The following is a 57,671-nucleotide window of genomic DNA, read 5'->3' as shown; positions in this document are numbered from 1 at the left end:
AACGGGAATACCGGTTTCTTTAATGTATAAATCCTCAATCCTGCCTGCGTTTCGGCTGCTGATATAGTTTGTTTGTTCTGGATTAACGGTAAGCCTTCCACTTATAGCCGTGTAATTATTTAAACTACCGATACCAACAGCCATGGAGGTTATATTCGCTAGTGCTTGTTGATCAGCACTTAAAGTGAGAAATTTATCTTTATTGTTTTTATCAAATGGTACTAAATCCATTCCGCAAACGGGGCAGGTGCCAGGATGGTCCTGTACAATCTGCGGGTGCATGGGGCATGTAAAAGTAGCTTCGACTGCTGTTGTCTGTTGCCCCTTTTGCTTGTTGCATGCCACCCATAAGAGTGAAGGCATTGCTGATGTCAACAATAAGACCTGTATAAATTTTTTTCTATTCATATGTGAATGATTAGTCCTTGTTAATGGCCGCATAGATATCCATGAATACTACTCCTTTCGTCTTAATGTATTTATTCACCGTTGGATAACTCATTGCCAGGTGTTTTATTTGCTATAATAAAATCTTCGCTGTCTACTAAATAAGCACCGTGTTTGGCAATTTGCCAAGACGCGATATGTGTGAGTATCTGCACCTTTTCCTCCGTACGAACTCCAACTTCTACCGGGACAGGAAGGAATGTGTTTGCTTCTTGTTTAAAAATAATACTTTTGTTTCCCAAGGATACTACGGCCGTTTTAGGCAGCCAATAACCATGGTTTTCCGTAACGGCAATGGTTCCCGTTAGAAGTTGACCTACCGGGAATTTGCTGTTTTTTAAGTATATTCTTGCCACAGTAAAATTTTCGCCATTATTGAAAGTTGGCTGGATAAGACCAATAGTCGCTTGATATAATAGATCAGGGTTGTCTACACTTTTGAATAATATTTTTTTGCCTTTATTAACTTTGAGCGCCCAAAAAGGCGGAATAGCAAATTCAGCTAGCAGTTCATTGTTTTTATAAATGGTAAAAATAGCTTGTCCGGCGGTGACATATTGCCCTTCGCGCATCAGTAAGGAATTCGATGCCTGCTGCTGACCTGTATTGGTAGGAGCGCTGGGAGTAGGAGTGGATCCCATATTGGCCATGGCGCTTTCCTCCTTCGTTACAGAAGTCAGACTGCCCGCATTCGTAATGGGCACCGTTCCATTTTTTTCGACAATATAACCGCTGGCAGGACTGTAAATCGGCACGCGATAGGCTACCTGTTTGCTTTTAATGAGCTGCTGTATCTGCCCAAAAGTCATTCCTAGATACTGAAGCTTTTGAATAGCAGAAGATTGTAGTTTCTGTTCTTCCGATTTCTGCAATAACAAAAGCTCCCGTTGCGCGGCTACCAGTTCAGGAGAATATATTTCAAAGAGTAGCTGCCCTTTTTTAACTGGCTGAAAGTTATATTTCACATATATATGTTCCAGCCGACCAGCTACCCGGCTGCTGACAGCAGTATTATTTTTGCTGTCATAGTTCACTCGCCCTGTTATGTGTACCGGGAAAACTTTCATGCCCGCTTCTGCTTCCACCGTAGCTGCATGGGTCACTATTGCTTGATTAGTAGGCCTTGTCAGCTCACGGATACCCGAGTCTATTTGTGAATGGTCATGCGAAGCTGCGTGACCTGTTTCTCGTTGTGCTGACGAACAACCTAAAGTAAGCAAAAACAGGCCCAAACTGTATAAGTTAATTAAAGAGTTCCTTTTCATAGTTTGCAATCATTAAATACAGCTTTAGTTGCTCATCTAACAGGGTGTTTTTCATCATGTTCAGTGCTTCCCAGTCTGCCAGTACTACCGGAAGATCTTGTTTGTTTTCGCGATAGGACTGAAAGTTAGTTTCCATGGATCGTTCAAGTGCCGGGATTATCTTTTTCGCAATTCGATCAATTCGTTCCTTCATTGTTTTGATCTCTGCCTGCATGCCATATAACATCCCTTGGCTCTCCAACAACATGCTTTTTCGCTCTGCTTGCATCGCGTCAAGTTCAAATTGCATAGCCTTCGTTTCGTTCTTATACATTTTACTGCTCCAAGGTGCAATCGGTATGCTTATCATTCCCATTACACTATATGCGTTGGGCATCATTTTTCCTAAAGGGCTCATGTGATCAAAACGGATTTTGAAATCAGGTTTTCTTTCTTGTTTCATCGCATCAATCCCATACCGCATGGTTTGCATATCGGCATTCATCTTTTGTATGTCCTGTCGACGTGTCGCTAGTAGTAAGGTGTCGAGGAGAGCTACAGGCTCAAAAGTGGGAGTCGAGTTGGTATCAATTTTGAATTTGATATCTCCTGGAACGTTCATCAAGCTATTAAGCCAAGCCCTAGAACGTGCAATTTCTGCTTCTTGCATGCGCAACATATTCCGGTTCTCTTCCAGTTGCGCATCCGTTTTAAATACATTGCCCAATTGCGATTGGTTATATTCATAGCGTATCGCTTCCAGTTGTTTCATGCTTTGAATGATCTTCTCGTTATCGTTGAGCAACTGTATGCGTTTTTCGGCAATTAGCCACGTATAGTAGAGGCTTTTTGCTTGCGCTCTCAAATCGTTGAGATTGACTGCCCGTTTGGCTGTCTCTGAAGCGCCTTGTGAGGCAATATATCTACTATTTGCCTTTTGCTTGCTTGGATTAGGGATCTCCTGTTCAATGTTAAACATAATCGAACCTTTGTCACTATCTTCCATGATTTGCTGCCCGGGATAAGGTGTCATAAAGGTTCCTGCGCCTACCATAGGTGCCATCCATCCAGTTGATGCCTTGGCACGATAGGAAAAGCCCTTACTTCTTAAGTCGTAAGCTCTCAGTTTGATGTTCTGTTGCTCGATACGTGTTAAAATAGTGTCTAAAGACAATATTTCAGCTTGTGCCGTTTGCCCACGAGTTTTATTAATGAGAAAGCAAATTATCATACTTAACAGTATGACTCGCTTTTGGTATGTCGATATTTTAATGCTTCGCATCATAAATTTCCAATTTTCCATATTTGCGTAACTCGTATTCTTTGGTCATTAAAAATATGAGTGGTGTAACCAATAAAATATGTGTCGAAGAGGTAAGTACGCCGCCAATCATTGGTAGTACAATCGGTCGCATGACGTCCGTGCCCACCCCTGTTGCCCACAACACGGGTAAAAGTCCGAAAAGCGAAACGCATACTGTCATGATTTTCGGACGAAGTCGTTTTGCTGCACCCTGTATGACATATGTTCTTAAGTCCTTGTTTGTGATAGTATCACGGCTATTGCCTTTTTCTTTTACCAATTGTTGCATAGCATCATTGAGATAAATGACCATCACAATTCCCGTTTCTACAGCAATACCAAATAAAGCAATAAACCCCACAGCTACGGCCACAGAAAGATGAACTCCCCAGAAATAAATCATATAGGCGCCACCTATGAGGGCAAAAGGTATAGTTATTAGACTTAGAAAAGCCTCTCTTAAAGAGTGAAAAGCGAAATACAGAGCGAAAAAGATAATAATGAGTACAATTGGTGCAATCCATAATAATGTTTGCTGTCCGCGTATCAAATTCTCGTATTGTCCACTCCATTCCAAAAAGTATCCCGTTGGCAGAATACCTCCGGAAGCATTTAGTTTTTCAACAGCTTCTTTAACCGTGCTTCCTAAGTCGCGGTCGCGTACATTAAACATAACAGCTCCACGAAGTAAAGCATTATCAGAAGTAATCATCGGAGGGCCATTTTCGAAACGAAGATTGGCCACCGAACCTAACGGTACGTTGCCGAAAGAACTACTTTGCAAAGGCACTCTATTAAGTTGGGCTAAACTATTTCGATAATCTTGCGCCAATCGAATATTGATACTGAACCGCCTTCTCCCTTCGATGGTTTGGCCAATAGTTTCCCCGCCGATCACACTTTCTATCGTTTGATTTACATCGTCAACAGTGAGTCCGTAACGAGCTAAGGCATCACGTTTGATGTCAATGGTGAGGTATTTGCCGCCCGTCACCGGTTCCACATATAGATCCTGAATGCCCGAAGTGCCTTCCAGTGCGGCTTTAACTCGCTCGGAAACCGCTGCAATGGTGTCTAGGTTTTGTCCGAAAACTTTGATGCCGACATCCGTGCGGATCCCGGTGGACAGCATATTGATGCGGTTGATGATAGGTTGAGTCCAACCATTTACTACGCCGGGAATCTGCAATTTCTTGTCCAGTTCCTGAATTAGTCGATCTTTTGTCATCCCTTCGCGCCATTGGTCCTTTGGCTTTAGCATGATAATCGTTTCAATCATACTTATAGGTGCATTGTCCGTTGCTGTATTAGCCCTCCCTGCCTTACCGAGTACTTTGTCAACTTCGGGGATGCTTTTTATTATTTTATCTTGCACTTGGAGGAGACGTTTTGCTTCGCTGTTGCTGACATCGGGAAGTGTAACCGGCATGAAAAGAATACTCTGCTCGTCGAGCGGGGGCATAAACTCGGTACCTAATTTCTTCAAAAGAGGAATGGTAATTAGCAATGCTATCATATTAATGGCCAAGGTGGTCTTACGCCAAGTGAGTACTTTTTCTATGATCGGCTCGTATATTTTCTCCAGAAACCGGTTGACAGGGTTTGCCTGGTCGGGTTTGAACTTTCCCTTCATAAAGAAGGAAATCAAAACCGGCGCTAACGTGATAACCAATAAAGCATCTACCAACATGATGAAGGTTTTGGTGAAAGCTAAAGGATGGAAGAGTTTGCCTTCTTGCCCCGTAAGCATAAAGACGGGCAGGAATGAGGTAATGATGATGATAGTTGCAAAGAACACACCTCGACTGACTTGCTTGCTGCTTTTAGCGATAATTTCAATGCGTTTCTGCTCCGATATCCATTGCGGCGTACGTTTAAATAAATTTTTTATCCAGCTCATGTTATTATCTTTTCTTGTTTTTCATAGCGTATTCCTCTGCGAGGTGTTTGTAAGCATTTTCACTCATAATGATCCCATTGTCGACTATGACACCGATGGCTAAGGCAATGCCTGTCAAAGACATGATGTTAGAGGAGATATCGAAAGCATTCAACAGGATAAAGCTGATAGCTATAGTAATGGGGATTTGAATGATAATACTCAACGCACTTCGCCAATGAAATAAAAAGAGTATGACAACCAGTGAAACAACCGCCATTTCTTCAATAAGTGTATGCTTGATTGAATCTACCGATTCCTGAATTAATTCGCCACGATCATATATAATATCAAATTTTACACCCTCGGGTAACCCCTTAGCTACCTCTTTCATTTTTTCTTTTACACGTTCGGTCACAACAGCCGCGTTTTCACCATAGCGCATCACTACAATACCACCTACGCGCTCACCCTCTCCATCTTGATCAAATATGCCCAAACGCGCTTCGCCGGTCATTTGTACGACACCGACGTCTGATAAGTAAATGGCGTTACCTTGCTGGTTACCTATAGGTATACGTTCAATATCTTTTACAGACTGAAGGTATCCGTTGGTCTTGATTATATAACCGACGTCACTCATTTCAAATTTTCGTCCCCCGCTTTCGTTATTATTTGCCCTGATCGCATTAATCACTTGAGCAGCAGAGAGCTTATAATACAGAAGCTTATTAGGGTCGATTGTTACTTGATACTGCTTTTGAAATCCTCCGAAAGATGCAATTTCACTTACACCGGGAACATTCTGCAAGGCAAATTTTACATACCAATCCTGAATTGCACGTTGTTCCCCTAAGTCGATATTGGGGGCCTCTAAGGTGTACCAAAGCACATGTCCCACCCCCGTACCATCTGGGCCTAAACCGGGCGTAACACCGTCAGGAAGGGTATTGCCTACTGTGCTGAGCCGCTCCAGTACTCGCTCGCGTGCCCAATATATATCCACGTCGTCTTCAAAAATGACATAGATAAAACTCATGCCGAACATCGAACTTCCTCGAACGTATTTGATTTGTGGTAAGCCTTGAAGGTTAGTCACTAACGGATAGGTAATTTGATCCTCGATCAATTGAGGTGAGCGCCCCATCCATTCGGTGAACACTATTACTTGATTTTCAGATAAATCAGGGATGGCATCGATGGGGTTCTTCTTTACGGCAAAAACACCCCAAACAAATAGACCCAAGCTTAGAATTAATACAATAAAACGGTTGCGTAACGACCAGTCGATAATGCGATGGACCATGGCAATATAGTTATGAATTATAAATGATGAGTTATAAGGGAAAAATAGCCGTTTGCAGAACTAATGCCAACAGCTTATCGAATGGAAGGTTTAAATTAGGTATGTGCAATTCAGCCTATACAGCCTCGTATAAGCCTTATTGGGTGGGGCATGGCTAACGGGATGTCCTGTGATTACATTGATCACAGGTTTGTGCATCGAGACGTCATAAGCAGGCGCTGGTACAATCGCTTGAAAAAGTTTAAATTGTTTATAAACAACTTGAGAAGCTTGGTGTTTTTTCTCGAGTTTAACCTGCTTGTGTTCTTCTTTGCAGCAGTTTTTCTCGGAAGCTTGTTTGCTTTTATTCATGCCGCAAACACCGCATTTGCTCATATCCTTTTTCCATAAAGAAGTTTCCACATAACGATCCATGCAATAATGGCTGTATGTGCTGAAACCTGTGGCAATGCCGAGGTACACAAAGGTTAATATGAAAGCAAATAACTTTTTCACTTCTGCAAAGCTAAGAAAAAAAATATTGGATGTTTTATATTACGAAAGAATGGATTTATATAATTTTTTAAAACGCTTGGATACGAAGGCTGGAAACAGCGTACTTAAAATGATCTATTGATTTGGCAACCAATTCTTGTAAAAGAGTAATTGTGTGCTTTTTTGCTTTGTTTAAAGTATATTGCTGTCTATATTTACCTTTTTAAAAGCTTTTCGTATGATAAAATTAGGACTCCCTTTCTTTTTTATTGTTTTTTTTCTGTTCAATAGCGTTTTTGCGCAGCAGCATGAGGACTCGCTTTATATTCGGGCGCATTATACTAAAATTGAGCGTTATATTCCTATGAGAGATGGCGTTAAGCTGTTCACATCAATCTATATTCCAAAAGACACAACCAAAAAGTACCCTTTTTTGATTAATCGTACACCCTATACAGTTGCGCCTTATGGGGAAGATAATTACAAAAATACCTTAGGGCCAGATCCCTTGTTTATTAAAGAGGGTTTTATATTTGTTTATCAAGATGTAAGGGGAAAATGGATGAGCGAAGGCGTTTATGAGGATATCCGACCGCATATCAAAGAAAAGAAACAAAAGCATCAAATAGATGAAAGCAGTGATACCTTTGATACGATCGACTGGCTATTGAAGAATATTGACCATAACAACGGGAAAGCCGGCCTCTATGGAATTTCTTATCCTGGTTTTTATTCAACTGCGGCCTTACCTGGTGCACATCCGGCATTGAAGGCCGTTTCTCCACAAGCACCGGTAACTGATTGGTTTAGGGGAGACGATTTTCATCATAACGGCGCGTTGTTTCTGGCAGACGCCTTTAATTTCTACAGTAGTTTTGGTGTTCCAAGACCAAAACCGGTTACACCGGCGAATGCTCCACAGCGAGTTAAATTTAATATGAATGATAACTACGGTTTTTTTATGCAAATAGGTGCTCTGAAACATGTTAAAGAGCGTTATTTTGGAGATAGCATTCGATTCTGGAATGATCTTATGGAACATGGAACGCTGGATACATTTTGGCAAGCACGCGAGATTGTTAACCACTTAGACAATATCAAGCCAGCGGTTATGGTTGTAGGCGGTTTTTTTGATGCGGAGGATACATATGGTGCCCTTCATACCTATAAAGCGATCGAAAAACGCAGTCCGAAGGCAAATAACCGGCTCGTCATGGGGCCTTGGTTTCATGGAGGTTGGGTGCGGTCCAAAGGTGACTTTTTCGGCGATATCCATTTTGGACAGGAAACTAGTACTTGGTACCAAAAGAATTTGGAATTACCCTTTTTTACTTATTATTTGAAGGGAGTAGGTTCGTTTGATGCAGCAGAAGCAACTGTTTTTGTGACAGGAACTAATAAATGGAAACATTTTAATACTTGGCCTCCGAAAGAAAGTACCAATAGAGAACTTTATCTGCAATCTAACGGTAAATTAAGTTTCCATAAACCAACAGAGCAGCATAGTTTTGACGAGTATGTAAGTGATCCCAATGCTCCGGTTCCTTATCAGGACGGAGTTAACCAATCAAGGAGTAGAGAATACATGATCGACGACCAGCGTTTTGCTTCCAAAAGGCCTGATGTCATGGTTTATCAAAGCGATATTTTGACCGAAGACATCACGTTGGTAGGCCCTTTAATGGCGAAATTAAAAGTCTCTACCTCCGGAACCGATGCAGATTACGTGGTGAAATTAATCGATGTTTATCCGGATGATACGCCAAATTTGGAACCTAATCCGAAAGGAACCTTACTAGGTGGTTATCAAATGCTAGTTAGGGGCGAAGTTCTGAGAGGAAAATTCCGTAATAGTTTTGAGAAGCCCGAACCTTTTATACCGGGAGCGGTTACGGCGGTCAACTATACGCTGCCTGATGTGGCACATACATTTAAAAAAGGGCATCGTATCATGATCCAAATCCAAAACTCGTGGTTTCCTTTGGTCGATCGTAATCCGCAGAAATTTATAGATATTTATAAAGAGGCAGAGAACAAGGATTTTCAGAAAGCCACTCATCGGATTTATCATGACGAAAAGCATCCTTCCAGTATTACAGTCGGTGTATTATAAGAAAAAGAGGGTCTCCTACCATTTGCTTGAAACAAATATAGGAGACACCTACTTCAGTTTTTATTCTGTAAGCTGTTTTGCGAAATTCTTATTTCTGTTTCGGCTATCAAATTGCTCTGCTAAATCGCTAGCCTGTTGATAGTAATACTGAAGCAAGTCGTTCACTAAATAATGTTGTTTTTCGTTGTATAGAGGATGCTCAACAGGAAGCTCGATGGGGGCGGTTTGGTCGGAGGAGAGTTGTTTTAAGCCTTCTGTCATATACTTTGCAAAAAAGAAAGTACGGTTTCTGTCGCTTTCTAAACTCCATGGTAGATATTTTTCTACATATTGCCATGCCAGCGATTCATCTACATGGAACAGGTAGGTAATAAGTTGGCCGGTAGGTCGTACTAAACTGGTATCGCTGATTGATACTAAAGATTCTTCCGCCAATTTAAATTGTTCCAAGGCAATCTCTTTTGCACCGTATTTTATGCCGTAATAAGCCAAACTGCAATGGGTGACAAGTGGCACATGTGCGCAGGAATACTGCTTTGCCAATAGAGGTTGCGCCTTATCGTAAGCTGCCCTAAAATCGCCTACATTTAACAGTGCTAACACTTCGGTATCCATTTCACAGGCTTGACAATCACTTAAGTTATCCCGCGGGACGCTATTTACTAAATCGAGGTAGTAACGTGTTCGCTCTACATCCTTCTGGTCTAAAGCTTCGTGCAATTGTTTAGTATAATATGCTCTCAACCCGTAACCTTCTGCTTCTATACGTCTTTTGAAATCAGCAAGTATTTGCTCTGTTTGTTCGAGACTGACGTCGGGGTTAGAATACACTTCGTCAATAATCCATTTATATTTCCAAAGGAGTTCTTCTGCATCGAATAAATCCGGATTATGATCATAAGCATCTAACAGCCATGTAAAAGTGGGAATAAAGTGTTGCCGATCAGCTAGTCCCCATTCTGCATCTAACAAGTCGATTCTCAGTTCGAAAGCCCATTCCACGTCGTCGTTTTGATCGGCTAAACGGATTGCCTGTAAATAATGTTTAATCCGATCTTTGGAATGTGGAGGGAGTTCCTCCGCTAAATTTAGTAACTTTTGTATCTGTAACGTGTAACGCATTTCTGTCAATTAAATGTTTATAAAATTATCAATCCCCATAATCAGCATATTATGAAGTCCTTCATTGAAAAGATTCATTTCTTTATCACTTACCGGATATTTGCCTAAAAGAAGTGATTGGACATATAAAATATGAACAATCGAATTAACTACATACGAATCTTTAATCGGAAACACAGCCTGAATCAAGCTATTGTCGGCATTGAAACATAATTGTGGTTTTGTTTCATTCGTCCGTGTAAATGCTCCTAATGTGGCTGCCAGGGGATTGTTTGCAGATGCTTTGATATGGCTGCTTTTTCCTGTATGGTTCACATTCGAGGCGATGTAGATTGCCGGAATATCGGTTGGTTGAAAACGTTTAACGGTGACTTCACAATTTAGAGTCTCTAGAATTTTCCGCGCTTTTTCGGTGAAGTTCATATAGGCGTTTGCTGACACCTCGTCCAAATCCCGGAAACTCTTCAACAAATGAACAGGAGAGATCTCTTCAATGGACAAAGCGCTGTCCAATCGTTGCATTTTTTTTAATAATTCTTCTTCAAATGTATAAGCCGCGTTGAGGACCATCAATCCCTGCGGCTCGGCAATTCGTCTTAATTGCTTAAAATCGTCAATATTGGCCGTGTAGTAAATGTTTTTCTGGTAGGTTCTAATGCTTTTAAAACTTCTTATCCCTTTGCTGGTTTCAAAAGGTAAATCATCCATGAATGCTTTCAGTAAATCGACGTCTTCTGCCGCAATCGCTTTTAAGTGAAGGTAATGCGTGCTGATCAGCTTATGATAGATAGCAGGATCAACCACCCCGATCGTTTTTAGATAGGATTTAATACCTTCTGCAATTTCCTTCTGTGTCGCCTTCAGTTCGCCGTTCACCATAAGAGACTCTCGTGATGCAGTGGCACTTAATCCATCGGTATTAATAATACAGCGGATGAAGAATGCCCATTTCGGAAGCAGTCTACAGTCATCCTCGCTCAAAAACATACGTTTTAGGTATAATTTGTGTTGCTGCTTACCGCTGAATTGTGTTTTGTATGGCAGCACGTAAGCGACGGCCTTTAATTTTCCACTTGGAGCATCTATGCGAAAGGCATCGATAAAATTAGTATGAAAAGTGCTTTTACCCAACTCAAGTAGCTCGTCTTTCGTGTAATCATCGTTTAACCACTTTCCTGTATGCTCATTAATTAAAATAGCCTCATGGCCATTCCTAAGTGTAATCGGTATGGGGAGTAGATCTCCATAAAAACGAAGATTCTTTTCAAAGGCCGAAGTTGTAAATAGATGTGCCCATTCTTTTTTTGCCTGTAGAATGATACGCGTACCAATCGGTCGTTCTTCTGTAATCCTTTCCAATTGATAGGTTCCATCGGCTTTGCCTGTCCATCGAAGCACTTTGTCTGCCAACGCTGACCGCGTCTCTAATATAATTTCGTTGCTGACAACAAAGCAGGACAACAGACCTATACCGAATTTACCGATAAAATCATTCGCTTCAAATGCTTCTCGCTTGGAGCTTTCACCGATAACTGCAATGAATTTATGGATTTCATCCTCTTTCAGACCAATGCCATTATCTTCAAATATTGCTTCATTGCGCTTTTCGTTCAGGTGAACCTGTATACTGCCAATATGTTGTTCGTCCAAAGTTTTGATCGCCGTAATGGCGTCTACACCATTCTGTAAAAGTTCGCGAACAAAGGTATTGGGGTTGCTATATAGGTGTTCAGACAATAGGGAAATCATTCCCTTTAAATTCACTTGGAATAAATATGATTGTTGTTTATCCTTCATTTGACATCATCTTCTATTACCACCCACAATTTTGATGGCGCGTTCATGTCCCTTTTCTGCTGCTTGCTCAAACCAATACATCGCATTATCTTCATTTTCTTCTAGGCCGTCACCCATCAAGTAGCAATTGCCTAATTCATATTGTGCAGCAGCATACTGCTGCTCTGCTGCTTTTTGTAACCATTCAATACCTTCTTCCTTATTCATGGCTACACCTTTCCCTTTCAGCAAAAGCTTTCCTAATAGATATTGAGAAGGAACATTACCCTGTTGTGCCGCATTAAAAAACCATTTGTATGCTTCTTCCGGTTGTTCACTTACTCCATTACCATTTAAGTAACAATTTCCCAATCGGTACATGGCACCAATGACGTTCTTGTTCGCTGCCATCTCGTAATACTTGAAAGCTTCGCTCATACTATAATCGATGCCTATACCGTACTCATAACAAACGCCTAATCCTTCTGCTATTACATCCTGTTCGGAAGCTTTTTCATAGAATGCAAAAGCTCTATCCGCTTCATTTAGATTATCATAATCCCATAAATAATAATCTCCGAGTTCTACATAGGCATATGGATAACCCGCATCTGCCGCTTTGTTAAGCCACATAATTGCTTGTTCAGAATTGATAGGAACCTGTTCGCCCAAGCTGCCATGCATATAATATACCCCCACTTTATATTGCGCGAAAGCGTAGCCTTGTTCGGCAGCTTTTATCATAAGGTTTAAGACCTTCTCAGCATCGAAATTTACACCATATTCATATTCGTAACAAAGCGCTAATTCTACCAACCCACGGGGATAACCGGCATCGGCTGCCTGTTGATAATAATACAGTGCTTGATCGGGGTTTTCTTCTACGCCGAGACCATAACGATAGCAGCGACCGGTTTCATAAATGCAATTGACTTCCTGAAGCTCAGCCCCCTTTTGAAACCAATAGAAGGCTTGTTCGGGAGCTTTTTCTCCATCATTATAGCCATTTTGTAGATATTGGCCGTAACAGTACATCGCGTAAGCACTATTCCCTTCGGCTGCTTTGCCAAATAGTTCAAAAGCTTTTTTATAATCTTGAGCTAAGGTACCATCTTCATACATGAACGCCAATTCTGTTATTGAAAAGGGGATGTTTTGCTCGACTCCCTTTTCAAAGTAAGCCTTTGCTTTTTCTATATTTATTTCTCCGGCTATACCATAACGATACATGCGTCCCGCGTTACTATAACCGTATGGATGGTCTTTTTCGACGGCCTTTTCATACATATCTAAAGCTGTTATAGCGTCTTTTTCACCGTCCGGGCCGGCACCGATTTCATAAAGATAGCCTAATCGTACGTAAGCATAAGGAGCATCTTTTTCTTTAGCGGCTTTTTGAAAAAGCTCAAAGGCCATTTTTTCATCCCGCTCAATTATTCGACCTTCTGTATAAATCTCTGCTTTCTCAATAAGTGCATCTAGCGACCCTCCTTCTATGGCTTCTTCTAGCAGACGAAAGCCAATAGCCTTCTCTTCCCAACCTTCAACATAAAGCCTGATAAGAGCTAAACGGTAAGCAGCGTAAGCATTGTTGTACAAATATCCAAGAGAAAACCAACGAACGGTTTCAGTATAGGCTTCTTGGGTATAAACTTCCGGAAAGGTGTTGACGCCAAGATAATTCATCGCTTCTATAGAACCTAGGCTGGCTGCTTCTTTCCAGAGCTTCATGGATGCTTCTTTATGCGTATTGTCTAGCATGTGTTTTATAAAGGCGACTCTAGTTAATGAAAACGCAGAATAATCGCTCTTATATGATTGTTCAAAAACCGATAGCGCTTCTTCCGGCTTCCCAATCGCCTCTAAGTAACTACCTTCTAAAATCAATGCATTCTTTTTTATCTTTTTGTCACTGCTGCTTTTTAATTGCTCAATAACAGCAGGCAGAAATTCAAACTGCTTCTCGTTCAGTTGGATATAGGCTTGATAAAGTACACTCCAGTCACCACTATCTTCACGGAAGAGCTGACTGGCTCTTTCTTTGTCTTTTTCTGTATTGATTCCATAGTAATAAAAATAAGCTGCAACCGCTTTGGCCACGGGAACATTTGTTTCAATAGCTAAGTTGAGATAATAATGGAATTTAGCATTGTTACGATACATACGACGGGTCTCATTGTATTGGAAAGCAATTTGCGCATAAACCTCTGTATGATGGATAGCGAGTGCACTTAAAATCGCCAATATCTTATCCCAATAAAATGCGTAGTCCATCTCGTCTAACTCATATGAGGCTTTAAAGTCCAAACCTTCTGAAAAGAGCTCTTCATATAAGTCAACGACTTCCTGTTTTTGTTGGGGTAAATTATGGACAGCTATTTCCAAGGTGGCCAGTCCTTCAAACCAGGTTTTTTGATGGTGTAGTGACGAACGATCATAAACTTTTGGATTGAGCGAGTTTTGGCTGATGTTATTTAGAATAGTTGAATATTGCTGTTCTAATGTCATATTATGAATGAAATTAATTTAAATAGGTGTTGCGAATATGCTAATAATTAGCGTAAGGAAACTGGATTTATTGTTTATTTTGACTTAAAAAAAGCAAAAATCCCTGATTTCAGGGGTGCTATTAATTTGGGTCGTTATTACTTATCATTAGTGTCAAAACACGGGTGTCCAGTATCAAAACAATTGTCTAAGTAGCAACGTAATACTTCAAATCTATAACTTAAAACTTAATGCTAATAAATAGCCTAGATCTTGCTTGCAGAAACAGGGGCCCATTGACGCCGGTTGTTGATAACAAACAGTAGATTAAATTTTTTTAATTTAGAGGGTGATATATTGATTTTTTTATACACATCCCAATAAAAACGAAGAATATGGAAATATCAGAGGCGTGTGAAGAGCACGTAATTTTTTCAAAGGATTTGTTTACAACATTCTACCGTGAGACTTTTCCCTCGGTTGCTAAGTACATCAGTAAAAAAGGTGGAACATTGGAGCAGGCAAAAGATATATTTCAGGATGCGCTCGTAATATACTATGAGCAAATCGTATGTAATAGACACCTTATCAAAACTACCGCTCCAGCCTATATTTTCGGTGTTGTTAAACATCTTTGGAACCATCAATATAAGCTTGGACTTAACCATGAACCACTATCGGCTGATGTAGAAATGATGGATGAAGATACAAATAGACAAATGTCTGATGAACGTTTGCTGGCCTTGCTGACAAAAGTCGGAAACCGTTGTCTAAATTTGCTAAAAACTTTCTACTATGATAAAATCTCCATGGGAAAATTAGCCAAACAATTTGGCTTTAGCAGCGAACGTTCGGCAACTGTCCAGAAATTCAAATGTCTGGAAAAAGTTAGAGCTTTCATTAAAGAAAAATCGCTACACTATGAAGACTTCCTTGAATAATGTGTATTTACTCGATGCTTATTCACATAATGAGCTGGATACAGAAGCACGGTTGCTATTGGACGCGCGACTAATAATAGATTCAGCGCTAAAAGATGATTTCTTTTGGCAAGAGAAAACGTATAAGCTTATAAAAAAATATGGGCAACAGGAATTGCGTAAACAACTAAAAACGGTAGAGCACGATTTTTTTCATAATCCTAAACATAAAACCTTAATTCAGCGGATTAAACGCTATTTCCAATAGGTTGATAGGGGTTGGCCGGATTGAAAAACAGGAGAGAAAGAATTAGCCCATATGGAGGACGTTCTGCCGATTGCTAATTACACAACTAAAGACTAATAACAGATAAAATATGGATTTTAGAAAATTTGCTGTATCCCACTATGGGATGAGTGGGAATACCTTTGACCAATATGAAAGGTGGTTTAACCGGAATGTCTATGCTTCCATGACACCGTATATAACGGAGGAACGGCAGCTGAATGTAGCACAGATGGATGTATTTTCCAGGTTAATGATTGACCGTATTATCTTTTTAGGTGAAGCCGTAGATGATCGAGTGGCTAACATTATTCAGGCCCAATTGCTTTTTCTGCAATCAACCGACCCTCATAAAGATATTCAGCTGTATATCAACTGCCCGGGAGGTTCTGTCTATGCGGGGCTAGGGATTTACGATACCATGCAGTATATAACTCCGGATGTCGCTACAATCTGTACAGGTATAGCCCTTTCGTTTGGCGCTGTTCTTTTATGTGCCGGAACCGATAAAAAGAGGGCGGCGTTGAAGCATGCTCGGGTAATGATTCACCAACCTTCGGGAGGTATGCAAGGAACGGCAGCTGATTTGGAAATTAATGCACGCGAAATACTCAAACTTCAAAAAGAGCTTTATCAAATTATTGCCGACCATAGTGGCCAGTCTTATGAATGGGTACATACCTCTTCAAATCGCGACTATTGGATGACGGCGGAAGAGGCCAAAGGATATGGAATGATTGATGAAGTGTTAGGAAAGGTGATGTCTTGATACAGAAGCTAATGTTTATGAGCAAGCTTGCCTGGCCATCGGAAGGAGTACGCAAATAAAAAATCCTGCTAGCGGTTAACCTAGCAGGATCTCAGTTTAATATATATGGTTTAATATATATTCTATTGAACTCGACCGCTTTGACGGTCTTTCTTTCGACCTATGGCATAACCACCGGCCCCGCCGATAGCAGCGCCAATTGCCGCGCCTCGTAGGCGTTTATCCTTATCTATTAGCGCTCCCATAACGGCTCCTGCTCCTGCGCCAATTGCAGTCCCTTTGGCGGCGTCACTCCACCCTTTCTTTTGGGTACTGGCTGCCACAGGAGCCGTATTTGATTCACTAGCTTCGTAATACTGGCTCCCCTGTTCCGGCTCGCTATAACTTGTATTCCTCGCTGCCTGGGTCTCCATCTCTTGTGCTTGCAATTTCTCTTGCTCTAGTTGTTCTTTTTCAGCGATTTCTGCTCTTCGAAAGCTGTCCAATGCCAAACTGTCTTTCACTTGTTTAAGAGCCGCCGCTTTCGCTAAGGCTTCTTCCTTCGCACTATTATTGTTACATGCTGTAAAGCCGATACTGGCCATTAAGCATAAAGCGATGATCTTATTCATAATACTTTATTTGTTCAGTGTTTCTTATAACATGAATAGCATAGAAAAAATTATGCCAAAACTTTATGTAAGCATAATAATTTACGCTAAATAACATTAAATCAATAGTATATCTTATAAGGATAATGAAGGTGTTTATACGGTTTGTATAGTTTAACAAGCAAATCTTGAGGTACTTGTTTTCCAATTTAATTTTATACCTTTACCCCTCACTAAACCCGAATTGTTTTGACACTGGAAGCTTTTAAAGATACATTGATTTTGGATTATCCACCAAAAGAGCTTTCTGTTCACCTTCAAGCATTATGGTACGATGCAAAAGGAGAATGGAACTTAGCTCATGGTTTAATTGACCATCTGAATGACGCCAACTCCGCCCACGTACATGCTTATCTCCATCGAAAAGAGGGAGACTTATGGAACGCTGCGTATTGGTACAATCGTGCGAAACAAGTAATGCCCCAAAAAAGCTTAGATGAGGAATGGGAAGATCTTTTTTATCGATTGAACTAACAGTTGACCCTACTTAATTGCACCATAGGCGGCAAAGCATAAGTTTTTGTGAAGAACCTCAACATGGCGAAATCCCACTTTTTTCAAGAGATCAAGTTGAAAATTGAGAGAACGGGGGCTGTCTTCTTTTTCAATATAGTCGAGTACGTTATCCCTATAGTTTTCACCGCCCATATTAACCAAGTAATTACCAAAACGTTCATTGTATACAAGTTGTTGAATGGCGGTTGTTTCCTGAACAACAAGATCCGAAATCCACAAGCTACCACTTGGTTTCAATAGTTGATATAACTTTGTAAATACCTTTTCCCAATCTTTATCGTCACGTAAATGATGGAGTACAGCGGCAGCTATTATTGTACAATAATGGTTCTCTTCTAGTGCAACAGTGCGGACATCACCCTGAACGAGCGTTGTATTTCCTGTGTTAATTGCTGTAACACGCGCATATGCTCGGTCTAGCATCGGACGACTTAAATCCAACAAAGTGCAATCGAGAGGCGTCTTTTTAGATAAAAGCTTTAAGGTGTAGTTTCCGGCACCACAACCAATATCTAAAACTGTTTTTAAATTGGGAGAATGGGCGATTATGCTATCAACAATAAGCTCCATGCTAAAGGTAGCGTCAATGGTAGTGGCTTGACCAGTCTCTAAATTGGAAAAGCGTTCAACGTCTTGGTCGAAACGTGCTTTGATTTCTTGTACCGTGGATTTGCCTGAGAAGTTATTCATATAATGTTGTTTAGTAAGGCAAATCTATCAATCTGTTTTATGCTTTAAAAATACTATTTTTTATAATTATTGATACCTTTGAGGTATTATGGAGCTAAGGCATCTTGTATACTTTAAAACAGTCGCTGAACTTTTACATTTCAGTAAAGCAGCGGAACGTTTACACATTTCTCAACCACCGCTAACGAGGCAAATAAAAGAACTAGAGACAGAATTGGGTGTGCTACTGTTTCATCGAAATAATAAACGAGTTACCTTAACTGAAGCGGGACGTTACTTTTTAAATGAATGTGGAGAACTTATGCAGCGGCTTGAGCGAAGTAAGCAGCTGGTGAAACAAATACACGAATCGGTAAGCGGCGAGTTTCAGATCGGTTATATCAGTTCAACCCCATTAAGCGGCCTTGCTAAAATACTGCAACAATTACGAGTCGAATATCCATTGTTAAAAACGCGTCTATACGAACTTTCTACGGCAAAACAGATAAAAGCACTAAAAGAAGGGAAGCTGGACGTCGGAATTCTTCGTGCACCCATTGACTCCATTCATCTAGCGGTAAAATCATTGTGGCAAGATCCCTTTGTACTTGTATGTGCTGATGATCATTTTGGTACACAAACGGAAGATTTAGCAAAGATTGATTTCATCTCTTATAATAGTCGTTATGCTCCGCACTATCATCAACAGTTTGTAGCTTGTTGCCACCGGATGGGCTTCGAACCGCAAGTCGTTCATGAATGTAATAATATGCACTCCATGCTGAGACTGGTGGAGCATGGACTTGGTATCGCTTTAGTTCCTGCGTCCATTAGAGGTCAGTACCCTTTTCTTCATGTAAAGTTTATTGAGTTAAAAGGTATCGCTGTGTATACAGAAATTGTTATGGCTTATCATCGCCGAACGGAACACCCCGCGTTGGAGAGCTTTAAAGAGTGCAGTAAGTTTTTAGCGGTCACTTAGCTGTTCATGAAGTTGTTGGACGAGAAACGTGGTAACAGTAGCACTAACAAGTCATTGAATGACTCGGTGAATGTTAACGGTACGACTTTCCTGTCTTAACGAATCCCAGCGGCATGAGGGTTTGCTTTATAGCGGAATTTATAATATGTTTACGGCTGCTAAGCGATATAGAACAAAGGCAGAATCGGTTCGAAGCCGATTTACGGTTGAATAGAAGCGTAATATTCAGCAAATGTGTGGATCGAAATAATTTATAAATTCTATCATATACAATGGAAAGAAGAAGTTTTATCAAAAGTACCATGGCCCTTGGTGCTGGTTACTACTTAAGTAATAACCTTGCTTTTGCGCAGTCCGAGAATTTTCCGGAAGTAAGGGTGGCAGAAAATATGCGCAATTTTACCAGTGAAGCTGTTGAAAAGGTGATAAAAACTTTTCAGAATAAAGTGAAAAACAAGGAGCTTGCTTGGCTTTTCGGAAATTGTTTTCCTAACACCTTGGATACCACAGTGTTTTTTCAGTCGATCGACGGAATACCTGATACATACGTTATAACCGGGGATATCGACGCGATGTGGCTTAGGGATAGCAGTGCCCAAGTATGGCCATATTTAGCACTGGTGAAAGATGATAAGCCATTGGCTGATCTTATCGCCGGCGTGATCAACAGACAAAGTCACTACATTTTAAAAGATCCATACGCTAATGCGTTTTACGACGATCCCGAAAAAGTTGGCGAGTGGGCAAAGGATAAAACTGATATGAAGCCAGGGGTACATGAACGCAAGTGGGAAATCGATTCGCTTTGCTATCCCATTCGTTTAGCGTATCACTACTGGAAAGCTACAAAAGACACCAAACCGTTTAATGATACGTGGAAACAGGCTATACAGAATATTCTAAAAACCTTTAAAGAACAACAACGAAAAGATGGAACAAGTCCTTATCATTTTGAAAGGGTAACAGGCCGTGCTACAGACACCCTACCTATGGACGGCTATGGATATCCGGTAAATCCTGTTGGACTAATCTGTTCATCGTTTCGTCCGAGTGACGATGCAACTGTACTTTCCTTTTTAATCCCGTCTAATTTCTTCGCTGTGGTCTCTTTGCGTCAGGCGGCAGAGATGTTAAAGGCGATTCATAACGATAACATTTTAGCCAAAGAGCTGACAACACTTGCACAGGAAGTAGAAGACGCTTTAGCTAAACATGCAACTACGAAGCATCCAAAATATGGCGAAATATTCGTGTTTGAAACAGATGGTTACGGAGGACATTTATTAATGGATGATTCTAATATTCCGAGCCTTTTGTCCTTACCTTATTTGGGTGCGGTGAAAGCGGATGACCCACGTTATGTGAATACGCGTAAGTTTATTCTGTCTTCTGATAACCCTTTCTTTTATAAAGGAAGTGCAGGAGAAGGAGTGGGAGGACCACACATCGGTAAAGATATGATCTGGCCAATGAGTATTGTGATGCGTGCGTTGACGAGCTCTGATGACAAAGAGATTAAAGCCTGCATCCAAACACTACAAAAGTGCCATGGAGGCACTGGTTTCATGCACGAGTCATACCACAAAGATGACCCTAAAAAATTCACCCGCTCGTGGTTCGCTTGGACAAACACTTTGTTTGGCGAATTGTTATGGGAAACCTTTGAGCGTAAAAAAAGCTTGTTGAGCTAAGGTTCAACTCTCTTTTTTTGTTGTAACTAAAATGTTTTAGTTGTTTCTGTAACAACTAAAACATTTTTAGTATACAATTAAATTACTTATTTTGGCATATCCCATTGTTAACTGTAATGTTCGATTTTAGTAAAAAAAATGATTGGAAGGAGGTAGGAGACGGAATCTTCCGGAAAATTCTGTCCTATAATAGCAAAATGATGATGGTTCGCGTACGTTTTGCAAAAGGAGCTATTGGTACCGTTCACCAGCATATCCACACACAATCTACTTTTGTTATCAGCGGGAAATTTGAGTTTAATATCGGAAATGAAAAGAAAGTCATCGAAGCAGGTGATACTTGTCTAATGCCATCAAATGTTTTACACGGCTGCAAATGTTTGGAAGAAGGTGAGTTACTGGATGTCTTTACGCCATTGAGGGAAGATTTTCTTTAAAAAGTTTCGTTATCCCCCTTTAATTTTTTGCTCATGATTTTGTCTTCCATTAAATATCCGGAACCGATGTCTATGTCTTCCGTCCCAATTAGTTCAAAACCTAATCGTGCATAAAATTTTTCCGCTTCATTGTGCTTGTTGACATTAAGTAATAATCTTTTATCGCCCTTGTTTAGCGCTATTTCTTCTACAGCCCTCATTAGTTTTTTTCCAACACCTTTGCCTTGTGCTTCCGGTAAGATGTAGATCTTATGGATTTTGGTTTGTAGCGCATTTTTGTAAGCTGATTCATAAGAAATAAAACCTAGACACTCGTTTTCTTCAGCTGCTAATAAAAAATGATGATTCAGTTCAGTCATTTGCCGTAATAACGATGTTGTACTATACATCATTTCGAGCATGTAACTTATTTGCTCAAAAGAAAGAATGCTACCGAAGGTTATCGGCCAAGTTTTATGAGCGATCTCTTGAATTATATGGATATCGTCGATTTTTGCTTTCGTAATATGTAACATGTGGGTCTTTTTCGCCCCGCAAAAATAAGTAAAATGCGGTTAATAGTCATATCTTAAAGAAACACCTGGTCGAAAGTAATCCGAATGTTAAATGCACGTTATCATTTCATTATGTTTTGTACTTTAACCGTTTTTCTTAATACTTTTTAATCCATAATTCTTTCTTTTATAAGATAATAAGATGTGGAAAGTTACAAAGTTTGCCATAGCAGGTGGTGTTGGGTTCACTATAGACTTTTTGTTTACTTGGTTCTTTAGAGAACAGATCGGATTGAATCAGTATGCGGCCAACGGTATTGGTTTTTCGATGGCTGTGCTGAATAATTTTTACCTTAATAAATTTTGGACATTTAATAATAAAAGCAGTGTGAGCTTGCAATTCGGCTATTTTATTTTTTTCAGCTTGGTGGGATTAGCTTTAAACACGTTTCTTCTATTCTGTTTTGTTCATTACTGCAAGCTCAACTTCTATCTCAGCAAGTGCCTAGCTATCGGGTTGGTATTTATATGGAATTTTTTGGTAAATAATTTCATAACATTCAAAGATCAATAGACTTTTAAATAGTGTCAATGATGCATATATATCAGCGTGGATCGACTAATCTGGAAGAAAAAGCCTACTATATTGTAATATGGATTATCGCATTTATAAGCATTTTTAGTTTATTTGGAGGTGTGATGGAGCCGGATGGAGCGCTTTATGCATCCATTGCCAAAAATATGCTTCTTTATAATGATTGGTTGAATTTATATGTTAGGGGACAGGATTGGCTCGATAAACCACATCTTACTTTTTGGTTAGCTGCCAGCTCTTTTAAACTGCTGGGAATAAGTGGATTTGCTTATAAGCTTCCTTCTTTGCTCTTCGGGTGGCTTGGTTCTTATTACCTATATTTACTGGGGTCAAAACTTTATAAGAGAAGGATTGCCCTAATTGCAGTCGTTATGTTCATGACCGCCTTTCACGTTGTCATATCAAATTTTGATGTAAGAGCAGAGATTTACTTAACTACGTTTACCTTAGCGGCAGTTTTTCATTATTACATAGCTTATCGCTCGTTATCTTATCATGTCATTCCCGGTTCGTTCTTTTTGGCTTGCGGTATTATGGTAAAGGGCATTTTTGTAATCATTCCTGTTTTATCAGGTTTTATATGTTATTGGATAATTACCAAACAATATCGAGAATTCATCAAACTAAAATGGTGGCTCGCGCTTCTTTTAGTTGGCATTTTCATCCTACCCGAACTATACGCGCTGTACATTCAATTCGACATGCATCCTGAGAAAGTGATCTTTAATCAACAAAATGTTTCAGGTATCCGCTTTTTCTTTTGGGATAGTCAGTTTGGACGGTTTTTTAATACAGGGCCTATAAAAGGGAAGGGGGATGTCAGTTTTTTTCTCCATACTACTTTATGGGCCTTTTTACCTTGGAGCGTGATCTTTTATATAGCGGTGTTTAACAAGCTGAAGAAGCGGTCAATTATAGGAAAAAAGAAAGCGACTACTTTAATAATTAACAGCAATGCGCTCGTAGCTTTTCTTCTTTTTTCTTTTTCTGAGTTTCAATTGCCGCATTATATCATTATTGTTTTTCCTCATTTCGCACTCTTTACTGCTTCTTATTTATCTTCCTTGAAGCACAAGAAACTGAAAGCAATTTCTATCATACAACAGGTCATTTTTGTCTTAGTATTAGTGCTTTTAATCATGATTGCATTCGTGTTCGACGTGCCATTTAAGTTCTTATTTGTTGTTTTAGCTCTGCTTACCGGAACGATTGCCTATATCCTGTTTTTTCGGGTTAGTGTACGGAACTTAGTTTGTCTAAGTGCCGTGTCAGCGGTCATCTTTATGCTATTTGCTTATGCTTTTTTTTATCCGACTTTATTGCGTTATCAAGCGGGTATGGTCGCTGGTAGATGGTTGCAAAATCATCATCCAAATGGGCCAGTGAAAAGTTACCTTGGACATCGCTTTTCCTTCGATTTTTATGCACCTACTAAAGTGGAATATGTAGACGATATTTCCCAGCTTAAATCGAAAAGCGACAATAAGCAAATCGTTTTTCTTCCTACTACTAATGTACCCGATTTGACATCAAAATACCAGGTTAAGATACTCAAGAATTTCAGCGATTATCATATCACGAAATTGAAATGGGGTTTTCTCAATCACAAAACAAGGGAAAAGACGTTAACGAGCTTTTCCTTGGTGGAACTTCGCAAGATTCAGTAAGTTTGCTTTATGGATACCAATATGTTTGTAGAATTGACTGTTGTAAATGGCAATTATCCTTGGGACCTGCTAATGCTGGCAGATCCAAGTAAGTCAGCAATTGAAAAGTATCTATACGACAGCGATTGTTATATTGCCCGGTGTAATGAAGTTGTCATAGGTGTAGCGGTCATAAAATCACAAGATTCGGAAGTTTATGAACTTATGAATATAGCAGTTTTTCCTGCGTACCAAAATAGGGGATATGGGAGCCAAATTTTAAACTCGCTTATAGAAATTTTAAAAAATAAGCAAGCCAATGTATTGGAAGTAGGGACAGGGTCTTTTGGATATCAACTGAAATTCTATCAAAAATTTGGTTTTAGGGTAGACCAAATTAAAACAAACTTTTTCTTAGATAACTATAGTGAACCAATTTTTGAAGATGGGCTACAACATAAGGATATGTTAATACTGCGTTTAACGCTATAAAGGATGCCTACAATAGCGTAGGCATCCTTTATCTAAACAACCTTATCAATTGCTGCGGCCAATTTCCGATCTTTTTCAGTTATAACATTTCCTTGATCATGTGTTGAAAGCCAAATTTCAACTTTATTCCATTCGTTGGTCCATTTCGGATGATGGTTGGACGATTCTGCAAGCAAAGCTACCTTTGTCATAAAAGCAAAGGCATCCGAAAAGTCTTTAAACTCGAACCGTTTATATAAACTATTGTTTTCTTCTTTCCACATAATCAACGTTTTAGCTGATAAACAATCCGAATTGATGTTTTGTTTGGCTAATTACCACCCACCACCTAAAGATCGATATAGCTCTACCATCGCAACTAATTGAGCCTTTTTTATTTGTGCTAGTTCAAGTTCGCTTTGTAGCACATTACTTTGAGCGGTAATAACCTCAAGATAGTTTGCCATGCCTGTATTGAATAATAAGTCTGCATTGTGAATGGCGCTTTGTAGTTTATTAGTACGATTCAAGGCAATGGATTGCTTTTCTTGCAGCTTGTTGAGTGCAATCAGTGCATCGGAAACTTCTCCTACTGCGGTAATCACTGATTGTCTAAACTGGATAACGCTTTTCTCATGATTAATAGCGGCCAACTCGTAATTTGTTTTTAGCTGTCGCCGTTGTAAGATTGGTTGCGCAATTCCACCGGCAACTGTTCCAAAAACAGATGCTGGAATATTAAACCAATTACTCGCTTTAAAGGAGTTAACACCCGCTTGTGCACTAATCGTTAACGAGGGATACATACTTGCTCTTGCATACCGTTGGTTGGCACGTGCGGCCATAACGGCCAATTCTGCTTGCTTCACATCCGGCCGTCTACTTAGCAATAGGGAAGGGACGCCGGTATTGATTTTTTCCGGAATTTGGATATCGTCCAAGGTACTTTGCGTAGCTATACCTTCCGGTAGTTTACCACTTAAAATGCTCAGCGCGTTTTCCTGTATATTAATCTGTTGTTCAAAATCGGGAATCAATGACGCTGCCGCTAAGCGCTGTGCTTCTGCCTGTTCTAAGCCTAAAAGCGTAATCTCGCCTACATCGTATTGCTGTTTGATAATATTTAAGGTACTATCGTTCAAGGCAAGATTTTGCCGTGCAATTTTTAATTGTTCCTGCAACATAAGCAAGTTATAATAGCCCTGTGCTACATAAGAAACAATTTGTGTTTGAACCGCTTTTTTCGCCTCCTCTGTTTGCAGATAAGATGCAAGGGCTTCCGCTTTTTGGTTCTTTATTTTGCCCCATATATCAGCTTCCCATGAGAGTGCTAGCGTCGCATTATAATCCTCTATATGGTTAGTTTTCAGAAACTGATTCAAGCTGACGCCATTTAAGCTGTTGTTAGATGGATTGGTACTGTTGGCACCCACCTGTAGACTAACATTCGGTATATATCCAGCTTTTGCTTGCTTCAACGTAGCCTGCGCGGCATCGATATTTTTTATGGCCAACTGCAAGTCCATATTGTGGGCGATAGCCGTATCAATTAACGTCTGCAAAGTCACATCATTAAAAAAATCACGCCATGGAATGAAAGCTATACTGGTTGAATCATCCGATGGCACTTCAGCATTTCGGAAGTTGGCAGGGACGGGGGCTTCGGTTTGAATGGCCTTGTCCGTTGTTTTGCAGGCGAAGAAGAATGCCTGCAAAACAAGAATTATAAGGAGATTTGATTTACTGTTCATTGTTTAGAATATTGTTATCCTTTATGATTATTAACTTAAAGGAATGGTATCGGCTACTGCTTCCTTATTCTGCTGATCATTCGAGTCACGTGGTATGACGCTTGGCTTGCCCGATACTCGCTCTTGCAAAGCTTGGAAGACAATGAAGAGGACGGGAATAATAAAGAGTCCCAAGATAACGCCTGACAACATCCCGCCGGCCGCGCCGATACTGATTGAGTGATTTCCCTGAGCTGAAGGTCCATTCGCACTCATCATCGGTATCATACCGACTACGAAGGCTAGTGAGGTCATGATAATAGGCCTCAACCTTAATTGAGCAGCTTCTAAAGCTGCCTGGCCGATTGGTTTACCTGTTTTACGGCCTTGTACGGCGAACTCCACAATCAATATGGCGTTTTTGGCCAATAAACCGATAAGCATAACCAAAGCTACCTGTACATAAATATTGTTAGCGATACCAGTCATACCAATCGCTGCAAATACACCAAAAATACCTGTAGGAATCGATAAAATAACAGCTAGAGGAAGGATATAACTTTCATATTGGGCGGCAAGTAAGAAATATACAAACACCAAACATAAAAGGAAAATAATGGTAGACTGTCCTCCGGATGTTATTTCCTCTTTGGTCATCCCTGAAAACTCATAGGAAAAACCGGAAGGAAGATACTGTTTAGCCACTTCTTCTACTGCTCTAATAGCATCACCGGAACTGAAGCCGGGATTCGGCATAGCATTAATACCGATGGAATTAAATAAGTTGTAACGAGAAGCAGTTTCCGGTCCGTATACCCTGTTCAATTTAACCAAGGTATTAATCGGCACCATTTCACCCATTCTGTTCTTTACAAAAATTCCGTCCATAGATGAAGGTTCTGCTCTTTCAGTTTTATCGGCCTGAACCATAACACGGTAATATTTTCCAAATCGATTGAAGTCGGATGCCTGTGAGCTTCCGAAATAGGCCTGCATGGTTTGCAAGATATCTCTCGTGCTCACGCTTAATTGTTCGGCCTTTACATCGTCCACTTGCAGTTCATATTGTGGGTAATCGGCGCGGAAAGTAGTAAAGGCAACCATGATTTCCGGACGTTTCATCAACTCTCCGATAAAGGTTTGTCCTACTTGACCGAATTTGTCTAATTTGCCTCCTGTCCGGTCTTGTAGTACCATGTCCAAACCGTCAACATTACTGAAACCGGGAACGGTAGGAAAAGTAAATACGAAGAAGTTAGCACCTTTTATAGCAGCTAGTTTTTGACTAACTACGCCCATAATGTCATTGATATCCTTTACTTGTCCGCGCTCTTCATGGGGCTTTAACAAAATAAAAGCAACTCCTGAAGACGGACTTGTTGCTTGGGTTAAGATATTAAATCCTGAAATGATATTAAGCGTCTTTGTAAAGGGTGTATTTTGCAAGTGCTGCTCAGCTTCTTTCAAAGCATTTGTAGTACGTTCTAAAGAAGCACCTACAGGCATAGAAAGGGAGATGGCTATAAATCCTTGATCTTCTGAAGGTATAAATCCTGTAGGTGTTCTTCTAATCATGAAAATGGTTACTACCAAAAGCGCTGCTAAACCCGCCATACTAAACCATTTATAACGCACCAAAAAACGTAAACTACCAACGTAATTTTTCGTTAGTCTGTCAAAGCTAGTATTGAAGCCTACAAAGAATTTATCTTTGAAGCTTAGTTGTTGTTTCTTCTCTCCGTGATGAGTTGTATCCTTCAAGAAAAGCGCACATAAAGCAGGGCTAAGTGTTAAGGCATTAATTGCGGATAGCACGATAGCAATCGCTAATGTGAAGGCAAATTGCCTATAGAATACGCCGGTTGACCCCTCCATAAAACCAATAGGTAAAAATACCGCAGACATTACTAATGTAATCGATATGATGGCTCCCGTAATCTCACTCATCGCGGAGGTGGTGGCTATTTTGGGTGGTAAATGCTGGTGCTCCATTTTCGCATGGACAGCTTCTACCACTACAATCGCATCATCCACCACAATCCCGATTGCAAGCACCAGCGCAAAGAGTGTCAGTAGATTAATGGAGAAGCCGAATAACTGCATGAAGAAGAACGTTCCGATAATAGCTACCGGTACTGCAATAGCAGGAATAAGCGTCGATCTAAAATCCTGTAAGAAGATAAAAACCACTAAGAACACCAAAACAAACGCTTCGATCAGTGTATGTTTCACCTGATCGATGGATTGATCCAATGAATCCTTTGTGTTGTACAGTACCAAATACTTCACGCCTTTAGGAAAATCTTTTGCCGCTTTCTCCATAAATTCTTGAATGGCGATCTGTATTTCGTTGGCATTAGAGCCTGCCAATTGCATCACACCGATATTGAGGCCTGCTTTTCCGTTAATACGTGTATGGCTGGCATAAGTATATGCACCTAGTTCAATTCGTGCTACATCTTTAAGTCTGAGCACAGAACCATCTGCATTAGCGCGTATAATGATATTCTCATAATCGCTAGGTTGATTGAGCTTACCTTTATATTTTATAACGAATTCAAAGGCTTCGCTGCTACTTTCACCAAATTTTCCCGGTGCAGCTTCCACGTTCTTATCCTGTATAGCAGCCATCACTTCAGCGGGCGTCAGCTTGTAACTGGCCATTTGATTTGGATTCAGCCAAACACGCATCGAATAATCTTTACTACCACCGAATACTAAGGCCTGACCTACGCCAGGTATACGTTTTAATTCCGGGATAATATTGATCTGCGCATAGTTCGTCATAAACGTTTGGTCATAGGTCCCTTCATCCTCTGTATAAAGGTCTAACACCATGATTAAACTGTTCTGCTGCTTCGCCGTGGTAATACCTGCTTGAACAACTTCAGCCGGTAATTGACTGGTGGCCTGTGCAACCCTGTTTTGAACATTGACGGCTGCTTGATCCGGATCAGTACCTAGTTTAAAATATACGGTAATCATTAACGATCCGTCATTGCTGGCAGTTGAGCTCATGTAGCTCATATTTTCGACACCATTGATCGATTCTTCCAACGAAGGGGCCACTGCCCGAAGAACTGTTTCGGCATTGGCGCCGGGATAAAGGGCCGTTACCTGTACGGCAGGTGGAGCAATATCGGGAAACTGTTGCAAAGGGAGTTTCACAATCCCGATTATTCCAAGAATTACGAGTAGTATGGATATAACCGTAGCTAATACCGGTCTTTCAATAAATCTCTTTAACATGATTATTTGTTATATGCTGTTAACTTAAGACTGTCTGCACTCAATTTCTGAGGGGCGATCACTTGTCCCTCCTGTAATAAGTCCATGCCTTTGTATACAATGTTTTGGCCGTTTTTAAGGCCGCTTTTTACGAGATAGTTGGCACCGCTCTTACCTACCACCTGAATGGCCTGTTTGTTCACTTTGTTACTATCGTTCACGGTGTAGACGAAAATTTTATCCTGCATTTCCAAGGTCGCCATTTGTGGCACCAGCAATACTTTGGAATGCTGTTTACCTAATCGAATTTTACCGGTATTTCCTGAACGAAGTAATCCTTCTTTATTTGGGAAGGTCGCCCTTAAGGTAATAGCTCCCGTGTTTTTATCGAACTGGCCGTCTACCATATCGATTTTTCCTGGCTGCCCATAGGCTGTCTGATCAGATAATACAAGGGTTACAGGAGGCAAGTTCTTTATCTTTTCTTCCAATGTAACACCTTCGAAATTGTTTTTAAAGTCTACAAAATCGTTCTCGCCTAAAGCGAAATATACATGAAGCTCGTGGATATCGGATAATTCAGTAAGCGCCTGTGCATCCGCCGGACTTACCAAGCTTCCTTGTTTTTTTAACAAACGTCCGATGTAACCTTCAACAGGAGCGGTAATAAGCGTATATCCCAAATTAATTTTTGCGCTTTCTACCCCGGCCTTTGCTTGCTGTAAATTGGCTTTAGCACCATTTCTGGCAGCAATGGCTGTTTTCAATTGAAAATCTGCTAATACTTTGTTGTTGACTAATCTGGTTTTTTTCTCAACCTCGAGTTCTGCATTTTCCAAAGCGGCTTCTGCGGCATGAAGATTAGCTATGGCCTGATTCAATTGTTCACGATAAGGGCGATCGTTGATCTTAAATAGCGGTTGCCCCTTTTTCACTTTTGCACCTTCATCTACATAAATCGCGTCAAGCGTTCCTTCTACTTGAGGCCGTACCTCTACGTTGACGGTTCCTTCAATAGAAGCAGGATATTCCTGAAAAACGGTCTCTTCACCAGAATTAATAGTAATTACAGGCAACGATGGAGGAGGCGGAGCCCCTTGTTGTTGCTGTCCGGAAGAACAACTATATAAAAAAATAGATGATGCTATGATGGCAAGTCTATTTACGTTATTAAATAACTTAACAACGTTAAATAACGGGTTAAAAGTTTCAAACGTCATGGTGGAAAATAGATGTTTCATTTTATTTATATATGTATAATATTTACAAATGTCCGGAGAGTGCTTTCTCCTTTTTAACAGTGTTAAATGATTTACGATTGTTATTTAATGAGTAAAAAAAATTAATCGACTAACGATCGGGTTATGCCATATATGGCATCTTTAAGAACTTGTTGATTTGTTTCTTCTCCATTTCCTTTATTTACCATATTAATAGAAATCAAACCATGTATAATAGACCAATAGGTAAAATATTTTCTGCAAACCATGTCGTCATCAGGTTGTTTCGCTTTCATGATCTCTTTGATAACATCACTGATGAGAACCGCATGTGAGTCGAAACATCGAAACGTCTTTTCCATTTCGCAACATTGGGTTCCAACCCCGTACATAAGCTGATAAAGCTCTTTCTCCTCAAAAGCAAAATCCCAGTATGTTAGCCACATGGCTTCAATCTGTTTCCCTAAGTCAACTTCTTGATCCCTTGCTTCTCTTACCCTTTTTGCTAACATAAAATACCCTCTACCGGCAAGTTCTGTTAAGATAGCTTCTTTATTAGCAAAATATTCATATATCATTGGGGCTGTATACTCTATTATATCAGCGATTTTACGCATACTCAACGCTTGCCATCCTTCTTCTTTAACTATTTGGAGCGATGCGTCAAGAATTTTTACTCTATTTTCATCTTTCAACCGCTGAATACGCTCTTTACTTCCCATGTCTTAACCCCCTAAAGTTATTTAACAGTGTTAGGCAAACTTCGATATTATTTGTGAATTTTAATGACATGAAATTGTCATTAATTATAACGTGTTGATTTGTAGAGTATTTTAGCATATTTTTATAATATTAAACGAACAATTTTTACAAATCGTTTTTGATAGCGATTATCAAGTAGTGTTTCCGTTACACAACGTATCTTGCCTGAAGAGGCATGAATAAAACGTAGAGGTTCCCCTTTATCGGATATGACAATACCTATGTGACCTATTGACTTTACCTTTGGATTAGTACCTCTAAATAAAATGACATCACCGGCTTGCGCTTCAGTGAGTGGTACTTGTCTTCCCTTGCTGTTAAAAGCAGCTGAGCTACGAGGAACAAGAAAGTGGAAATTACTAAAAACATAATTGACAAAACCTGAACAATCAAAACCTTTTTGTGGGCTGCTACCGCCAAATCTATAAGGCACGCCCAAAAACTGTTTGGCAAAAGCTACGATAGCTGCGGGTGTTATTTCTTGGCGTGTGGTGTAAAAGGAGTAGACCGATTGTTTTTTATCACCTCGCCTTGCTTCAGAAGGAAGGCACAAAGAGAAACTTAGCAATATGGTTAGACAAAGAGGCTTGTTCATAATAACTAGCTAAATTGTAGCCTGTCATAAAAAACCTGTCTGTTATTTGTCAACACGTGCTGTATTTCTTCGCTAGTTCCCATAAAAGGTCCTGAACCTTGAATTTTGATTGTCGACATAGCCGCAGCAAATTTTCCGGACTCTTCCAACGTGCCTCCCTTAATTTTCTTGGATAAATAACCGGCCATATAGGTGTCTCCACATCCGGTAGCATCCGTTACTTGAGAAGGAACATATGCAGGAATGGTATAAAATGTATTTTCTTTGTAAAGAACCGATCCCAAACTGCCTAAGGTAATAACCACCTCTTTGACACCATGGTCGGCCAAAATTTTTGTGCCACTATAGATATCTGAGGTACCTGTAAGCGCTTCCATTTCAAATTCATTGGCTTTTAAAATATCTATGTGTGGAAGAGCCTCTTTCTTATCACGCCAGTCGGCATAGTAAACTTGGTAATTTCTTACGATGCGCAGATAACCCTGAACGTCCAGGGAAACCATTCCCTTTTTTGAAAGAAATTTGATGACTTCTACAGGGATATCATTCGTTAGTAAGGGGCCTAAGTGGAAAATCTTAGCCTCTACATCTACTAAGTGCTCAACCGTGAATGGATCGGCCTCCTGTAAGACTCGTTGCGTACGATGATCCTGATTTTCATTGTATATATTTTCAAAGTAAACAGTCTTTTTCGTCGGAACGGTTTTTATCGACAAACCTTTGTCTTGCAGCGCATCGACGATATACTTCTCTGAATCAGCCACGGCAGTAACCAATGAAAAGGCAATATCCATGTTCCTAATGGCATTTGAAAAGTAAAAGGAAGTTCCTCCTGGCATATTTTTGGCAGCATTGCTCGTAACAACCTTGTCTAAAGTAATATGCCCTATACAACAAATATCAAACATGTTTACACTCAAATTATTCGTATGGAATAGCATTCGACAAATTCCAAATGCTGACAAAGGTAATTATTCGCTAAAATAATCAGCTATTTTTTTGGTAAATAAGTTGACACGTAAATACAGCGGATGGGTGTAGCCATAAACGAACGACCGATTTCCGGTTTGTTTATTGGAAAAAAAACATTAGTTTCGTCCTAGATAAAGCCAAGGTTATAAACCATTTTGATGGTCTTTCTTAAATCCAAGCCTAACGAATCAAATTTGATGGAAGCAAAAAGTGACATGCAGCTGCTTGTTGGGATTCGAAATCGGAATTCAACGGCATTTGACGAATTGTTCCATAAGTATTACAAACTACTTTGTGGCTATGCTTATTTGTACCTGAAGGAAGAAGAGGAGTCGAAGGATATTGTACAGAATTTATTTATAGAACTATGGGAAAAGAAGCGTTTTGATAAGCTTAATGGCGATGTTAAAAGCTATCTCTATCGTGCAGTACATAATAGGTGTTTGAACTATTTACGGAATACAGAAACAAGAGCTCGAAAACAATCAGACTATGAGAAACTGAGTGAAGACAATTACCAGATGCAAGATAAGGAAATGTTCGAGCAGATTTATAAAAAATTGGAAGCTAATCTGAACGACTTACCAAGGCAAAGAAAAGAGGCCATCAGCTTGGTTTATTTGCACGATAAGAAATACCAAGATGTTGCCGAAACAATGGGAATAAGTATTAATTCGTTGAAAACTCATTTAAAAATCGGCTTAAAAAATTTGCGTGAAAAACTAAAAAAAACTACTAAATATTAACCTGAATTTGTTTTATCCGTGTATTAGTAAAAAATGGTAAGCGAAGAATATATACGAAGGCTCTATGTGGAGAAAACAATGGGAGTAATCAGTGATGATGACGACCGTTGGTTACAGGAGGAGCTATTGCAACATCCGGAGAGCCTGGAATTATGGAAAAAGCTAGAAAATGATTTGGATACGAATGGCCTGAGGCTATTTACGGATAAAATAGATATTTCGAAAGACTTAGCTACGGTGAGAACTCATTTAAGTGAGCAATCAATCTCGATTTCAAAAAGAAGAAGGTTGTCGTATGCCGCGACTGCCATTTTACTGCTGGCTGGTGGTATTTTTTTCTCTTTATATCTAGTTAATAAGGACAAGATGGATGCCGCTTTGTTAGTAAATGGCGGACAACAGAAAGCGGACACGAATCAGGTACAGTTATTGGTGGGCGACCAAGAAGAAGTGGTAACGTTGGATGATGGTCACACCATCTTGAATGTAGCAGGGCAACAAGTGCGGAAAGAAGGCGAAATGTTGATTTACAATAAAGATATCGCAGGCAGTAAAACAAATACTTTAGTGGTACCACCAACAAAAGACTATAAACTTGTACTGGCTGATGGTACAAAAGTTTGGCTAAATTCTTCATCCGAGTTAAAGTTTCCAATGACGTTCTCCGGAAATTCCAGGGAAGTCTATTTAAAAGGTGAGGCTTACTTCGAAATCGCCGAAAAGGCCGATCAGCCGTTTATTGTGCATACAGATAAAGCAAAGGTGAATGTGTTGGGCACCAAATTCAATTTAAATGCCTATGCTGAAGATCATGTCATAACGGCTCTTCTCCAAGGTAAGGTGCAAATGGAAAGCCCAAATGGTACTAGTTTATTACTTTCTCCCGGACTGAGCGGACGCTATAGTAAGAAGAGCGGTTTTTCACAGGAAAAATTTGATCCCCTTACTGTACTGAGTTGGAAAGAAGGTGTTTATTATTTTCATGGAACCACCTTGTTGGAAATCAGTGAAATGATCAATCGTTGGTTTGATTTACCGGTAAATTTTGAGAATGGTGAACTGAAACATATTCGTATTAGTGGTTTACTTGATAAGAAAGATTTAAAGGGCTTTTTGCATGATTTGAATACGACAGCGGGTGTGCGTGCTATGGTAATAGATGGTACCTTACATTTTAGACTTTAAACAATAGGCTTTACGCGATAAGCAGTAGGATAGATTACTTTATTACATTCAACTACTTCGCTACTTAACGATCTTCGAAGTGAAACGGGAGTTTGTTAATAGAGAATAGCTCTTATTTTCTGATCATTATTTCCAACTACCTACTCCCCATTAACACAAAAAATTAATTTTCTTTCACCCATTTTAAAATGCTTGGTGTGTTTATAGTGAATTAGCTAAAAACCATTATAGACATCAAACCATGTATCAAAAGAAAAATCAATTTAACCGATTTTGTCGATCTATAGCAAAAGGCTTGTTGATTGCAGGCCTGCTATTTCAGATGGAACTATTTGCGACCCCTTTATTGGCTCAATACAGGGTAAGCATTAAAAAGGAGAGCATCAGTCTAACCGATCTCTTTAACACGATCAGAAAACAGACGGGTTTAACCGTATTTTACAGTGAGGAAGTACTCAACGACAAAGAACGAGTATCGGTTAATTTTAACAATCTACCATTAGATGCGGTGTTAGAGAACCTGTTTAAAGACAGAGGAATTCAATATGAGATCAGAAGGAATAAGGTGATTGTATTGGAAAAGCAAAGTTCAGCAAATGGGCTTATGGCCACTTCCAAACAAGAACAGAATACCGTAAAAGGAAAAGTGCTTGATGAAAAAGGACAAGCTTTACCAGGTGTTTCTGTCCGAACAAAAGGTAGTCCGTCGACAGGTACTTCTACGGATAGTGATGGCAACTTTGTGATCAGCGCTGCTTCGAACGCGACCCTGATTTTTTCGTATACGGGTTACGCCACACAGGAAATCAACGTCGCCGGTAAATCAACTATACGGGTTACCATGACACCGCGAGAGGCAGCTTTGGATGAGGTAGTGGTAGTCGGATATGGCACTGTTCGTAAAGGCGATTTAACCGGATCCGTTTCATCGGTAAAGTCAGAAGACATTACCGCCTTACCGTCAACCAATGCCATGCAAAGCTTAACGGGAAGAAGTGCAGGTGTGCAAGTAGTGCAAAGTTCAGGAGCACCTGGTGCCAGTATGAATATACGCATCCGTGGAGGCAATTCCTTATTGGGTAGTAATGAACCGCTTTACGTGGTGGACGGTTTTGCACTTTCAGGTAGTCCTACTATTCTTGATCCATCGGATATTGAATCGATGGAAGTATTGAAAGATGCGTCTGCAACGGCCATTTATGGTTCTCGAGGAGCAAATGGGGTGGTTATTATTACAACTAAAAGTGGAAAGAGAGATGTTAATCAGGTTACACTTAACAGTTATGTCGGATTTCAAAATGTGGTAAAAAAAATAGACCTTTTAAATGCCCGACAGTTTGCCGAAATCGCTAACGAACGGGCCCGTAATGATAATGCTGCTCCATATTTTACACAAGAGCAAATCAATAGTTTTGGTGAAGGGACCGATTGGCAGGATGCCATCTTTCGTACGGCTCCAATTCAAAATCACAGTCTCAATATCGCGGGCGGAAATGATAGGACCCGCTATTCAGTATCGGGAAGTTATTTCGGTCAGGATGGTATTGTTATCAACTCAGGATATAAAAGAGGGTCGCTGCGTTCCAATTTAGAGCAGGAGGTGTCTGACAAATTTAAAGTAAACTTAAGTACCATATTGAGTCGTACCATTAACAATGCCATCACAAATGATAATCAATCAAGAGGGTCCGGAGTAGTTTCCGCTGCTTTAGTCGCACCACCTACTGTGCCTGTTTATGACGAAAATGGCAATTATTCCAACGTGGTGCCTTATTCATTTAGCTCTAATGCGGCGGAGAATCCGGTAGCTTTAGCCAAAGAACGCGTAGACAGAACAACGGGAAGCGGCGTGTTAGCCAATCTCGGGCTACAATATACCTTTATAGAAGGGTTGACACTAAAAGTTTCTGCTGGTGTAGATTATGCCAATTCCAAAAGAGACTATTACTCTTCCCGCTTAATCAGGTCAACACCGGCAGGTAATGCTTCTACCAATTATTTCACAAGGACAAACTTCTTAAATGAGAATATTTTGAATTATGCAAAGACATTTAACGATCATTCCTTGGATTTAATGGCGGGTGTTACTTATCAATCAGAGGTGGCAAGTACGAACTCATCGGGAGCTAGTGGCTTTATTTCCGATATATTGCAAAATAATAACCTTGGATCAGGAACAGTCATTGCTACCCCAACATCCGGTATTGACGAATGGAAGTTGATTTCCGGTTTATTTCGGGCAAATTATGTTTATAAAAATAAGTATCTTTTAACTGCGAGTATAAGGGCAGACGGATCCTCTCGTTTTGGGGCCGGTAGTCAATGGGGTTATTTTCCTTCAGCGGCTTTTGGATGGCGATTGAAAGAAGAGGAATTTCTTAGCGATGTCAACAGTATTTCCAACTTAAAACTACGGGCCAGCTGGGGACAGTCGGGAAATACCGCAATCTCTCCCTATGGCTCGTTGAATGTGCTTTCCGGTTTTAATATTATTCTTGGAGATGCGTTGAACACAGGCTTTGCACCAGGAAATACCCGGCCGAATCCGGACTTAAAATGGGAAACTACCACACAAAGTAATATTGGCTTTGATTTGGGCTTATTTGACGAGCGTTTGCGCCTAACGGTTGATTACTATATAAAAAACACAAAAGACTTGTTAGCCAACGTCCCACAAGCAACCTCCACGGGTTATCAAAATCAAATGCAAAACATTGGTCGTATTCGAAACAAGGGTCTTGAATTCGAGTTGGGAGGCGATATATCCCGAGGAACCTTTAAATGGGACGCCTCTGTTAATTTTTCAGCTAATCGAAATAAGGTAATCGAACTAGCTAATCATGCGGATGTATTTGGATCCGGTTTATCTATTCCACTTAGTATTAGTCCCAATCTTATCCGGGAAGGTTATCCGGTGGGTGTTTTTTATGGGTTCTTGGAAGATGGCTTGAATGAACAGGGGCGTATACAATATAAGGACTTGGATGGCAATGGTGTAATTAACAATGAGGATAGAACAATCCTAGGCGATCCCAATCCCGATTTTATTTTTGGCTTCAATAACAACCTAAGCTATAAAAATTTTTCATTGAATATCTTTATTCAGGGAGTGCAAGGAGCCGATTTGTTCAACTTTAATCTGTCAAACCAGGCCAATTCTTTCAATTTCGGAGAAAACCAGATCGCGGATATATTAAATCGCTGGACACCTGAAAATCCAAATCCAAATGCACCATATCCAGCTATCAGCGTTGGTTCCAGCTTCCGGGAGTCAAACCGCTTTATAGAAGATGGTTCCTTTATTCGGTTTAAAAATATCCGGTTGGCTTATGATGTCCCGTTGAAAAGTAGCAAGATTAAATCTTTACAATTATATGTAAGCGGACAAAACTTAATTACCATCACCGACTATTCCTGGTATGATCCCGAAGTAAGTAGCCGAACAGCTAATTCGCCCACTACATTGGGTATAGACCAAACCAGTTACCCTGTGGCAAAAACCTATACCATGGGGCTGAAAGTAAGTTTTTAAATAACAAAATATTAAGGTTCCAACAAAAATTATGGAAAAAATGAAAAAGCTCTTATATATATTTTCGATCATTTTATTTGCTGCCTGCAGTAAAACTTTGGAAGAAGTTCCGATAGATCGACTTTCAGAAGAAAATTTTTATCAGACGGCCCAAGATGCTGAAACTGCCGTTAATGCAATTTATGCGCCATTTCGAGAATTGGGCTATTATGGAGGCTTTTATATGTTACTAACCGAAGCTTGCTCGGATTACGCGAACGGAAGAGGTTCTTTTGGACCTGTCAGTGAGTACAATGGTTTGGACGGTGCCAATATCGGTCGTGCAGAGACTATTTGGCGATTTGCTTATCAATCCATCTTAAGAGCAAATATTGTATTGGAAAGAGTGCCGGCTATTAATATGGATGAAAACAAGAAAAATCAGATACTGGCAGAAGCGCGATTCCTTCGGGCCTTGGCTTATTTTGATTTAGTTAGGAATTGGGGCGGGGTACCGTTAAGGCAATCTTCCAATGACCCAACAGATCTGCCTCGGAGTACCGAACAAGAAGTCTACGACTTCATTATAGCAGATTTAAATACAGGAATTGCGAATCTGCCTGCTGTAGCAACAATTCCTGGAAGACCGACCGTAGGGGCGGCAAAAACGCTGTTGGCCTATGTCTATTTAACGTTAGCGAATTGGGAACAGGCACGTAACCTTGCTAAGGAAGTAATGGATGAGGGAACATACCAATTGGTACCGGTTTCTACAGTCAACGACTTTGAAAAAGTTTTCGGTGCTGATGTAGTAACGAGTGCTGAAGACATCTTTTCTTTCAAATACTCTTCTTCCGGAGGCCTGGGTTTCCAATACCTCGTGTATATACATGGTGAGAACACACTTTACGCGCCATTTGGTTTCCGCACCATCTATGCGCGCGAAACCTTTCCGCTGATTGCCAATTGGTCGGATCGTGATTTGCGAAAAGAATTTAATCTGTATGATTCGTATATTCACCGGTCAACAGGAGCACTAGTCCAGCTGCCTGGCAATGAGCCCTATCAGTTTAGAAAGTTTAAGGACTTAGCTTCGGTGGCCGTTGACGCTAGTGCAAACGATATGCCCGTGCTACGCTATGCCGATGTACTATTAATTTATGCCGAAGCCGCAAATCAATTGGAGGGAGGTCCCTCTGCTGAAGCTTATGAAGCGTTGAATAAAGTTAAAAGACGTGCGTATGGGGTAGACGTCAATACACCCAATCCGCAGGTTGATTGGGCAGGATTAAATCAACAATCTTTCCGCGATGCTGTTTTTCAGGAAAGGGCATATGAATTTATGGTAGAAGGCAAGCGATGGAACGACTTAAAACGCTTGGGTAGAGACCAGGTTCGTGCAGTAATCCAATCGGCAAAAGGAAAAGCGATTAGCGACAGCCACTTTTTATGGCCAATTCCTAAAGTGGAAATGGATAATAATAATGCCCTAAATCCGAGTGACCAAAATCCCGGTTATTGATAGTAATAAATTATATGAAAATGATAAGAAATAGAAGTTCTTACTACCTCTTGGTATTACTGATTGCTTGCATTCAATTGCAGGCGCAAGCTAAGGATTATGATATTTGCATTTACGGCGGCACTTCTGCCGGTGTCGTCGCAGCCTACACAGCAGCTAAAGCCGGGAAATCGGTGGTGCTCGTTGAACCGGGAACGCGACTGGGCGGAATGAGTTCCGGTGGTTTAGGTTATACCGATATCGGTAATAAATATGTTGTAAAAGGTTTAGCGCTCGATTTTTATCGCAAGATCGGACAACACTATGGGAAATTCGAGCAGTGGATTTTTGAACCCAAAGTAGCTGATAGTATTTTTAGGGATTACATGCGAAAGGCTTCAATTGACATTGTTTACGAGCACGTTTTATCAGCGGTCGAAAAGAAAGGAACCCATATCGCGCAAATTTTGGTAGCACCAATAAAAGGCACTGATGGCCAGGAGCGCGCTATAAGCGCCCATGTGTTTATTGATTGTTCCTACGAAGGTGATTTAATGGCAAAATCCGGAGTTTCTTATCATGTAGGTCGAGAAGATAACCAGGTTTATGGCGAAACGCTTAATGGAGTACAGCTGATGGACGGCCATCAGTTTCCCGATGGGATTGATCCTTATCAAATTCCCGGTGATAAAAGTAGTGGACTCCTGTGGGGAATCAATGACGAAGTATTAAAAGCGAATGGAACCGGTGATAGAAAAGTACAAGCCTATAATTTTCGAATTTGTTTAACTAACAATCCTGCCAATCGGATAACCATTGAAAAACCACGTAATTATGATCCCAAACGATATGAATTATTGAAAAGGTGGAAAGAGAAATATCCTTGGAAGTCTTTAAATGACGTATTTATTTGGAGTAGAATGCCTAATAACAAAACCGATATAAATAATCGGAACGGTTTTTCTACAGACATGATCGGGATGAATTGGGATTATCCGGAAGCCGATTACGCGAGACGGCAGGAAATCATTCAGGCCCATGAAGATTATACCAAAGGGCTTCTGTATTTTGTCGGGCATGACCCATCGGTTCCTGAATTCATTCGGAATGAAATGCTAGCTTGGGGCTATCCGAAAGACGAGTATACGGAGCACGGGAACTGGAGTCCGCAACTTTATATACGGGAAGCAAGAAGAATGATCGGTGAAGTAGTGATGACACAACATCACTGCCAGGGGAGGGAGGTGGTAAAGGATGATATCGGCTATGCGGCTTACACGATGGATTCTCATAACTGTGATCGACTGGTGGTTAATGGTATGGTTAAAAACGAGGGAAATGTAGAAGTAGGTGGTTTTCCCCCCTTCCCAATTTCCTATCGCTCAATTGTTCCGAAAAAGACAGAAGTATCTAACCTCCTGGTACCTGTTTGCCTTTCTGCTAGCCATATCGCCTACGGGTCCATCCGAATGGAACCTGTTTTTATGGTACTAAGTCAGTCAGCCGCTTTTGCCGCCTGCTTGGCAATCGACGGAAAAAAAGCTATACAGGACGTTTCTGCTCACGAAATAAAGGCCTTATGGAAGAATAATCCTAAGGGTGATGGCCGTAAACCGGACATCTGGATCAATAGCATGGAGCGGAAAGATGTGCAGCTAACCGGCAAATGGGAAGAGGAAAAGCGAGGTGGTTTTGGATCGAGCTATTTGATTTCGACGGATAATAGTCAACGAAGTACGGCTCGCTTTAAGTCTTCCGACCTTAGTCCCGGAAACTACGACATTTATACTTATTTTCCGAAAATCGAAAATTCCAGTGCACAGCTCTTGTATACCGTGTTTGATGGTAAGCAAAAAACAGCGAAAACACTGAATTTAGCGGATATCAAAATTGAAGGACAGACTTCCGGCGAGTGGGTTTGGCTGGGTAATTATTCAATAAAAAACAGCGAAGCCAGCTACGTGGAGATCAGCAATGAAAAAGCCAGTGGAAAAATAGCAGCCAATAGTGTCCTGTTTGTTCCAAAGGAATAAATTTAGTCTTTGGCGGGCAGTATGATATGCTTGATTGTATTTATTTAAGTTCTATCTTTATCTTGAGTAAATATGATTGTCTATTTCCCATATGAACAAAGCTAATCAATTAGCTGTTAATGGTTTCCATGAGGCCTTTAAAGCTTGTTTTTTTATACTATTTATCTTCTTAGCGGTTACGGTAAGTGCGCAGAGCAGCTTGAGAACCGAGCGTTCCAGAAACGACTCGTCGTTGTTAGCAGATACTAATATGCTTTCTACCGGCGATTATTTGGAGGGCTTGGAACGTGTGTATGAAACCTTAAACAAGGTGCCTACCGTAACCGCCTCTTTTGGTCGTATTCCGGAAATAAAAAGTAAGCTGGCTGCGGATGACTCCACCATCAGTTTATTGAAACAACGTTTGTCTTTAAACGTTCGAACATTCAATCTGCAAAATTTGCAGATGTTCAGAACGCTATTGGATGAGATGACCGATAATGCAAATGGATACAATGACATTATCCTTTCGTATGATAAAGATTTAGATGGCATTAAAAAAGAAATAGCGGCGCTTAGAAAAGATACAGTCATTCGACAGATTTTTAGAACGAAGGCGCTTCGCGATTCTTTTAGTGTTCAAATAAAGGCGCTAAGATTAAAAAGGGTCGGAACTGATAGCATCATTCGAGCGGCCACAAACACGCTAAACGGCCTGCGCGCGCATGTAGCCACCAACGAACTGGCAATCCAAGAGCTCTTATACCAAACCAATGTGCAACTAAAGTCAATTGGTCCAAAGGCCTTTCTCAAAGAGAAACGTTATTTGTGGGAAAAGCGATCGAGTACAACGGATGCGAAGTATCCGGAGTTTAATCAAATGTTTGATAGTGAAAAGAAAATAAATACGTATTATTTCAAAAACACAAGAAGTAACCGGGTGCTCCTACTCTTTACGGGTTTATTATTCTTTGTATGGGTGTTTTATAACTTCAAAAGCGTTAAGAATCATGGGAAAATGGATATTTTGGAAGATCTTAATTTAAGGTTATTAACCCCAATTCCTATATTGTCTGCCTTTACCTTAATATTTGCCCTTGCACCTATTTTTGATTTACAGGCACCGGCCTTGTATTTAGAATTTACCCAATTTTTATTACTGATTATACTTACAACAGTATTTTTAAAAAGATTACCTCGAGAGACTTTGCTATCATGGGGCATATTTGTCATCTTGTTCATTGCGCTGTCTTTAGTGAGGTTATTGGGTGTTTCTTCTCAGGCACAACGATGGATGATTTTATTGATCAACTTAATGTCTACTGCCTTTGGTGTGATAGCGTTGCGTAAATTAAAGCCTATTGCGGGGAATTATCGCATATTGGTTATAGCTGGAACATTGTATATGCTATTTAATGGCTTAGCTATTATAGCCAATATGTTCGGAAGAACCACCCTTATGCAGATTTTTTATACAACCGGTGTATATGCGCTATTACATACGGTTGCCCTCATTGTAGTCGTACGTCTAATTACCGAAGCCTTTCTTTTGCAAATTAAAGCCAGTAGGATGCGTAAACGTTACGCCGATCACTTCGAATGGGAGGGGATTGCCAAAGAGTTTTCAACCATTATATCTTACCTTGCGGTTTTCATTTGGTTTGTATTGCTGACAGCTCACTTAGATATTCTGGAATTCTTTAGCGAAGTTATTGGTTCGTTTTTAAGCACACCACGCAAAATAGGGAGCTTCTCTTTTACCTTTGGCGGTGTTTTACTATTTCTTGGAATTATTTGGACGGCTAACTTTTTGCAGAAATATGTTGCCTACTTTTTTGGCGAAACAGGGGATGATACCATCGAAAATGCCAACGCAGAACACTCCAGGTTGCTGATTACCAGATTGGTATTGCTTATTGCCGGTTTTTTATTAGCAGTTGCAGCATCGGGTTTGCCAGTCGATAAAATCACCGTAGTGTTAGGTGCTTTAGGTGTGGGTATCGGCTTAGGCTTACAGAGCATAGTAAGCAATTTTGTTTCCGGGATTATTTTGATTTTTGATCGTACGATCCGCATTGGCGACGTTGTTGAATTAGGAAATCGAAAAGGAAAGGTAAAAGAAATAGGTATTCGTTCAAGCACTTTGTTAAGCGATGATGGCGCCGAAATTATCATACCAAACGGTGATATACTTTCTAATAATATCATCAACTGGACCCTAAGTAATAATAATATTCGCGTTAGCCTAACGGTAACTATTGCCAAACCATTTAATAAAGAGGAAATTGTAGAGATGATCAAAACCATCATTCTGGATAATGAACACGTGTTTAAGCGGAAAGCACCGAGCGTTATTATTAATCCGTTGAATGGAAAATGGTCAACAGTCAAAATATTCTTTTGGTGTAATCTCAATAATACAGACGCTCCCAAGAGTACGATCAGTGAGGCTATCTATCAGCAACTGGCAGAGAAGGAGATTGAAACACTTTAAATAAAAGTTAGTATGGGATAGGTTGCTTTTAGACGATACAACGTAAGTGGCGCCGGCATTTCTTTATTAAATACAGCCAGATAATTTGTTTTAATTTTAATAAAAAGATACTTTCGTTGATACTATGAGCAAATCGTTAGAAAATAAAGAATTTGGTGTCAAGCAGATTGCACGTTTGGCTAATGTTTCAATCGCTACTGTTGATCGTGTTTTGCACAATCGCAAGGGTGTATCGGAAGCAACCAAGAAGCGGATAAACGATATCATTAAAGAGTTCGATTATAAGCCAAATATTATTGCAAGTCGATTAGCATCAAAGAAAGTTTCAAAATATGCCGTGTTAATTCCTAGTTCTACAGAAACGGATTTCTGGGAGGCTCCGCTATCCGGTATTGATAGAGCCGCCAAAGCATTAAAACAATACGGCATTGTGGTATTGAAATTTTTTTTTGACCTTAATGATAAACAATCGTTCCTAAAGCAGGTCGATTTAATTCTCGAGGAAGCTGTCGACGGGCTATTAGTGGCACCATCATTTGTCGAAGAAGCAATACAATTAACCACACGCTGCAATGAACGCAAAATTCCCTATGTTTTTATCAATTCGGATGTACCCGGGCAGAACAGTGTCTGTTATATCGGGCCGCATCTCTTTTGTAGTGGCTATCAGGCAGCGCAATTGATGGATTTTGCCGTCAAAACGGGCAAAGTATTATTGATAAACGTATCAAAGGAACTCGATCAATACCACCACCTCCTTCGGAAAGAGGAGGGATTCCGCGCTTATTTTGAAAAAAATAACAAAAAGCTTCAAATCTTAAAGCTGGATATTAAACAAACAGATTCTTCTTCCATAGAAGATGCTTTAGATAAAGTTTTTAGCGAGCAGAAGGGGATAGAAGGCGTTTTTGTAACAAACTCCAGAGTCTCTGCTGTTGCCCATTATTTCGAACGGAAGAGCATTGTTAAGGTGCTCATCGGATATGATTTCTTAAAAGAAAATATTAAATACCTCGAATTAGGTATCATTCAATTTTTAATCTGTCAGAAGCCTGAGGAACAAGGTTATAGAGGTATTATGACACTCCATCGCTATACAGATCTGCACGAACGGCGAATTGAAGATCAATTTATGCCCATTGATATTGTAACCAAAGAGAATTATCGCTTCTACCATAATTAATAACCTTGAAATTTTTAAAAACAATTTGCATTTGAAATATCTTTTCGTAAATTGCGGTAACGTAACCGTTATTATAAACATTAGCTGAGTATATTTATTGGGAATAGAATAGAAGTTATAAGACAGCTTATTTTATCATTAAAAGTATTCGTGTACGTACACGTTGTATAAAAATAAATTATGAATAGTATTCCAAGAAGAGACTTTATCAAAAAGGCAGCTATTTCGAGCTTGTCAATCAGCCTGCTCAATCTTCCGCTGACTGGCAAAGCAAGTTTCAAAAATGTGAATGGAAAACGGGTAGGAATCATTGGTTTAGATACATCGCATAGTATTGCCTTTGCCAAAGCCTTAAATGCGGCTACACCGGATGCAGCATTAAAGGGCTATCGAATTATTGCTGCCTATCCTTATGGTAGTAGAGATATTGAAAGTAGCGCCAAAAGAATAGCCGGTTATACGCAAGAGATCAGCACATTAGGAATAGAAATTGTAGATTCTATTGCTGATTTATTGAAGAAGGTTGACCACGTATTATTGGAAACTAATGATGGTCGCCTGCATCTCGAGCAAGCTATTCCCGTCATCGATGCCGGAAAAACTCTTTTTATTGATAAACCCATGGCCGCTTCCTATCGCGATGCAAAGAAAATATTCGAATACGCGAGGAAAAAGCGAATTCCGGTATTTTCCGCTTCTTCTTTGCGTTATGCCGAGCATATTAAAGAAATAACGGAAGTGAAGTCGATTGGCGATGTCACGGGCGCAGATACCTATAGCCCTGCTACCTTGGAAGCCACACATCCTGACCTGTTTTGGTATGGCATACATGGCGTGGAAACGCTTTATGCCGTGATGGGAAGGGGATGTAAATCAGTTACCAGAACTTCTACACCGGACACTGACATCGTGGTAGGTACTTGGAGCGATGGACGTTTGGGAACTTTCAGAGGGATCCGAAAGGGAAAACGTGATTTTGGGGGGACTGCTTTTGGCACAACCGGAATCCAGTTAATTGGCCCATACAAAGGTTATCAACCCTTATTGGAAGAAATCGTGCAGTTCTTTGAAACAAAACGGCCCCCTGTTCAAGAAGAAGAGACACTGGAAATATTGGCCTTTATGGAAGCTGCTGATCTAAGTAAAAGCAGGGCAGGGGCCGCCGTCTTTCTGCATGAGATTATGCAATAAAATGAAGGCAATGGTAAAACGTGACTATAAGAGATGGATACTGGTGGGACTATATCTAGGCTTCGCATTTTCGTTAAATGCGCAGGAAACAACATTGTTTAATAGCCAAAAAGAAAAGATATGGAAAAAAATTGCTCCCTATTTTAGCCCACCACAAGAGTTTAAGGATAAACAAGATTCACTTCGACCACTCAACATCTTTTACAATGGCGATAGTGTATCCACCGTGCAAGACTTCTCAAAGCGCCAACTGGAAATAAAAAAGCGCTGGGATAGTCTGATGGGAAATTGGCCGGCCTTACTCAAGAAGCAACAACTGTCAATTATCGATACCAATGAAAAAGAAAGCTACTTTGAGTGTGAAGTGAAATTTTACTGGACGCCAACGGAGGAAACAACCGGCTATTTATTGGTGCCAAAAACCAAGGGAAAGAAGCCGGCAGTTATCACCGTATTTTATGAACCGGAAACGGCTATAGGTAAAGGAAAACCAAATCGTGATTTCGCTCTGCAGTTAACAAAAAGAGGCTTTATAACGTTATCTATTGGAACTTCAGCCACTTCAGAAAGAAAAGAATTTTCCCTGTTTTATCCGAATATAAAGCATGCGCAGGTACAACCTTTATCCATGTTGGCTTACGCAGCCGCTAATGCCTATTATGCATTGGCAAACTTTCCGGAGGTTTCATCCGATAAGATAGGTATTATGGGACATTCCTTTGGTGGTAAATGGGCCATGTTCGCTTCTTGCTTGTTCGATCGTTTTGCTTGCGCCGTATGGTCAGATCCGGGAATTTTATTTCAGCATGATCGTGAATCGATCAATTATTGGGAGCCGTGGTACCTGGGTTATCATCCAAAACCATGGCGAAAACGCGGCTTGATAAGTAAGGAAAATCCGGCTTTTGGATTATATCCCTGGCTTATTAAGAATGGATATAATCTGCATGAGTTGCATGCACTTATGGTACCGAGACCTTTCTTAGTGCTAGGAGGTGCCGAGGATCCGCCGGACCGATGGCACACATTAAATCGGATCATAGCACTAAACCACAGGTTTGGCTATGATAATCGTGTCGCTATGCACAATAGGCCTACACATGAGCCGAATAACGAGGCAAATGAAATTGCTTACTTGTTCTTTGAATATTTCTTGAAATAAATAAAATCTTATATGTAAACCACAAACTCAGAAACTTAACCTTAAAACTTATGAGAAGAAAAAATTACGCTCTCTTTCTTAGCGTAGTATGGATGTTACTTCTTGGAGAAGAAGTAATGGCACGTACTCAGCAAACCAACAGGTTGAATAGGCAAGATTTTATTGATGTAGTCGGTAACGTAACCGCTTCCGATGGATCTCCGCTACCCGGGGTCAGTGTCAAGGTTAAAGGTGGGGTGGCAGGTACTTCAACCGATTTAGACGGCAAATTCCAACTCAGGCGTTTGACAGGGAAGGAGACACTCCTATTTACTTTTGTAGGATATAAGCCACAAGAAGTTAGTTTGCTGGGACGGCGATCTTTACAAGTTCGTTTGGAAGAGGACTTTACCAGCTTAGAGGAGATCGTAGTGATTGGTTATGGTACGCAATCGCGGAAAGAACTTACCGGTTCCGTATCTTCTGTTAAGGCTACTGAATTGCAGAAAGTGGCATCTGCTTCTTTTACAGGCGCTATCCAAGGCAAAGTCCCCGGGGTTACGATTAGTCAAACAACGGGTGCCCCGGGTGGTGCAACTTCCGTCCGCATTCGTGGTGTTGGTACGACTGGTGGGAATGAACCTTTATACGTAATTGATGGATTCCCAGTTGGCGGTGGCGGTATGACCGTCGGTGGAAGTACCGATCGAGTTGATGGAATGTCAATCGTAAATCCAAACGATATCGAATCGATTGAGATTTTAAAAGACGCGGCGGCTGCTTCTATATATGGCGCTAGAGCGGCAAATGGAGTAATATTAATTACGACCAAAAGAGGAAAGGAAGGGGTAACGACAGCTGAACTAAATGCATATGGTGGTTTGCAGCAACTGTGGAAGAAGCCACGGTTTTTAAATGCGGAAGAATTTGCCACCTTGGCTAACGAATTATATAGTAACTCGAATATGACCCCTAATCCCGAATGGGCTAATCCTGCTTCGTTCGGTAAGGGAACCGATTGGATTGAAGAGGTGTTCCGCACTGCTCCTTTACAGAACTACGATGTGAATGTAAGTGGCGGATCTCAAAAAGTGCAGGCGGCTCTTTCTTTAGGCTATCGGGATCAACAAGGGACTTTAATCGAAACATGGAGTAAGCGATATACGGGTAGAGCCAATGTGGATGTCAATGTGAGCAATAAACTAAAATTTGGAGGAACCTTGGCTTTTGCTTATACCCATAGTAAAGGGCAGCGCAATGAAGATTTTCGGCTGGGTATCTTTAACCTTGCACAACAATTTTACCCCACACTGGGTTTAAGAGACGTCGTTAACGGTTCTTCAGCCTATTATTCTACCCAAGGTGACAACCCCATTCTCCGCGCAGAGTCGATGGAAAACTTTCTGAAAAATATGCGGATGTATGGAAATGCCTATGGAGAATATGAAATCGTCAATGGCCTGAAATGGCGGACGAGCATTGGCATTGACGCCAATAATAATAGAAGCACCACTTGGGAACCTAAAGTTGAAAGAGGTCATTATCGCAACTTACAAGCTATTTTGGGAGAGACGTATACGCAGGGATTGAATTGGTTGATAGAAAATACCTTGTCATTTAATAAGGCCTTTAATGAGCATAATATTTCAGCGGTTATTGGTCAAACGGCACAAAAAAACACGAACGATTGGATCGGTGTAACGGCTAGAGATTTCCAGAACGAGAATCTTCAGATTATCAATGGTAGTGCCGAATTAGAACGCAGAGCCAATGGCACGGGATCCGTATATTCCTTGGCCTCTTACCTGGGCCGCATTAATTATACTTACCGAAATAAATATCTCTTCTCGGCAAGTATTCGCCGGGATGGCTCTTCTAATTTTGGTCCGAATCATAAATGGGGAAACTTTCCTTCTTTCTCGGCAGGATGGAATATTTCGGAAGAAACGTTCTTTAAGCAGATCAAAGCGATCAACTCATTGAAATTAAGGGCCAGTTGGGGACAGTTAGGAAACGACGCTATTGGCGCCTTTAGCTATGCGAGTACAATCGGATTGGGAAGAGTGGGCGATAATTATGTGCTAGGTCCGGATCAAGGCTTAGCGATTGGCGCAAGTATGATCCGCCCGGGAAATCAAAACCTAAAATGGGAAACGAGTGAGCAGATTAATATCGGACTTGATGCCTCCTTTTTAAATGATCACGCGTATCTGACCGCAGAGTATTATATTAAAGATACGAAGGATATGTTGGTAAGTTTACCGGTGTCGATGGAGGCAGGTTTTGAGAGCGCACCATCCGTAAATGGTGGAAAGGTTAGGAATAAGGGATTGGAATTACTACTGGGATATAATGGTAACAGCGGCGAATTTAAATACGATGTGAGCTTCAATTTGGCAACACTGAAAAATGAAGTATTATCATTGGGGACGGGTCGTCCTATCACTGGACCAACAGTCGGTTTTACGAGTATGAGCTCATCATACACCGAAGTTGGCGAGCCTATCGGATATTTTAGAGGATATATAGTAGATGGAATCTATCAACAGGATGAGGAAGTGAATAAAGCACTGCAGCCGAATGCACAGGCAGGCGATTTTAGATTTAGAGATGTAAATGGGGATGGTGTATTGTCTGATGCGGATCGTGTCAAGCTTGGAAGTCCTTGGCCGTCGTTAACATATGGTGCAAATATGGATTTTTCTTATAAAGGATTCGATTTGAATATTTTGTTACAGGGAGTTGCAGGGAATGAGATTTTTCATGTAAACAAATTTTCGACCTACCCGATTAAATACTTTGGAGGGAGTGGTGTCATTAATGCATCGGCGGAGGTTCTAAATCGATGGACACCCGAGAATGGCGGTAATACGGTTCCAAGATTGACTTATACCGATGCCAACGGAAATTATGCCAATGTTTCTTCTTTTTACATTGAAAAAGGAGATTTTCTTCGCCTACGCAATGTGACCTTGGGTTACAGCTTGCCTAGCGGTTTATTCGCCGATGAGGGTTTGATCAAACGGATTCGCGTTTATGTGAGCGCTCAAAACCTACTAACCTTTACACAATATTCCGGCTTCGACCCGGAAATCGGTAGTACGAGTCCATTGGCTTCGGGTGTTGACGACGGGGTATATCCTATACCAAGAACGTATATGTTAGGACTAAGAGTCGGACTTTAATGAATGACATGGAGTTACATACTAAAAATAAAAAAATGAAAACAACCTATATACTCGGTTTTTTAACCTTTTTCATTTTGATGTCTTGTGGCGATAAATTTCTATCCCTATCACCAAAAGATACATTAACAGAGGAAAACTTTTACCTTAACGAATCGGATGCACAGGCCGGTTTAAATGGCGCATATGGTATGTTACAGCGAGAGGAAACCTTTAGCAATGTAAGAGATGCAGCGGATGTTGAATGGGCAATTGCAGGTGATATGTACGAGATGGATGGAAGTGCTAACCGAATCGAACTACACACCTTGGCTTTTCCCGCAACCAATACAATTCTAAGAGATATGTATATGGGAGCTTACCTTGGTGTAAGTAGAGCAAATATAGTAATTAATAAGGTTAGCGCTATGGAAAATATCGCTGAAGAGTCCAAACAACTTATCTTGGGGCAAGCAAAGTTTTTACGAGCTTTATTTTATTATCGGCTGGTTACTTATTGGGGAGGTGTACCGCTAATTACTGAAATCCTAGATGCTTCTTCTAATTTGGAAGTATCTCGTGCAAGTGCCGAAGAGGTTTGGGCATTAATTGAATCGGATCTTTTGGCGGCAAAGACCGCTTTGCCGAAGACCTGGACAGGTAATAATGTTGGAAAAGCAACAACAGGATCGGCCCTGGCTTTGCTTATTAAAGCCGCTTTGTGGCAAGAAAAGTATGAAGATGTGGTTGGCTATGGGGAAGAGCTGATACAGTTAGGTGTTCACGGCTTGGTACCCAAGTTTAGAGATGTATTCAGCGAGGAAAACGAAAATAATGAAGAGATCCTATTTTCTACGCAGTTCAGACCTTCGCAAGATAGTGAAGGGAACAATTTAGTGAAGAGAACAGCACCCCGCGGTGCGCCTTCTGAATTTACCGGAGGAGCTGCCTGGAGCAATTTTGTACCACAGCAACACTGGGTAAATACATTTGAAAAGGATGATCAAGGCAAGATAAAAGATAAACGGTATTGGGACGTAATTATCGGTCCGGGAGAACCTCATCAAAATATGCCTGCTTTTGTGATGCCAAATGAAGTGCCGACAGGTTGGTCGAAAACGGGATATATTGTAACGAAGTATTGGGAAAAACCTACTATCAACAATTCGGGGATTAACGCACCGATCATGCGTTTTTCGGAAGCTTTATTGAATTATGCCGAGGCTCTCAACGAAATTGGAAGAACGTCGGATGCCATAGTACAAATTAATAAAGTCCGCGAACGAGCCGGGTTGGACCAGCTTTCGGCTGGTCTAGGAAAGGAAGAAACCCTAGATGCAATCTTTAAAGAAAGACGGGTGGAATTTATATGGGAACCGACGGGTGGATTTTCAGATCTCAATCGAAGAGGTCGTTTCATCGACTTTATAAGGAAGGAAAGACCGAATATTAACGACTTAAATGTTGATCAGAAACCTTGGTTACATACCCGACCCATTGTATTCCCGATTCCAAGAGAAGCATGGGATCGCAATAAAGCATTAGAACAAAACCCAAATTATACATTTTGAGTTAATCAATAACGGAGAGCGAAATTATGATGAATCAATTCAACAAATCCCGCCGATCTTTCCTGAAGTCGGCCGCAATCGGAACCTCGGCTATTACCTTTGGCGGCATCTTGCCAGGCTTTTCTGCGAAGAGTTATGCGAATATCGTAGGTGCAAATGAGAAGGTCCATGTCGCGATGATGGGGGTAAATGCAAGAGGGCTGGCATTAGCAAACAATTTTTCTAGTCAACCAAATTGTGAAGTAGTTTACATCTGCGATGTTGATCGAAGGGCAGCGGCTAAGTGTATCAGTCAAGTAGCTAAAAACCAATCCCGAGAGCCGAAAAGTCAAGGAGATTTCCGAAAGGTTTTAGATCGGAAAGAGGTAGATGCGATGGTCATTGCAACACCCGATCATTGGCATGCGCCTGCTGCTATTTTAGCTTCTAAAGCAGGAAAACATGTGTATTTGGAAAAGCCATGTAGCCATAATCCATACGAGGGTGAATTATTGGTGAAAGTTGCGGAAAAGTATAAAAATGTGGTTCAGATGGGGAATCAACGCCGATCGTGGCCAAATGTAGCTGCGGGAATTTCAGACTTACATAACGGCATTATCGGAAAACCTTATTTTGCAAAAACTTGGTATACCAATAATCGACCCTCGATTGGTATCGGTAAGAAAGTTGCCGTACCCGAATGGCTGAATTTTGATCTTTGGCAGGGCCCGGCACCTCGGAAAGAATATAAGGACAATATATTGCACTATAATTGGCATTGGTTTTGGCACTGGGGTACCGGAGAAGCACTAAATAATGGTACGCATATGGTTGATTTGGCGCGTTGGGGACTGAAAGTTGATTATCCAACCAAAGTGACTTCCGCTGGAGGAAGATATCGTTATCAAGACGATTGGGAAACGCCTGACACGCAAGTGATAGCCTTGGAATTTGGCGAACAAGGTACCATTACATGGGAGGGAAGGAGCTGTAATGGACGCACCATAGAAGGAGCAAGCGTGGGTGTCATTTTTTATGGTGAAAATGGTGCTTTACAAATCAATGGTGATAATGGTTATGCCGTTTATGATCTTCAGAATAAGTTAGTAAAGGAAGTAAAAAACAGCAAGGAAATCGATACGAGAAATCTTACAAATCCTTCGCAGGCTCTCGATGCACTGCACATTCAGAATTTTTTTGATGCAATAAAGAAGGGAACGGATTTAAATGCAGATATAGTAAGTGGACACAAAAGTACCCTGCTGGTGCAACTGGGAAATATCGCGCAGCGTGCAGGTGGCCTGTTAAAAACGGACCCTACCAATGGGCATATTTTAGCGAATGAAGAAGCGCTTCAATTCTGGAAACGAAGCTATGAAGCAGGCTGGGAGCCTACGCTGGATTAAATATTTAAGGACCGGCAGATATATTGCCTATTGCAGAAAGATTATAAAGACAAACAATGAAAACAGTAACTGTAAGTACGTTGACCAAGAAAGATACCACGATTTCCATTCTGATTATTGGTTTAATGTTTTTTATATTTGGTTTCGTTTCCTGGGTAAATGCGATCCTTATTCCTTATTTTAAGATTGCCTGCGAGCTTACGCATTTTCAATCATATTTAGTAGCCTTCGCGTTTTACATCGCCTATTTTGTCATGTCGGTACCCGCTTCCTATTTATTGAAAGCCCTGGGTTTCAAAAAAGGCATGATGGTCGGCTTTTTTGCGATGGCTTTGGGAGCGCTGATATTTGTGCCTGCAGCCCTCAGTAGAACCTATGGCATCTTCTTGTTAGGCTTATTTACGATCGGTATCGGCCTGGCCATTTTGCAAACGGCAGCGAATCCTTACATCACGATCTTGGGGCCAAAAGAACGGGCCGCTCAACGCATCAGTATCATGGGGATTTGTAACAAAGGCGCCGGAATATTAGCGCCGATTTTATTTGCTGCCGTTATTTTGAAACCAACAGATCAGGCCTTATTTGAACAGTTAACACATATGGGAGTTGCCGAACGAGCGCAAGAGCTGGATGAGCTGATACGAAGGGTTATTGCCCCGTACACGGTTCTTGGAATAACGCTTGTTTTAATTGGTTTGGGCGTGCGGTACTCGCCACTTCCTGAAATCAATACGGAAGAAGAGGATGAGCAGGTAGCAGCGGCGAATAGTGATAAACATAGCATTTTTCAATTTCCGCATCTAATTTTGGGCGCTGTGGCTATATTTATCCATGTCGGCACGCAGGTAATTGCAATAGATACGATCATTAATTATGCAGGCTCTATGGATATTCCCTTGTTGGAGGCGAAAGTTTTCCCATCTTATACCTTATTTGTCACCATCTGTGGTTATTGCTTAGGCATTATCTGTATTCCCCGGTGGATCAGCCAGGTGAATGCATTACGCATTTGCACCCTTCTTGGAGCTGCCTTAACACTCTTAATAATTTTTGCTCGGGGAAATGTGTCTATATTAGGCCATCATACCGACATATCGATATGGTTTGTCGTGCTATTAGGCTTCGGCAATTCCTTGATATGGGCCGGGATATGGCCATTGGCACTCGATGGATTAGGGCGATTCACTAAATTAGGCGGTTCTTTATTGATTATGGGCCTCTGTGGTAACGCTATTTTGCCCTTAGCTTACGGTTATTTTGCCGATGCTTTTAATCTTCGAATGGCTTATTGGGTCTTATTTCCTTGTTATTTATATCTTATTTATTACGCAGCATATGGACATAAAATTAGAAAGTGGTTTTAACTTAAAGGCCGGTGTATCGGCATAATTTTATATGACAGAAAAAACAATAAAAATTTATAGTGCAAAATTGATTAGCCCGCAACGAGTGATAGACCAAGCGATTGTGCTTATTAAAAATGGGAAAATTGCGGATATATTGGAGGAAGATATAGAAATACCGAATGCGATTCATATAGATGCAAAAGGCAAATATCTTTCGCCAGGGTTTATCGACTTGCATATTCATGGTGGTGGTGGTGCAGATTTTATGGACGGTGAAGTAGAAGCCTTTCTCAAAGTAGCAGAAACGCACGTGAAATTTGGTACGACGGCGATGGTTGCGACAAGCTTGACAAGTGATAAGGCAAATCTCCTGAATACATTGAAGGTTTATGAAGAAGCACATCTCAAAAATAAACGTGGTGCGGCATTTTTAGGTTTACATATTGAAGGCCCTTATTTTTCGATGAATCAGCGGGGAGCCCAAGATCCGCGGTACATTCGAGATCCTGATCCCGATGAGTATCGCGAAATTGTGCAATCATCTAATGCGATCGTCCGCTGGAGTGCCGCACCTGAAAGAAAAGGAGCCATCGAATTCGGCCGTTATCTTCGGCAACATAATATTATTCCATCGGTTGCCCATACAGATGCGATTTATGAAGAGGTAGTGGAAGCCTTTGAAAATGGATACACCTTGGCGACCCATCTATACTCTGCAATGTCAAGTGTGACACGGAAGAATGCCTTTCGCTATGCAGGTGTAATAGAAGCTGCCTTTCTGATTGATGAAATGGATGTCGAGATCATCGCCGACGGTGTACATCTTCCCGCACCTTTGTTGAAATTAGTTTACAAGATTAAGGGTCCCGACAGGATTGCTTTGATCACGGATGCAATGCGTGGAGCTGCTATGCCTCCCGGCCCTAGTATTTTAGGTAGTAAAGAAAATGGTTTAGCGGTTATTGTTGAAGATGATGTGGCTAAGTTGCCGGATAGAAGTTCATTCGCAGGTAGCGTCGCAACTGCTGATCGTTTACTCCGAACCATGGTGAACGTAGCGGAGGTACCTTTAGTGGAAGCGGTAAAAATGTTAAGCTATACACCTGCACGCATTATGAATGTGTTGGATCGAAAGGGGTCGATCAGCGTAGGGAAAGATGCAGACCTGGTAATTTTTGATGCCGATTTTAATATTCATTATACCCTTGTTAACGGCGTGGTTCTTTACGAAAGAACCTAATCTATCTTGTTTAACAAAAAGGCGATCAAAGATTGCCTTTTTGCCATTCTTCAACAGCATAATTAGCGGCACGTGCGGTAAGCGCCATATAAGTCAATGATGGATTTTGATTGCCTGTGGAAGTCATACAGGCACCGTCCGTAACGAATACGTTTTTGCAATGATGTAATTGATTCCATTTATTTAACAAGGATGTGTCCGGGTCGTTCCCCATGCGTACACCTCCCATTTCATGCACTTCAAGTCCCGGATTGCGATTACCAACCTCTTTTTGGTCTGCTGTCTTTATATTTTTACAGCCAGCTTTTTCTAACATAGCAGCACCCTCTCGCAGAAAGTCGCGCATCAACTTTTCATCATTTTCTGTATAATCAATGGAAGTGATTAACAATGGTACACCCCACTGATCTTTCGTTGTTGTACTTAATCGAATATGATTGTCGTAAATCGGCACCGTTTCTCCCTGCATCATCATAGATATCGTCCATTGGCCAGCTTCGGTGAGGCTATCTTTTAAGTGCTGACCAATCCCATTTGCCGACTTATTCCAACTTGATCGACTGGCATTGAAGGCAATCATATAGCCTCTTAAAAAATCAGTTTCCTGTTGGTAAACGTTTCTAAAAGAGGGCATAAAAACCTGTGTTGGCCTTCTACCATAATAATAACGGTCTTCAAAGCCCTCCATCGTCGCCGTTATTCTTCCTCGGTAGTTATGGAAGGCGATATACCTACCCATGAGACTATTAAGATTTCCTAAACCTTTCGGGAATTTACTTGATTTGGAATTCAATAAAATAAGATTGCTGTTCAAGGTAGATCCATTCACAAATATTATATGGGCATTATAGATCGTTTCCTTCTTCGTAATCGTATCAACGGTTCTTACGCCGGTAGCTCTTCCCAACTTTTCGTCGTAAATAATGGAATGGACAACGGTATTTGGCTGGATGGTCAAATTTCCCGTTTTCTCAGCCCAGGGAAGGGTAGAGGCATTGGAGCTGAAATAGGCACCGAATGGACACCCCCTTTGACAAAGTGATCGGGCCATACAGGTTGCTCTTCCCTGTCGTAGATGGATGTCTTCCGGTTTTGTAATATGGGCACATCGTCCTATAATTACGGGTCGATCCGGAAATTCTTGTTTAATTTTATCCTTAATATGCAGTTCCACTGCATTCATTTCGAAAGGCGGAAGGACCTCGCTGTCAGGCAAG

Annotated in this window: 45 protein-coding genes (2 of these 45 running past the window's edge); 25 read left to right on the top strand and 20 right to left on the bottom strand. The window is 40.7% G+C overall.

The window, feature by feature from the left end:
* The 6 genes from E0E36_RS21020 to E0E36_RS20995 all read right to left on the bottom strand — a co-directional run.
* Positions 1–408, bottom strand: the beginning of a protein-coding gene (locus E0E36_RS21020; RefSeq protein WP_013666070.1) for an efflux RND transporter periplasmic adaptor subunit. It extends 789 nt beyond the left edge of the window; only the first 408 of its 1,197 coding nucleotides appear in the window; its start codon is at positions 406–408; the stop codon falls past the left edge of the window.
* A gap of 71 nt (positions 409–479) precedes the next feature.
* Positions 480–1,712 carry an efflux RND transporter periplasmic adaptor subunit gene (locus E0E36_RS21015; RefSeq protein ID WP_130857621.1) on the bottom strand — a complete coding sequence of 411 codons (1,233 nt, stop codon included), beginning with the start codon at positions 1,710–1,712 and terminating at the stop codon, positions 480–482.
* Positions 1,690–2,922 carry a TolC family protein gene (locus E0E36_RS21010; RefSeq protein WP_242627355.1) on the bottom strand — a complete coding sequence of 411 codons (1,233 nt, stop codon included), beginning with the start codon at positions 2,920–2,922 and terminating at the stop codon, positions 1,690–1,692. Before E0E36_RS21010 ends, E0E36_RS21015 begins: the two co-directional genes overlap by 23 nt.
* A 37-nt stretch (positions 2,923–2,959) precedes the next feature.
* Complete coding sequence (locus E0E36_RS28225) at positions 2,960–4,894, bottom strand: efflux RND transporter permease subunit (RefSeq protein WP_130857619.1); 1,935 nt, start codon at positions 4,892–4,894, stop codon at positions 2,960–2,962.
* Between the two features lie 4 nt (positions 4,895–4,898).
* The gene (locus E0E36_RS28220) at positions 4,899–6,179 is read right to left on the bottom strand and encodes an efflux RND transporter permease subunit (RefSeq protein ID WP_013666074.1); all 1,281 of its coding nucleotides are present in this window, start codon (positions 6,177–6,179) and stop codon (positions 4,899–4,901) included.
* A 90-nt stretch (positions 6,180–6,269) separates the two neighbouring features.
* Positions 6,270–6,674: an HYC_CC_PP family protein gene (locus tag E0E36_RS20995; protein WP_013666075.1), complete on the bottom strand. Its 405-nt coding sequence runs from the start codon at positions 6,672–6,674 to the stop codon at positions 6,270–6,272.
* 217 nt (positions 6,675–6,891) lie between these two features.
* Between E0E36_RS20995 and E0E36_RS20990 the strand changes: the two genes are divergently transcribed.
* Entirely contained in the window at positions 6,892–8,766 is a 1,875-nt protein-coding gene (locus tag E0E36_RS20990; protein ID WP_130857618.1) for a CocE/NonD family hydrolase, read from the top strand.
* Positions 8,767–8,826: 60 nt separating this feature from the next.
* Here E0E36_RS20990 and E0E36_RS20985 read toward each other — a convergent pair whose 3' ends face one another.
* From E0E36_RS20985 to E0E36_RS20975, 3 genes are read right to left on the bottom strand one after another with little or no spacing between them, the layout of a single operon-like run.
* Positions 8,827–9,888: a hypothetical protein gene (locus E0E36_RS20985; RefSeq protein WP_130857617.1), complete on the bottom strand. Its 1,062-nt coding sequence runs from the start codon at positions 9,886–9,888 to the stop codon at positions 8,827–8,829.
* Between the two features lie 9 nt (positions 9,889–9,897).
* Positions 9,898–11,685, bottom strand: a complete 1,788-nt coding sequence (locus E0E36_RS20980; protein ID WP_130857616.1) for an HSP90 family protein — start codon at positions 11,683–11,685, stop codon at positions 9,898–9,900.
* Between the two features lie 6 nt (positions 11,686–11,691).
* Positions 11,692–14,172, bottom strand: coding sequence for an SEL1-like repeat protein (locus tag E0E36_RS20975; protein ID WP_130857615.1), 2,481 nt, complete (start codon positions 14,170–14,172; stop codon positions 11,692–11,694).
* Positions 14,173–14,546: 374 nt separating this feature from the next.
* Here E0E36_RS20975 and E0E36_RS20970 point away from each other — a divergent pair, with 374 nt between their 5' ends.
* The 3 genes from E0E36_RS20970 to E0E36_RS20960 all read left to right on the top strand — a co-directional run bounded on the left by E0E36_RS20970 (position 14,547) and on the right by E0E36_RS20960 (position 16,126).
* The gene (locus tag E0E36_RS20970) at positions 14,547–15,092 is read left to right on the top strand and encodes an RNA polymerase sigma factor (RefSeq protein WP_013666080.1); all 546 of its coding nucleotides are present in this window, start codon (positions 14,547–14,549) and stop codon (positions 15,090–15,092) included.
* Positions 15,073–15,339 (top strand): hypothetical protein, encoded by a 267-nt coding sequence (locus E0E36_RS20965; protein WP_013666081.1) that lies wholly within the window; start codon positions 15,073–15,075, stop codon positions 15,337–15,339. Before E0E36_RS20970 ends, E0E36_RS20965 begins: the two co-directional genes overlap by 20 nt.
* A 109-nt stretch (positions 15,340–15,448) precedes the next feature.
* The gene (locus E0E36_RS20960; protein WP_013666082.1) at positions 15,449–16,126 is read left to right on the top strand and encodes an ATP-dependent Clp protease proteolytic subunit; all 678 of its coding nucleotides are present in this window, start codon (positions 15,449–15,451) and stop codon (positions 16,124–16,126) included.
* Positions 16,127–16,248: 122 nt separating this feature from the next.
* On the opposite strand, the gene E0E36_RS20955 is transcribed toward E0E36_RS20960, so the two are convergent.
* Positions 16,249–16,737: a YMGG-like glycine zipper-containing protein gene (locus E0E36_RS20955; protein WP_013666083.1), complete on the bottom strand. Its 489-nt coding sequence runs from the start codon at positions 16,735–16,737 to the stop codon at positions 16,249–16,251.
* Positions 16,738–16,965: 228 nt separating this feature from the next.
* Between E0E36_RS20955 and E0E36_RS20950 the strand changes: the two genes are divergently transcribed.
* Positions 16,966–17,250: a hypothetical protein gene (locus tag E0E36_RS20950; protein WP_013666084.1), complete on the top strand. Its 285-nt coding sequence runs from the start codon at positions 16,966–16,968 to the stop codon at positions 17,248–17,250.
* 9 nt (positions 17,251–17,259) lie between these two features.
* On the opposite strand, the gene E0E36_RS20945 is transcribed toward E0E36_RS20950, so the two are convergent.
* Positions 17,260–17,982: a class I SAM-dependent methyltransferase gene (locus E0E36_RS20945; RefSeq protein WP_130857614.1), complete on the bottom strand. Its 723-nt coding sequence runs from the start codon at positions 17,980–17,982 to the stop codon at positions 17,260–17,262.
* An 88-nt stretch (positions 17,983–18,070) separates the two neighbouring features.
* Between E0E36_RS20945 and E0E36_RS20940 the strand changes: the two genes are divergently transcribed.
* The 3 genes from E0E36_RS20940 to E0E36_RS20930 all read left to right on the top strand — a co-directional run bounded on the left by E0E36_RS20940 (position 18,071) and on the right by E0E36_RS20930 (position 21,071).
* The gene (locus E0E36_RS20940) at positions 18,071–18,943 is read left to right on the top strand and encodes a LysR family transcriptional regulator (protein ID WP_130857613.1); all 873 of its coding nucleotides are present in this window, start codon (positions 18,071–18,073) and stop codon (positions 18,941–18,943) included.
* 272 nt (positions 18,944–19,215) lie between these two features.
* Positions 19,216–20,634: a glycoside hydrolase family 125 protein gene (locus tag E0E36_RS20935; protein ID WP_013666087.1), complete on the top strand. Its 1,419-nt coding sequence runs from the start codon at positions 19,216–19,218 to the stop codon at positions 20,632–20,634.
* A gap of 116 nt (positions 20,635–20,750) precedes the next feature.
* Positions 20,751–21,071, top strand: coding sequence for a cupin domain-containing protein (locus E0E36_RS20930; RefSeq protein ID WP_130857612.1), 321 nt, complete (start codon positions 20,751–20,753; stop codon positions 21,069–21,071).
* Here E0E36_RS20930 and E0E36_RS20925 read toward each other — a convergent pair.
* A complete protein-coding gene (locus E0E36_RS20925; RefSeq protein WP_013666089.1) occupies positions 21,068–21,586 on the bottom strand; it encodes a GNAT family N-acetyltransferase in 519 nt (172 codons plus the stop codon). The two genes, E0E36_RS20930 and E0E36_RS20925, sit on opposite strands and share 4 nt — an antisense overlap.
* Positions 21,587–21,767: 181 nt before the next feature.
* Between E0E36_RS20925 and E0E36_RS20920 the strand changes: the two genes are divergently transcribed.
* The 3 genes from E0E36_RS20920 to E0E36_RS20910 are packed head-to-tail and all read left to right on the top strand — an operon-like array spanning position 21,768 to position 24,298.
* Positions 21,768–22,139: a GtrA family protein gene (locus E0E36_RS20920; protein WP_013666090.1), complete on the top strand. Its 372-nt coding sequence runs from the start codon at positions 21,768–21,770 to the stop codon at positions 22,137–22,139.
* Positions 22,140–22,156: 17 nt separating this feature from the next.
* Positions 22,157–23,827, top strand: a complete 1,671-nt coding sequence (locus E0E36_RS20915; protein ID WP_242627354.1) for an ArnT family glycosyltransferase — start codon at positions 22,157–22,159, stop codon at positions 23,825–23,827.
* A gap of 9 nt (positions 23,828–23,836) precedes the next feature.
* Positions 23,837–24,298, top strand: a complete 462-nt coding sequence (locus E0E36_RS20910; RefSeq protein ID WP_130857611.1) for a GNAT family N-acetyltransferase — start codon at positions 23,837–23,839, stop codon at positions 24,296–24,298.
* Between the two features lie 32 nt (positions 24,299–24,330).
* Here E0E36_RS20910 and E0E36_RS20905 read toward each other — a convergent pair whose 3' ends face one another.
* The 7 genes from E0E36_RS20905 to E0E36_RS20875 form a co-directional block, all read right to left on the bottom strand.
* On the bottom strand, positions 24,331–24,561 hold the full coding sequence (locus E0E36_RS20905; protein WP_130857610.1) for a 4a-hydroxytetrahydrobiopterin dehydratase: 231 nt from the start codon (positions 24,559–24,561) through the stop codon (positions 24,331–24,333).
* A gap of 51 nt (positions 24,562–24,612) precedes the next feature.
* Complete coding sequence (locus E0E36_RS20900; RefSeq protein ID WP_130857609.1) at positions 24,613–26,028, bottom strand: efflux transporter outer membrane subunit; 1,416 nt, start codon at positions 26,026–26,028, stop codon at positions 24,613–24,615.
* A 30-nt stretch (positions 26,029–26,058) separates the two neighbouring features.
* A complete protein-coding gene (locus E0E36_RS20895) occupies positions 26,059–29,256 on the bottom strand; it encodes an efflux RND transporter permease subunit (protein ID WP_130857608.1) in 3,198 nt (1,065 codons plus the stop codon).
* Positions 29,257–29,258: 2 nt separating this feature from the next.
* Positions 29,259–30,476 carry an efflux RND transporter periplasmic adaptor subunit gene (locus tag E0E36_RS20890; RefSeq protein WP_130857607.1) on the bottom strand — a complete coding sequence of 406 codons (1,218 nt, stop codon included), beginning with the start codon at positions 30,474–30,476 and terminating at the stop codon, positions 29,259–29,261.
* A gap of 101 nt (positions 30,477–30,577) precedes the next feature.
* Positions 30,578–31,177, bottom strand: a complete 600-nt coding sequence (locus tag E0E36_RS20885) for a TetR/AcrR family transcriptional regulator (protein WP_130857606.1) — start codon at positions 31,175–31,177, stop codon at positions 30,578–30,580.
* A gap of 122 nt (positions 31,178–31,299) precedes the next feature.
* Entirely contained in the window at positions 31,300–31,812 is a 513-nt protein-coding gene (locus E0E36_RS20880; RefSeq protein ID WP_130857605.1) for a C40 family peptidase, read from the bottom strand.
* Positions 31,813–31,817: 5 nt separating this feature from the next.
* Entirely contained in the window at positions 31,818–32,720 is a 903-nt protein-coding gene (locus E0E36_RS20875) for a PfkB family carbohydrate kinase (protein WP_130857604.1), read from the bottom strand.
* Between the two features lie 261 nt (positions 32,721–32,981).
* On the opposite strand from E0E36_RS20875, the gene E0E36_RS20870 reads away from it, so the two are divergent.
* The 14 genes from E0E36_RS20870 to nagA all read left to right on the top strand — a co-directional run bounded on the left by E0E36_RS20870 (position 32,982) and on the right by nagA (position 56,454).
* Entirely contained in the window at positions 32,982–33,530 is a 549-nt protein-coding gene (locus E0E36_RS20870; RefSeq protein WP_157622239.1) for an RNA polymerase sigma-70 factor, read from the top strand.
* A gap of 33 nt (positions 33,531–33,563) precedes the next feature.
* The gene (locus E0E36_RS20865) at positions 33,564–34,715 is read left to right on the top strand and encodes a FecR family protein (protein WP_130857603.1); all 1,152 of its coding nucleotides are present in this window, start codon (positions 33,564–33,566) and stop codon (positions 34,713–34,715) included.
* Positions 34,716–34,956: 241 nt separating this feature from the next.
* On the top strand, positions 34,957–38,247 hold the full coding sequence (locus E0E36_RS20860) for a TonB-dependent receptor (RefSeq protein ID WP_130857602.1): 3,291 nt from the start codon (positions 34,957–34,959) through the stop codon (positions 38,245–38,247).
* A 40-nt stretch (positions 38,248–38,287) separates the two neighbouring features.
* On the top strand, positions 38,288–39,748 hold the full coding sequence (locus E0E36_RS20855; RefSeq protein WP_165447042.1) for a RagB/SusD family nutrient uptake outer membrane protein: 1,461 nt from the start codon (positions 38,288–38,290) through the stop codon (positions 39,746–39,748).
* A gap of 20 nt (positions 39,749–39,768) precedes the next feature.
* Positions 39,769–41,760 (top strand): FAD-dependent oxidoreductase, encoded by a 1,992-nt coding sequence (locus E0E36_RS20850; protein WP_242627352.1) that lies wholly within the window; start codon positions 39,769–39,771, stop codon positions 41,758–41,760.
* 91 nt (positions 41,761–41,851) lie between these two features.
* Positions 41,852–44,233 carry a mechanosensitive ion channel family protein gene (locus E0E36_RS20845; protein ID WP_130857599.1) on the top strand — a complete coding sequence of 794 codons (2,382 nt, stop codon included), beginning with the start codon at positions 41,852–41,854 and terminating at the stop codon, positions 44,231–44,233.
* Positions 44,234–44,357: 124 nt separating this feature from the next.
* The gene (locus E0E36_RS20840; RefSeq protein ID WP_013666107.1) at positions 44,358–45,416 is read left to right on the top strand and encodes a LacI family DNA-binding transcriptional regulator; all 1,059 of its coding nucleotides are present in this window, start codon (positions 44,358–44,360) and stop codon (positions 45,414–45,416) included.
* 180 nt (positions 45,417–45,596) lie between these two features.
* Positions 45,597–46,607 (top strand): Gfo/Idh/MocA family protein, encoded by a 1,011-nt coding sequence (locus E0E36_RS20835; protein WP_130857598.1) that lies wholly within the window; start codon positions 45,597–45,599, stop codon positions 46,605–46,607.
* Positions 46,608–46,617: 10 nt separating this feature from the next.
* Positions 46,618–47,769, top strand: a complete 1,152-nt coding sequence (locus E0E36_RS20830) for an alpha/beta hydrolase family protein (RefSeq protein ID WP_130857597.1) — start codon at positions 46,618–46,620, stop codon at positions 47,767–47,769.
* Positions 47,770–47,819: 50 nt separating this feature from the next.
* The gene (locus tag E0E36_RS20825; RefSeq protein ID WP_130857596.1) at positions 47,820–50,933 is read left to right on the top strand and encodes a SusC/RagA family TonB-linked outer membrane protein; all 3,114 of its coding nucleotides are present in this window, start codon (positions 47,820–47,822) and stop codon (positions 50,931–50,933) included.
* 35 nt (positions 50,934–50,968) lie between these two features.
* Positions 50,969–52,483 carry a RagB/SusD family nutrient uptake outer membrane protein gene (locus E0E36_RS20820; protein WP_165447041.1) on the top strand — a complete coding sequence of 505 codons (1,515 nt, stop codon included), beginning with the start codon at positions 50,969–50,971 and terminating at the stop codon, positions 52,481–52,483.
* 26 nt (positions 52,484–52,509) lie between these two features.
* Positions 52,510–53,868: a Gfo/Idh/MocA family protein gene (locus E0E36_RS20815; protein ID WP_130857594.1), complete on the top strand. Its 1,359-nt coding sequence runs from the start codon at positions 52,510–52,512 to the stop codon at positions 53,866–53,868.
* Between the two features lie 56 nt (positions 53,869–53,924).
* Complete coding sequence (locus tag E0E36_RS20810; protein ID WP_013666113.1) at positions 53,925–55,232, top strand: sugar MFS transporter; 1,308 nt, start codon at positions 53,925–53,927, stop codon at positions 55,230–55,232.
* A gap of 31 nt (positions 55,233–55,263) precedes the next feature.
* Positions 55,264–56,454 (top strand): N-acetylglucosamine-6-phosphate deacetylase, encoded by a 1,191-nt coding sequence (gene nagA, locus E0E36_RS20805; RefSeq protein WP_130857593.1) that lies wholly within the window; start codon positions 55,264–55,266, stop codon positions 56,452–56,454.
* A 25-nt stretch (positions 56,455–56,479) separates the two neighbouring features.
* Here the strand turns inward: nagA and E0E36_RS20800 are convergent, their stop codons facing one another.
* On the bottom strand, positions 56,480–57,671 hold the 3' portion of the coding sequence (locus tag E0E36_RS20800; protein ID WP_130857695.1) for a GMC oxidoreductase. It continues 512 nt past the right edge of the window; 1,192 of the gene's 1,704 nt are visible here — the last part of the coding sequence; its start codon lies beyond the right edge, outside the window — the gene reads right to left on this strand; it ends in the stop codon at positions 56,480–56,482.

It is taken from the genome of Olivibacter jilunii (assembly GCF_900607235.1).
Classification (GTDB): domain Bacteria; phylum Bacteroidota; class Bacteroidia; order Sphingobacteriales; family Sphingobacteriaceae; genus Olivibacter; species Olivibacter oleidegradans.
This window is presented reverse-complemented; position numbering and strand designations above follow the sequence as displayed.

What these genes read in the sequence shown, in the direction of transcription:
- E0E36_RS21015 (WP_130857621.1), bottom strand. Translation starts at nt 1,712, where the DNA reads ATGAAAAGGAACTCTTTAATTAACTTATACAGTTTGGGCCTGTTTTTG.
- E0E36_RS21010 (WP_242627355.1), bottom strand. Translation starts at nt 2,922, where the DNA reads ATGATAATTTGCTTTCTCATTAATAAAACTCGTGGGCAAACGGCACAA.
- E0E36_RS28225 (WP_130857619.1), bottom strand. Translation starts at nt 4,894, where the DNA reads ATGAGCTGGATAAAAAATTTATTTAAACGTACGCCGCAATGGATATCG.
- E0E36_RS28220 (WP_013666074.1), bottom strand. Translation starts at nt 6,179, where the DNA reads ATGGTCCATCGCATTATCGACTGGTCGTTACGCAACCGTTTTATTGTA.
- E0E36_RS20990 (WP_130857618.1), top strand. Translation starts at nt 6,892, where the DNA reads ATGATAAAATTAGGACTCCCTTTCTTTTTTATTGTTTTTTTTCTGTTC.
- E0E36_RS20985 (WP_130857617.1), bottom strand. Translation starts at nt 9,888, where the DNA reads ATGCGTTACACGTTACAGATACAAAAGTTACTAAATTTAGCGGAGGAA.
- E0E36_RS20980 (WP_130857616.1), bottom strand. Translation starts at nt 11,685, where the DNA reads ATGAAGGATAAACAACAATCATATTTATTCCAAGTGAATTTAAAGGGA.
- E0E36_RS20975 (WP_130857615.1), bottom strand. Translation starts at nt 14,172, where the DNA reads ATGACATTAGAACAGCAATATTCAACTATTCTAAATAACATCAGCCAA.
- E0E36_RS20970 (WP_013666080.1), top strand. Translation starts at nt 14,547, where the DNA reads ATGGAAATATCAGAGGCGTGTGAAGAGCACGTAATTTTTTCAAAGGAT.
- E0E36_RS20965 (WP_013666081.1), top strand. Translation starts at nt 15,073, where the DNA reads ATGAAGACTTCCTTGAATAATGTGTATTTACTCGATGCTTATTCACAT.
- E0E36_RS20960 (WP_013666082.1), top strand. Translation starts at nt 15,449, where the DNA reads ATGGATTTTAGAAAATTTGCTGTATCCCACTATGGGATGAGTGGGAAT.
- E0E36_RS20955 (WP_013666083.1), bottom strand. Translation starts at nt 16,737, where the DNA reads ATGAATAAGATCATCGCTTTATGCTTAATGGCCAGTATCGGCTTTACA.
- E0E36_RS20945 (WP_130857614.1), bottom strand. Translation starts at nt 17,982, where the DNA reads ATGAATAACTTCTCAGGCAAATCCACGGTACAAGAAATCAAAGCACGT.
- E0E36_RS20940 (WP_130857613.1), top strand. Translation starts at nt 18,071, where the DNA reads ATGGAGCTAAGGCATCTTGTATACTTTAAAACAGTCGCTGAACTTTTA.
- E0E36_RS20935 (WP_013666087.1), top strand. Translation starts at nt 19,216, where the DNA reads ATGGAAAGAAGAAGTTTTATCAAAAGTACCATGGCCCTTGGTGCTGGT.
- E0E36_RS20930 (WP_130857612.1), top strand. Translation starts at nt 20,751, where the DNA reads ATGTTCGATTTTAGTAAAAAAAATGATTGGAAGGAGGTAGGAGACGGA.
- E0E36_RS20925 (WP_013666089.1), bottom strand. Translation starts at nt 21,586, where the DNA reads ATGTTACATATTACGAAAGCAAAAATCGACGATATCCATATAATTCAA.
- E0E36_RS20920 (WP_013666090.1), top strand. Translation starts at nt 21,768, where the DNA reads ATGTGGAAAGTTACAAAGTTTGCCATAGCAGGTGGTGTTGGGTTCACT.
- E0E36_RS20915 (WP_242627354.1), top strand. Translation starts at nt 22,157, where the DNA reads ATGATGCATATATATCAGCGTGGATCGACTAATCTGGAAGAAAAAGCC.
- E0E36_RS20910 (WP_130857611.1), top strand. Translation starts at nt 23,837, where the DNA reads ATGGATACCAATATGTTTGTAGAATTGACTGTTGTAAATGGCAATTAT.
- E0E36_RS20905 (WP_130857610.1), bottom strand. Translation starts at nt 24,561, where the DNA reads ATGTGGAAAGAAGAAAACAATAGTTTATATAAACGGTTCGAGTTTAAA.
- E0E36_RS20900 (WP_130857609.1), bottom strand. Translation starts at nt 26,028, where the DNA reads ATGAACAGTAAATCAAATCTCCTTATAATTCTTGTTTTGCAGGCATTC.
- E0E36_RS20895 (WP_130857608.1), bottom strand. Translation starts at nt 29,256, where the DNA reads ATGTTAAAGAGATTTATTGAAAGACCGGTATTAGCTACGGTTATATCC.
- E0E36_RS20890 (WP_130857607.1), bottom strand. Translation starts at nt 30,476, where the DNA reads ATGAAACATCTATTTTCCACCATGACGTTTGAAACTTTTAACCCGTTA.
- E0E36_RS20885 (WP_130857606.1), bottom strand. Translation starts at nt 31,177, where the DNA reads ATGGGAAGTAAAGAGCGTATTCAGCGGTTGAAAGATGAAAATAGAGTA.
- E0E36_RS20880 (WP_130857605.1), bottom strand. Translation starts at nt 31,812, where the DNA reads ATGAACAAGCCTCTTTGTCTAACCATATTGCTAAGTTTCTCTTTGTGC.
- E0E36_RS20875 (WP_130857604.1), bottom strand. Translation starts at nt 32,720, where the DNA reads ATGTTTGATATTTGTTGTATAGGGCATATTACTTTAGACAAGGTTGTT.
- E0E36_RS20870 (WP_157622239.1), top strand. Translation starts at nt 32,982, where the DNA reads ATGGAAGCAAAAAGTGACATGCAGCTGCTTGTTGGGATTCGAAATCGG.
- E0E36_RS20865 (WP_130857603.1), top strand. Translation starts at nt 33,564, where the DNA reads ATGGTAAGCGAAGAATATATACGAAGGCTCTATGTGGAGAAAACAATG.
- E0E36_RS20860 (WP_130857602.1), top strand. Translation starts at nt 34,957, where the DNA reads ATGTATCAAAAGAAAAATCAATTTAACCGATTTTGTCGATCTATAGCA.
- E0E36_RS20855 (WP_165447042.1), top strand. Translation starts at nt 38,288, where the DNA reads ATGAAAAAGCTCTTATATATATTTTCGATCATTTTATTTGCTGCCTGC.
- E0E36_RS20850 (WP_242627352.1), top strand. Translation starts at nt 39,769, where the DNA reads ATGATAAGAAATAGAAGTTCTTACTACCTCTTGGTATTACTGATTGCT.
- E0E36_RS20845 (WP_130857599.1), top strand. Translation starts at nt 41,852, where the DNA reads ATGAACAAAGCTAATCAATTAGCTGTTAATGGTTTCCATGAGGCCTTT.
- E0E36_RS20840 (WP_013666107.1), top strand. Translation starts at nt 44,358, where the DNA reads ATGAGCAAATCGTTAGAAAATAAAGAATTTGGTGTCAAGCAGATTGCA.
- E0E36_RS20835 (WP_130857598.1), top strand. Translation starts at nt 45,597, where the DNA reads ATGAATAGTATTCCAAGAAGAGACTTTATCAAAAAGGCAGCTATTTCG.
- E0E36_RS20830 (WP_130857597.1), top strand. Translation starts at nt 46,618, where the DNA reads ATGGTAAAACGTGACTATAAGAGATGGATACTGGTGGGACTATATCTA.
- E0E36_RS20825 (WP_130857596.1), top strand. Translation starts at nt 47,820, where the DNA reads ATGAGAAGAAAAAATTACGCTCTCTTTCTTAGCGTAGTATGGATGTTA.
- E0E36_RS20820 (WP_165447041.1), top strand. Translation starts at nt 50,969, where the DNA reads ATGAAAACAACCTATATACTCGGTTTTTTAACCTTTTTCATTTTGATG.
- E0E36_RS20815 (WP_130857594.1), top strand. Translation starts at nt 52,510, where the DNA reads ATGATGAATCAATTCAACAAATCCCGCCGATCTTTCCTGAAGTCGGCC.
- E0E36_RS20810 (WP_013666113.1), top strand. Translation starts at nt 53,925, where the DNA reads ATGAAAACAGTAACTGTAAGTACGTTGACCAAGAAAGATACCACGATT.
- nagA (WP_130857593.1), top strand. Translation starts at nt 55,264, where the DNA reads ATGACAGAAAAAACAATAAAAATTTATAGTGCAAAATTGATTAGCCCG.